The organism is Rhodanobacter thiooxydans LCS2 (genome assembly GCF_000264375.1).
GTDB classification, from domain to species: domain Bacteria; phylum Pseudomonadota; class Gammaproteobacteria; order Xanthomonadales; family Rhodanobacteraceae; genus Rhodanobacter; species Rhodanobacter thiooxydans.
In genome coordinates this window covers 1-57,298 of record NZ_AJXW01000069.1, presented here as the reverse complement: position 1 = coordinate 57,298, position 57,298 = coordinate 1, and the positions used below count along the sequence as shown (strand labels likewise).

Here is a 57,298-nt window from a genome sequence, read left to right as displayed (position 1 = left end):
TGTTGGCGCCGATCTCGCAGTCGTCGCCGATGCGCACGCCGCCAAGCTGCGGCAGCTTGATCCAGTGGTCAGTGTCGAAGGCCAGCCCGAAGCCATCCGAGCCGATCACCGCACCGGGATGCACCAGCACGCGCTGGCCAAGCGTGACCCGGGTCACCAGGGTGACCCGCGCCACCAGTCGCGATTGCGCACCCACCGTGCAGTCCTCGCCGACGATGCAGTGCGGGCCGAGCACGGCGCCGTCGCCGATCACCACGCCGTCCGCGATCACGCAGCCCGGGCCGATGCTGGCGCTGGCGCTGACCTGCGCGCCGGCGGCGACCACGGCGCTGGGATGGATGCCCGCCGGTGCGGCCGGCAGCCGTTCGAACAGTGCGGCGATCTTCGCGTAGGCAACGTACGGGTCGCGCGCAAGCAGCGCCGTGGTGGGACAGTCGGCAAGGTTCTCTTCGCGCAGCACCACCACGCCGGCGCGCGTGGCGGCCAGCTGGGCCGCGTACTTGCTGTTGGAGAGGAAGCTCAGCTGACCGGGGCCGGCGCCGGCCAGAGTGCCGACGCCGTCGATGAGCCGTGCGCCGTCGCCGCTGAGACCGAGGCCGAACCGCTCGGCCAGCTCGGTCACCGTGTAGTTGATTGCGCTCATGGGTGGCTCCGGAACCTGCGGCCATTGTAGGGGGTGGCGTCCCCGGCTGCAGTGCGCCGCGGCGGCAAACGAAAGCGCGGCGTGGCCGCGCTTTCGTTCGGCCCCTGGCCGGGTCAGCTCAGAACTGGCTGCCGAAAGTGAACTGGATGCGCTCCTCGTAGTGGCGATCGGCGGCCTTCGAGCGCAGCGGCATGGCGAAGCTGATGATCAGCGGGCCGATCGGCGCCTGCCATTGCAGCGACAGGCCGGTGGAGGCGCGCAGCTCGCTGGCGTCGAAGCTCTTGTAGTCCTTGTAGACATTGCCGACATCCATGAACCAGGACACGCGCGCAGTGTTGACGTCCTTCAGGAACGGCAGCGGCAGGAACACCTGCGCGGTGCCGAGCACCTTGAACGCGCCGCCGATCGGCTGCGCGTAGTAGGCGCCGCTGTTGCACAAGCCGTTGGCGTCCGGAGCGCTGCCATCGATGCAGACCCGTGGCCCCAGCGTGTTGTCCTGGTAGCCGCGCACGTCGCGCACGCCGCCGGCGTAGTAGTTCTGCCAGAACGGCAGGTCCTGGCGCATGTCGGTGAGGACATGGTTGGGGTTCTGCGCCAGGCTGGCGCTCTTCAGCGCTGCGAGGGCATCGTCGCTGATGCCGTTGCCGCCGTAGGTCTTGCCGTAACCGACCTGGCCATCGAGGTACAGCACGAAGCCCTTGCCGATCGGCCAGTAGTGGTTGATCTCGGTATTGAGCTTCCAGTACTGCACAGTCGAGCCGGGCAGGGCGACGTCGGTCGAGGCGGAGATCAGGCCGCCGCGGGTCGGTGCCCAGTAGCCGTTGCGGGTGTCGTGGTTCCAGCCCAGCGTGCCGGTCCAGGTGTGGATGGTCTTGTTGCCGATCTGGTTCTGGTAGTCGAGCAGCACCTCCGGGCTGTAGCCCTGGTACAGGTTGACCTTGTCGCTGCTGACGCCCAGGCCCACGCGCAAGCCGTCGGTTTCGCTGATCGGGATGCCGAGGTAGGTGGAGAAGCTCTTTGCGCTGGTGGCGTAGTTGGCGAAATCGGTGTTGCCGTAGTCGGTCTTCGAGTACGAGGCGCTGTAGCCGATGCCGATGCCACTGTCGGTCAGGTACGGGTTGTAGTAGTTGAGACCGAGCCGGTCGTAGTAGGTGCTGCGCTCGCCGCTGATCGAGAAGCTGTCGCCGGTGCCGAACAGGTTGTTCTGCGACACCGAGGCATTCAGGATGATGCCGGAATACTGCGAGTAGCCGATGCCGAACTGCATGCTGCCGGCGGACTGCTCCTCGACCTTGACCGTGACGTCCACCTTGTCCTGCGTGCCCGGCACCATCTTCTGGTCGATGTCGACCTTCTTGAAGTAACCCAGCCGCTGCAGGCGGACCTTGGAGCGGTCGATCGCTGCCTGCGAATACCAGGAGCCCTCAAGCTGGCGCATCTCGCGGCGCAGTACGTCGTCCTCGGTGCGCGTGTTGCCCTGGAACACCACCCGACGCACGTACACGCGTTGGCCGGGTTCGACGTACAGGGTCAGGTCGACCGTGCGCTTTTCCTTGTCCAGCTTCGGGATCGGGGTGACCTTGGCGTAGGCGTAGCCGATGTTGGCCAGGATCGCCTTGATCGCCTTGGTGCTGGCTTCGACCGCGGCGCGGTTGAAGGTCTCGCCCGACTTGATGAAGACCAGCTGGCGCATGGTCGCCTCCGGCAGGATCAAGTCGCCGAGCAGCTTGACGTCGGCGACCTTGTAGATCTCGCCTTCCTTGATGCTGGCGTCGATGTACATCGCGCGCTTGTCCGGCGCGATCGCCACCTGAGTGGAGTCGACGCCGAAGTCGGCGTAGCCGCGGTCCATGTAGTAGGACTGCAACTTCTCCAGGTCGCCGGAAAGCTTTTCGCGCGAATACTGGTCGTCCTTCGAATACCACGACATCCAGTTGGTGGTGTCCGACTCGAAACCCTCGCGGATCTGCTTGTTTGTGAACGCATGGGTGCCGAGGATGTTCAGCTCCTTGATCTTGGCCGCCTTGCCCTCGCGGATCTCGATCTCGACGGCGACGCGGTTGCGGTCCAGCCGGGTCACGTGCGGGTCGACCGAGACGTTGTACTTGCCGCGGTTGTAGTACTGCCGGATCAGTTCCTGCTGCACGTTGTCCAGCGCCAGGCGGTCGAAGGTCTCGCCTTCGGTGAGGCCGATCTCCTTCAGGCCCTTCTTCAGGTCGTCGGTCTTGATGTCCTTGTTGCCGCGCAGGGTCAGCTTGGCGATCGACGGCCGCTCGACCACCTTGATCACCAGGATGCTGCCTTCGCGCTCGAACTCCACGTCGCTGAAGAACTTGGTGCGATACAGCGCGCGGATGGCGCGCTGGGCGCCGTCGTTGGTCAGCTGGTCGCCCTTGTTGATAGGCAGGTAGTTGTACACGGTACCGGCCGAGATCCGGCTGAGGCCGTCGATGCGGATGTCCGACACCACGAACGGGTCGAACGCGAACGCATTGGCGGAGAGGGAGGCAAGCAGGATCAGCGCGGCGATACGCTTCATCGTCGATTCCGTTGGTTATTCCGATGGAGCAGCCGGCACGGCCGCCCCGATCAATGCATGAGGCAGGGCCAGGCCCTGCCTCGAAGGTGGATCCGCATGCCACCGCGGCGGTGCTTTGGCGGACGCATCGCCGCGCCGTGCTGCCGCGAACCTGCGTATCGCCGTCATGCTGTGTTCGCCGACCCTCGGCATCACGACAGCAGCATGCGGTGGATATCGTTGTAGAACGCCAGCCCCATCAGGGTGAACAGCAACGCCAGGCCGATGTACTGGCCCACCATCATCGCCTGTTCGCTGACCGGGCTGCCCTTGATCAATTCCACGAGATAATACAGCAGGTGCCCGCCATCCAGGACCGGGATCGGCAGCAGGTTGAGGATCGCCAGGCTCAGCGACACCAGTGCGAGGAACTGCAGGAACCATGGCAGGCCCATGCCGGCCGACGCATTGGCCACCTCGGCAATGCCGATCACGCCGGACAGGTTGCGCGTCGAGGCCTCGCCGGTCAGCATCTTGCCGAGCATGCTGAAGGTCTGCGTGGTGTTGCGCCAGGTGGTAGCGAGCGAGGCGGTCATTGCCTTCAGCGGGCCGTAGCTCACGGTGGCCGCTTCGATCGGTGGCGCGCCGACGCCCAGCACCCACTTCGGCGACTGGCCTTCGAGCGACTCCCACTTGGCGGTGATGTCAAGCCGCAGCGGCTGCCCGTGGCGCTCGATGCCGATCGCCAGCCTCGGCGACTTGGCCGCTGCGGTCTGCACCAGCTTGCCGAACGCGGCGAAGTCGTCCACCGGCTGCCCGTTGACGCTGACGATGCGGTCGCCGCCGCGCATGCCGGCCAACGCGGCCGGCTGGCCGGCCATCACGGTGGCGGCCACCGCCGGCGGCGGCGCCAGCTTCAGGCCGAGCTTGCCCAGGTACTGGCCCACGTCCTGCCCCGGCGGCAGTTCGTCCAGCGGCAACACCAGTTCGCGCTGGTGGCCGTCGGCGCCGCGCACGGTGAGCGGCAGCGGCGCGCGCCCGAGCAGGGCGTTGGCCAGCGCGTCCATCGAGTCGGTCCAGGTGGAGACGTCGCGGCCGTCGATGCTGAGCAGGCGATCGCCCGGCTGGATGCCGGCGCTGGCGGCGATGCTCTGCGGCGTGGCGGTCACCACCGGGGCCACGTCCGGGCGGCCCAGCATGAACATCAGCCAGAACGCGGCGATGGTGAAGATCAGGTTGAAGCCTGGTCCGGCGGCGACGATGGCGATGCGCTGCCATACCGGCTTGCCGGTGAACTCCTGCCCGCGCAGCGCGGGATCGACCTCGCCTTCGCGCGCGTCGAGCATCTTCACGTAGCCGCCCAGCGGGATCGCGGCGATCTGGTACTCGGTGCCGTCGCGGCCGCTGCGCTTCCAGATCGCGTTGCCGAAACCGACCGAGAAGCGCAGCACCTTCACCCCACAGCGGCGCGCGACCCAGTAGTGGCCGAATTCGTGGAAGGTCACCAGCACGCCGAGCGTGACCAGCAACCAGAACACCGAGCCGAAGAAGGCAGTCATCGAATACCGTGGCGAAAAGTCATCAAAGCAAGAATATCAGCAAGCATTGCGCAGAACGCGGCGGGCCGCCTCCCGCGCCATACGGTCGCGTTCACTCAGGGTTTCAACATCGACCACGGCTTGCGCCGGCAGTTCCGTCAGCACGGCCTCGACCACGTCGGCGATCGCCAGGAATGGCAGCGCGCCGGCCAGGAAGGCCTCCACCGCCACTTCGTTGGCGGCGTTCAGCACGGCGGGGCTGTCGCCGCCGGCACGCAACGCCTGGAACGCCAGCGCCAGGCAGCGAAATGTGGCCAGGTCCGGCGGCTCGAATTCCAGCGGGGCGCAGGCGGCCAGGTCCAGCGACGACACGCCGGACTCGACCCGCTCCGGCCAGGCCAGTGCATGGGCGATCGCGGTGCGCATGTCCGGGTTGCCGAGCTGGGCGAGCACCGAACCGTCGATGTATTCCACCATCGAATGCACCAGGCTCTGCGGATGCACCACCACGTCGATCGCCTCGGCCGGCGCGCCGAACAAATGGTGCGCCTCGATCACCTCCAGGCCCTTGTTCATCAGCGTGGCCGAGTCGACCGAGATCTTGCGCCCCATCACCCAGTTCGGATGCTTGCAGGCCTGGTCCGGCGTGATGTCGGCCAGTTGCACCCGCGTGCGGCCGCGGAACGGGCCGCCGGAGGCGGTCAGGATCAGTCGGCGCACGCCGCTGCGGCGCAGCTCGGGGCGCCCGCCCGGCAGGCACTGGAAGATCGCGTTGTGTTCGGAGTCGACCGGCACCAGCGCGCCGCCGCCGGCGCTGACCGCCTGCAGCAGCAGCGGGCCGGCCATCACGATGGATTCCTTGTTCGCCAGCAGCAGGTGCTTGCCGGCGCGCGCGGCGGCCAGGGTGGATTCCAGCCCGGCGGCGCCGACGATCGCGGCGACCACGGTGTCGCACAGTGCGCCGGCGGCAGCGGCCGCCAGCGCGGCATGGCCGCTGGCCACTTCGCAGCGCACGCCGGCGGCGGCCAGCCGGCGTGCCAGCTCGGCTTCCAGCGAGGGATCGGCGATCACCGCCAGATCCGGCCGGTGCTGCACACACAACGCCACGAGCGCTTCGACCTTGCAATGGGCGGTCAGCACGCTGGCGCGGAAACGATCGGGATGGCGCGCGATGACGTCGAGCGTGCTGCCGCCGATCGAACCGGTAGCGCCGAGGACGGCGACGTTCTTCACAGGCCGAGCTCCAGCAGCGCCAGGCCGGCAGCGAACACCGGCAGCGCGGCGAACACGCTGTCCAGGCGGTCCAGCAGGCCGCCGTGGCCGGGGAACAGGGTGCCCGAATCCTTCACCTGCGCGTGTCGCTTCATCAGGCTCTCGATCAGGTCGCCGACGATCGACGCCGCCACCGTCAGCGCGGCCAGCAGCGCCAGCGCCAGCAGCGCGGTGCCGCGCACGCCAAGCAGCCAGCCGCCGACCTCGGCCACCAGCACCCCTGCCACCATCGCGCCGTAGACGCCGGCCCAGGTCTTGCCGGGGCTGATCTGCGGGGCCAGCTTGCGCCGGCCGAAGGTGCGGCCGCTGAAGTAGGCGCCGATGTCGGATGCCCACACGATCAGCAGCGCCAGCAGGGTCCACCAGTGACCGTGCGGCGCGCGGGTGTGGATGCTGACCAGGGCGACCCAGGTCGGAAAGATCACCAGCGCGCCGGCGAGCAGTTTCAGGCGGCGGTTCTCGCGGGTGGGCGCCGCGGCGAACGCGAAGTGGCGCAGCCACAGGCAGGCCAGCAGCCACCAGGCGACGCCGGCGGCGAGCAGCAGTGGGCTCAGCGCTGTGGCGTGGCCGCGCCACAGCAGGACGAAGACGGCGGCCGCCACGGCCAGCAGGACGGTGCGCCACGCGTGGCTCTGCAGGCCGCTCAGTTGCGCCCACTCCCACCATGCCGCCAGAAAGGCCAGCGCGACGATGCCCGCGAAGACGCCGGTCGGCGGCAGCAGGATGATCAGGATCGCCAACGGCGCGAGCACCAGGGCGGTGAGAATGCGCTGAAGCAGCATGCAGATCCTCTTACGAAGCGGTGGCGACCTGCTCGCCGGTGCGACCGTAGCGGCGCTCCCGGCGGGCATAGTCCTCGATGGCCCGACGCAGGCAGGCCTGGTCGAAATCGGGCCACAAGGTGTCGGTAAAGTACAGTTCGGCGTAGGCGGCCTGCCACAGCAGGAAGTTGCTGATGCGGCATTCCCCGCCGGTGCGGATGAACAGGTCCAGCGGCGGCAGTTCCGCCAGGCACATCCACTGGCCCAGCGTTGCCTCGTCGATCTGCTCCACGCGAAGCTCGCCGCGCGCCACCGCGGCGGCGGCCTGACGACTGGCCTGCACGATGTCCCAGCGGCCGCCGTAGCTCACCGCAATGTTCACCTGCAGCCGCTCGTTGCCGGCGGTGCGGTCCATCGCGGCCTGCATGCGCTCGCGCAAGGCATCGTCGAAGGCTGTCAGGTCGCCGATGAAGCGCAGGCGCACGCCGTGGCCATGCAGTTCGTCCACTTCCTTGTCCAGCGCGCGCACGAACAGTCCCATCAGCGCGCCGACCTCATCCTGCGGGCGCTGCCAGTTCTCGCTGGAGAAGGCGAACAGCGTCAGCGCCTGCACGCCCTCGCGCAGGCACGCCTCGATCGCCTCGCGCACGGCCTTGCGACCGGCGTTGTGGCCGAAGCTGCGCGGACGATGGCGGGCCTTGGCCCAGCGGCCGTTGCCATCCATCACGATGGCGATATGGCGTGGGACCGGGGGTGCCTTGGCCTGGGTCATGAAATGGGAACGGGCGATGGCGTGGTCAAAGCGCCATCAGCTCCTCTTCCTTCGCCTTGACCACGACGTCGACGTCCTTCACCGCGCGATCGGTGAGTTTCTGGATCTCGTCGTCGACGCGGCGATCGTCGTCCTCGGTGATCTGCTTGTCCTTGAGCAGATCCTTGACCTGCTGCAGGGCGTCGCGGCGCACGTTGCGGATGGCGATCTTGGCGTTCTCGCCCTCGTGGGCCACGTGCTTGGCCAGCTCCCTGCGGCGCTCCTCGGTGAGCGCAGGCATGTTCAGGCGGATCACCGTGCCGGCGGTGGTCGGCGTGATGCCGAGGTCGGAGGCCATCAGCGCCTTCTCGATCGGCGCCACCATGGTCTTTTCCCACGGCGTGATGATGATCGTGCGCGCGTCGGACAGGGTGACCGAGGCGACCTGCGGCAGCGGCATGTCGGCGCCGTAATAGGGCACCTTGATGCCGTCCACCAGCGCCGTGCTGGCACGGCCGGTGCGGATGCGGGTGAGATCGTGCTTGAGTGATTCGATGCTCTTGCCCATGCGGGTCTGGGCATCGTTCTTGATGTCGTTGAGCATGTGGCGCTTCCCGGGCGATCTGGCAACGTTCAATTATAGCAGTGGCGACGGGTGTGGCTTGCTGCGGCGCGGTTAGCCGCCGTCGACCAGGGTGCCGATCGACTCGCCGCGCATGATCCGCATCAGGCTGCCCGGCACGGTCATGTCGTAGATGCGCAGCGGCATGCCATGGTCGCGGCACAGCGCGATGGCGGCGGTGTCCATCACCTGCAGATTGCGCTGGATCACGTCGCCATAGGTCAGCTGCTCGTAGCGGGTGGCGTCGGCATGGCGGGCCGGGTCGGCGGTGTACACGCCGTCCACCTTGGTGGCCTTCAGCAGCAGGTCGGCGCCGACCTCCACCGCGCGCAGCGCGGCGGCGGAATCGGTGGTGAAGAATGGGTTGCCGGTGCCGGCGGCGAACAGCACGATGCGACCCTTTTCGATGTGGCGGATCGCGCGGCGGCGGATGTAATCCTCGGCCACGTCGTGGATCTGGATCGCGCTCATCACGCGCGCGTAGCCGCCGCGCTTCTCGATCGCGTCGGCCATCGCCAGCGCGTTCATCACGGTGGCCAGCATGCCCATGTGGTCGCCGGTGACCCGGTCCATGCCGGCGGCGGCGAGCCCGGCGCCCCGAAAAATGTTGCCGCCGCCGATCACGATGCCGATCTGCACGCCGATGCGCTGCACCTCGATGATCTCGTCGGCGAGCCGGCCGATCACCTTCGGATCGATGCCGTAGTCGGCGTCGCCCATCAGCGCTTCACCGGAGAGCTTGAGCAGGATGCGGTGGTACTTGGGCTGGTCGCTCATGGGGTCTCCGGATTGTGTGGGTAAACCGCCGCATTATAGCGGCGCGCAGGCAGCCCGAGACGCATCCGCGCCCCCGCGGTTCACGCGCAGTAAGGCCGGCGGCTCGGCGTGGAGCGCAAAAGCAAGGGCCGCGGTTTCCCGCGGCCCTTGTTCGAAGCGCTGCCCTTTCTGAAAGTCCAGCCATGGATGGCCGGTTTTCCCGTCAGGGACGACGGTTACCTCAGGCCAGCCTGCTTCATCACTTCGGCGGCGAAATCCTCTTCCACCTTCTCGATGCCTTCGCCGACGGCCAGGCGGGCCACCGAAGCCACGTCGGCGCCTTCCTTCTTCAGCGCCTCGGCCACCGTGACGTTGGTGTCCAGCACGTAGGGCTGGCCGAGCAGGGTGACCTCGGCGACGATCTTGTGGACCTTGCCGGAGACGATCTTCTCCAGGATGTCGGCGGGCTTGTTCTTTTCCTTGTCCGACATGGCGGCCAGTGCGATTTCCTTCTCCTTGGCCAGGAAGTCGGCCGGCACGTCCTCGGCGCGGACGTAGGCGGGGTTCATCGCGGCGACGTGCATCGCGATGCCCTTGGCCAGCTCCTCGGAGCCGCCCTTGAGCGCCACCAGCACGCCGATGCGGCCGCCGTGGATGTAGCTGCCGATCAGGCCGTCGGTCTCGACGCGGGCCAGGCGGCGCACGTCGATCTTCTCGCCGATGGTGGCGACCAGCGCCTTGGCGGCTTCCTCCACGTTGGCGGCGCCCGGATAGGCGGCAGCCTTCAGCGCGTCGATGTCGGCGGCGCCGGAGTTCAGCGCGACGTCGGCGACGGTGTCGGTGAACTTCAGGAAGCTGGCGTCCTTGGCGACGAAGTCGGTCTCGCAGTTGATCTCGACCAGCACGGCCTTGCCCGAAGCCTGGGCGGCCACGATGCGGCCTTCGGCGGCGACGCGGCTGGCCTTCTTGTCGGCCTTGGCCAGGCCGGACTTGCGCAGCCATTCCATCGCGACTTCGATGTCGCCGTTGTTTTCGACCAGCGCCTTCTTGCATTCCATCATGCCGGCGCCGGACCGCTCGCGCAGCTCCTTGACCAGTTGTGCGGAAACATTGCTCATCGGTAGTCCTCTAATGCTTTGGTTGCGCGGTGACGGGCAAGCGTCACCGCGCGGTTATCGCGGGCGGAGGCGACGGCGGTGGTGAGCCGCTGTCGTCGCGCTTACTTGGCGGCAGGCGCGCCGTCGTTGCGCGGGCCGCGGCCACCGTCACGGCCGCCATCGCGGCGCGGGGCGCTCTTGCGCGGAGCGGCGTCGCGGCGCGGGGCCGGCTTGCGGTCGATCTTGGCGACCGGGTTGCCTTCCTCGTCCAGCTCGACGAAGTCGTTCGCGTCGCCCTGGGCGGCGGCCGGTGCGGCGGCCTTGCCTTCGAGGATCGAGTCGGCGGCGGCACGGGCGTACAGCTGGATCGCGCGGATCGCGTCGTCATTGCCCGGGATGGCGTAGTCGACCAGCTCCGGGTTGTAGTTGGTGTCGACCACCGCGATCACCGGGATGCCGAGCTTCTTGGCTTCCTGCACGGCGATGTCCTCGTGGCCGATGTCGATCACGAACAGCGCGTCGGGCAGGCGGTTCATGTCCTTGATGCCGCCCAGCGAGGCCTGCAGCTTGTCGCGCTCGCGGCGGCGGGCCAGCACTTCGTGCTTGACCAGCTTCTCGAAGCTGCCATCGGTCTCGGCCGCTTCCAGCTCCTTCAGGCGCGACACCGACTGCTTCACGGTGCGGAAGTTGGTCAGCATGCCGCCGAGCCAGCGCGAGGTGACGAACGGCATGCCGGCGCGGGCGGCCTCTTCGGCCAGCGGCTCGCGCGCCGAGCGCTTGGTGCCGACGAACAGAATGGTGCCGCGCTTCTGCGCCAGGCCCGACAGGAAGTTCATCGCGTCGGTGAACAGCGGCAGGGTCTTTTCGAGGTTGATGATGTGGATCTTGCCGCGGGCGCCGAAGATGTACGGGGCCATCTTCGGGTTCCAGTAACGGGTCTGGTGACCGAAATGGACGCCGGCTTCGAGCATCTGGCGCATGGTGACCTGGGCCATGGGTGTAACTCCGATTGTTGAGCCCGGTGAAGGGCTCGGGGGGTTGGGACCTCCACGCATCCCCGGCTTCGACCGCGGCTGGCCCAGTGTTATGGCGGGCGAGGCGCGGCACCCCGAAGGCGGTGCCGATGCGTGTGTGGCGTTGGTTTGGGTGTTGTACCGCGGAGGGTTACAATTCCCATTCGCTTTGCGCTGGCCGACCGTCCAAACGGACGCGTCTGCCCTGCAAAACTCCGAAATTGTAGCCGGTACGCCGGCAGTGCGGCAAGTTGCTGGATTTCCGCAGCTTTTGCCGCCATATGAGTGGAACACATGGCCATCACCCTGAAATCCCCCGCCGACCTCGAAGGCATGCGCGTCGCCGGCAAGCTGGCCGCCGAAGTGCTGGCGATGCTCAAGGAGTACATCAAACCGGGCGTCACCACCGAGGAACTGGACCGGCGCGCGTACGAGCATATCGTCAACGTGCAGAAGGCGATCCCGGCCAACGTCGGCTACCACGGCTTCCCCAAGACGCTGTGCACCTCGGTCAATCACGTGATCTGTCACGGCATCCCGAACGAGGGCAAGGTGCTCAAGGACGGCGACATCGTCAACCTCGACGTCACGGTGATCAAGGACGGCTGGCACGGCGACACCAGCCGCATGTACATCGCCGGCACGCCCTCGGTGCTGGCCAAACGACTGGTCGACACCACGTTCGAGGCAATGATGTGCGGTATCCAGGCGGTGCGACCGGGCGCCACGCTGGGCGATATCGGCCATGCGATCCAGCAGCACGCCGAGGCGGCCGGCTTCTCGGTGGTGCGCGAGTACTGCGGCCACGGCATCGGCAAGGTCTACCACGACGAGCCGCAGGTGCTGCACTACGGCAAGCCCGGCATCGGCGTCGAACTGAAAAAGGGCATGACCTTCACCATCGAGCCGATGATCAACGCCGGCAAGCCGCAGACCCGCCAGTTGCCGGACGGCTGGACCGTGGTGACCAAGGACCACTCGCTGTCGGCGCAGTGGGAACACACCATCGCGGTCACCGACGACGGCTTCGAGATCCTCACGCCCTGGCCGGATGCCTGATGGAGGGAGTGGAGAATAGGGCATAGGGAATGGGAAGAGCCGGTGTCGCCGAGGCGTGGCAGACTGGCTTTCCCCATTTCCTATTCCCTGATTTCCTCCCCGATGAGCGTCGTGCCTCCGCCCTTGCCCCGTCTGCCGACGGCCGTGCCGCGCTCCGGCGTTTCGGCCGAGGCGCGGCAGGCTTTGCGGCAGCTGCTGGGCGACGTCGATCGCGCGCTGGCCACGGCGTTTCGCGACGGTGCCGATGCCAGTGCACTGGCGCGGCGGCGCGGCGAGGCGGTGGCGCGTGTCGTGGCGCACGTGTGGACTGCCTGCCTGGGTGAGGTGACCGGAGCGGCGTTGTTCGCCGTTGGCGGCTTCGGGCGCGGCCTGCTGTTTCCGTATTCGGACGTGGACCTGCTGGCGCTGGTGCAGGCACCGGAGCAGGCACGCCTGCGCGCGCTGGAGCAATTCTTCGCCACGCTGTGGGATATCGGCTTGAAGGTCGGCCACGCGGTGCGCGATGCAGCGCAGTGCCGCACGCTGGCCGCGCAGGACGCCAGCGTGTTCACCAGCCTGCTGGATGCGCGCCGGCTGGCCGGCGATGCGGCGTTCGACGCACGGCTCAAGGCCATCGTCGACGATCCGGCGCTGTGGCCGGCGCCGGCCTACCTGGCCGCCCGGCTGGCTGAGCGCAATGCGCGGCACGCCCGCTACGACGATACCGCCTACAACCTGGAGCCCAACCTCAAGGACGGCCCCGGCGGCCTGCGCACGCTCGACTCGCTGCGCTGGATGGGGCGGCGGCTGGCGCATGCGGACGACTTGGCCGACATGGTGGCCGAAGGCCTGCTCGATCCCGCCGAGCAGGCCGTGCTGGAGCAGTCCGAGGCGGTGCTGCGCCGCTACCGCTATGCGCTGCACCTGGAGGCCGGGCGCCCCGAGGAGCGCCTGCTGTTCGATTATCAACGTGCGCTGGCCGCGCGCCTGGGCTTCGAGGACGAACACGCGAAGAACCTGGGCGTCGAGCAGTTCATGCAGGGCTATTACCGCGCCGCCAGCCAGGTCGAGCGGCTTGGCGTGCAGGTGGCCGAGCGCTTCGAGGAAATGCTGGAACCGCCAGAGGAAGCGGCGCCTGTGGGCACCGATTTCGTGCGCTACGGCAAGCGATTGGCGGCGGTTGACCCGCAGTTGTTCATGCGCCGCCCGGCCGCCCTGGTGGAAATCTTCATCGCCCGGATGGATCAGCCCGGCGTGGTCGGTTTCAGCGCCGACACCATGCGTCGCATCCACCAGGCCACCGCCGCGCGTGGCGATGCGCTGGCCGAGGACGGCGAGGTGCTGGCCGCCTTCCTGCGGCTGCTGCGCCGCGGCGCGCCGGCGGTGGAGCCGTTGTGGCGGATGAACCGGCACGGCCTGCTGGCAGCGATCCTGCCCGCGTTCGGCAAAGTGTTCGGGCGCATGCAGTACGACCTGTTCCACGTTTACACGGTCGACGAGCACACCTTGCGCGTGTTGCGCAACCTGGCGCGCTTTGCCGACCCGGCGGCGCAGCGCGAATTTCCGCTGGGCTGCGAAATCTGGGCCGGCCTGCCGGTGCCGGAAGTGCTGCTGCTGGCGGGGCTGTTCCATGACATCGCCAAGGGTCGCGGCGGCGACCACTCGGTGCTGGGCGAGCAGGATGCACGCGCCTTCTGCACCCGGCTGGGCCTGCCGCCCGGCGACGTCGAGCAGGTTGCCTGGCTGGTGCGCTGGCACCTGTTGATGAGCACCACCGCGCAGCGCCAGGACATCACCGACCCGGACGTGGTGCACCGGTTTGCGGAAGTCGTCGGCAATCGCGAACGGCTTGGCCAGCTGTACCTGTTGACCATCGCCGACATCATCGGCACCAGTCCACGGTTGTGGAACGGCTGGAAGGACCGCCTGCTGGCCGACCTGTATACCAGTACCCGCTACGCCTTGCGCAGCGACGTGGAGCTGCCGCGCGACATCGGCGCGCGCGTGCGCGAATGCTCCGAGTACGCGCTGGCGCTGCTGCTGAACGAGGGGTATGCCGAAGCCGACGTGGCGCGAATCTGGGCCGACTTTCCGCAGCTCAGCTTCCTGCGCCACCGCCCCGAGCAGATCGCCTGGCAGACCGCGGCGATCCTGCGGGCGCACGGCGCGCTGCCGCTGGTGGCGGTGCACCCGTTGTCGGTGCGCGGCAGCACCGAGCTGTTCGTCTACACGCCCGATCGCGACGGCCTGTTCGCCACCATCACCGCGGTGCTGGATCGCTTGCGCTTCTCGGTGGTGGAGGCGCGCATCCTCAGTTCGCCGACCGGAATGGCGCTGGACACCCTGTTGTTGCTCGACGCGGACAGCCAGCAGCCGGTGAGCGCGGCGCGGGCGGAGGAGCTGCAGCAACGGTTGCAGCGTGCGCTGGCGCAGTCGGCCGGCGTGCAGCCGAGCAAGCGCGGCATGTCGCGCCACCAGAAGCATTTCCAGATGGCTCCGCAGATCAGTTTCCACGCCGCTGGCGACCGCACCCAGCTGGCGCTGGTCGGTGCCGATCGTCCCGGCCTGCTGGCCGCGGTGGCGCAGGTGATGCTGGCTATCGGAGTGCGCGTGCATGATGCACGCATCGCCACCTTCGGCGAACGGGTGGAGGATTTCTTCCAGCTCACCGACCGCCACGATGCGCCGCTCGATCAGGCGCTGCAGGAACGCCTGCTGCAGGCGCTGCAGGAACGGATCGGCCCGGCGCGGAATTGAGCGGCGGGTGCCGCGTTATCATCGCGGGCGCTGCGCCTCGCAGCGGCTATGCGGTTTCGCCATGACCTACCTGCTGATCAAGTCCCTGCACCTGCTGTTCGTCATCGCCTGGATGGCCACGGTGTTCTACCTGCCGCGGATCCTGGTGAACATGGCCGAGGCGGCGCACGAGCCGGCAGTGCTGGCGCGGCTGCAGCTGATGGGGCGGCGGCTGTACAAGTTCGGCCACAACATGTTCGGCATGGCGTTCTTGTTCGGGCTGGTGCTGTGGCAGGGCTGGCGGGTGTTCCCGCAGACGTTGCCGAACGTGGCCGCCGGCACGCACTGGATCGACGCCAAGTTGGTCCTGGTGACCGTGCTGCTGGCGTACTTCGTGTGGGCCGGGCGCATGCTCAGGCGCAGCGAAAAGGGCGGCACGCTGCCGTCATCGCGCGCACTGCGCTGGCTCAACGAGCTGCCGGTGCTGCTGCTGCTGGGGGTGATCTGGCTGGTGCTGGCCAAGCCGTTTTGAGGGCTCCTACGCTCAGCGGTTGAAGTACTCCCGATACCACACCACGAATTTCGCCACGCCATCCTCGATCGACGTGTTCGGCGCGTAGCCCACGTCGCGGCGCAGTGCCGACACGTCGGCCCAGGTGTCCGGCACGTCGCCGGGTTGCATCGGCAGCAGGCGTTTTTCCACGCTGCGGCCGAAGTTCTGTTCCAGCAGTTCGATGAAGCGCAGCAGCTGCACCGGCTGGTCGTTGCCGAGGTTGTAGACGCGGTACGGCGCGTTCGAGGTGCCGGGGTTCGGCCGCTCGGGGTTGTACGCCGGATCCGCTTCGGCCGGGTGGTCGAGCGTGCGGATCACACCTTCGACGATGTCGTCGATATAGGTGAAGTCGCGGCTGTGGTGGCCGAAGTTGAATACGTCGATCGGCTCGCCGCGGCTGATCCGGTCGGCGAACAGCATTGGCGACATGTCCGGCCGGCCCCACGGGCCATACACGGTGAAGAAGCGCAGGCCAGTGGTGGGTAAGTCGAACAGGTGGCTGTAGGTGTGCGCCATCAGCTCGTTCGCCTTCTTGCTGGCCGCGTATAGGCTGACCGGGTGGTCGACCGCGTCTTCCACCGCGAACGGCAGCTTGCGGTTCGCGCCGTAGACCGAACTGGACGAGGCGTAGACCAGGTGCTCCACGCCGCTGTGGCGGCAGCCTTCGAGGATGTTGACGAAGCCGACCAGGTTGCTCGACACGTAGGCCTGGGGGTTCTGCAGCGAATGACGCACGCCGGCCTGTGCGGCGAGGTTCACCACGCGCTGCGGCCTGAACGTGGTGAACGCATGATTCACCGCGCCCGCATCGGCCAGGTCAGCGCGCTGATGGGTGTAGTTCGGGTGGCCGGCAAAACGCGCCAGGCGGGCTTCCTTCAGCGCCGGGTCGTAGTAGTCGTTGTGGTTGTCGATGCCATGCACCATGTCGCCACGCGCCAGCAGGCGCTGCGCCAGGGCGGCGCCGATGAAGCCGGCGGTGCCGGTGACCAGGATGCGCATGGAGTGTCCTCGGAAGATCGGCGGCATTGTATCGTCGGGCCCGGCCGGCACGGTGGCGTCGGGCGTGGATTGACAGGCCATCCGGGCTAAACTAGCGTCTCGGCATCACCCACGAGATCTGAGGTGGCCCGCGCTGCGCGCTGGCCGAGTGTGCGACATGGCAACTACCCGCTTCCACTACTGACCGTCCGCACGCCTTCGTTTCTTCGTCATCAAAGAAAGGGCGTCATGCCCTTTTTTGCTTTTCCAGAGAAGCCCCATGATTGAAATCACGCTACCCGACGGCAGCAAGAAGCCGTTTGATCATCCCGTCACCGTGCAGGACGTGGCTGCCTCGATTGGCGCCGGTCTGGCCAAGGCCACGCTGGCCGGCAAGGTCGACGGCCGGCTGGTCGACGCCGGCTTCCCGATCGAGCACGACGCCAGCCTGCAGATCGTCACCGAGAAGAGCCCCGAGGCGCTGGAGATCCTGCGCCACTCCACCGCGCACCTGATGGGCCAGGCCGTGCAGCGGCTGTTCCCGGGGGCGCAGGTCACGATCGGCCCGGTGATCGACAACGGCTTCTATTACGACTTCGCCTACGAGCGCCCGTTCACACCCGAGGACCTGCCGAAGATCGAGGCGGAGATGCACAAGATCGTCGACGAGCAGCTGCCGGTGACGCGCAGCGTGAAGTCGCGCGACGAGGCGGTGGCGTTCTTCCGCGGCATCGGCGAGAGCTACAAGGCCGAGATCATCGAGGGCATTCCGGCCGACCAGGACCTGTCGCTGTATTCGCAGGGCGAGTTCACCGACCTGTGTCGCGGCCCGCATGTGCCGAACACCGGCAAGCTGCATTCGTTCAAGCTGATGAAGGTGGCAGGCGCGTACTGGCGCGGCGATTCGAACAACGCGATGCTCAGCCGCATCTATGGCACAGCGTGGCTCAACGACAAGGACCTGAAGGCCTACCTGTACCAGCTGGAGGAGGCCGAGAAACGCGACCACCGCAAGATCGGCAAGCAGCTCGACCTGTTCCACCAGCAGGAAGAAAGCCCGGGCATGGTGTTCTGGCATCCGAACGGCTGGGCCATCTGGCAGCAGGTCGAGCAGTACATGCGCGGCGTGTACAGGAAGAGTGGCTATCAGGAGGTGCGCTGCCCGATGGTGCTGGACGTGTCGCTGTGGAAGAAGTCGGGCCATTGGGACAACTATGCCGAGAACATGTTCTTCACCGAGTCGGAGAAGCACACCTACGCGCTGAAGCCGATGAACTGCCCGGGCCACGTGCAGGTGTTCAACACCGGCCTGCACAGCTACCGCGAGCTGCCGATCCGCTACGGTGAATTCGGCGGCTGCCACCGCAACGAGCCGTCCGGCGCGTTGCACGGCATCATGCGCGTGCGTGCGTTCACCCAGGATGATGGCCACATCTTCTGCACGCCCGAGCAGATTGAATCGGAAGTCACCGAGTTCCACCGCCAGGCCATGCAGGTGTATGCCGACTTCGGTTTCAACGACATCGATGTTGCGCTGGCCCTGCGGCCGGACAAGCGCATCGGCGACGATGATGTGTGGGATCGTGCCGAGGCGGCGCTGCGCGGCGCGTTGTCCGCTGCCGGGGTGAAGTGGACCGAACTGCCTGGCGAGGGCGCGTTCTACGGCCCCAAGATCGAGTACCACATGAAGGATTCGATCGGTCGCGACTGGCAGGTCGGCACCATGCAGGTCGATTTCATGATGCCCGAGCGGCTGGGCGCCGAATACGTGGATGAGCACTCGCAGAAACGGCATCCGGTGATGCTGCACCGGGCCATCGTCGGCTCGATGGAGCGCTTCATCGGCATCCTGATCGAACATCACGCCGGCCTGCTGCCGCCCTGGCTGGCCCCGGTGCAGGCGGTGGTGATCAATATCACCGATGCGCAGGCCGATTACGTTCGGGAAGTGACGCAAGCCCTTGTCGACAAAGGTTTCCGGGTACAATCGGATTTGCGCAACGAGAAAGTCGGCTATAAAATCCGCGAGCATACGCTGCAGAAAGTGCCTTATCTTCTCGTGGTCGGTGATCGTGAGAGGGAAACGGGTGCCGTTTCTGTACGTACCCGTTCCGGCGAGGACCTGGGCAGCATGCCGCTGGCCGGCTTCGTTGAACGACTGGAGACCGAAATCCGGCGCTGAGCGCCGGGCGGTCTGTTTCATTACTTCTTCTGGAGGATCGTGGTATCGCTACCACCGACAACAAGGGCAATCGTCGTAACCTGGAAATCCGCGTGCCGCGTGTGCGCGTGATTGGCGCTGACTCGGAACAGCTCGGCATCCTCAGCCGTGACGAGGCGCTCAGCCTGGCGCAGGAAGCAGGCATGGATCTGGTCGAGATCCAGCCGAACGGCGACCCGCCGGTCTGCCGCATCATGGATTACGGCAAGTTCAAGTTCGAAGCCCAGAAGAAGGCGCAGGCCGCCAAGAAGAAGCAGAAGCAGGTCGAGATCAAGGAAGTGAAGTTCCGTCCGGTCACGGACGTGGGCGACTACCAGATCAAGCTGCGCAACATGCTTCGCTTCCTGGAAGAGGGCGACAAAGTCAAGGTCACCATCCGCTTCCGTGGCCGCGAGATGTCGCATCAGGACCTCGGCCAGAACCTGGCCAAGAAGATCCAGGAAGACGTCGGCGACAACGGTCAGGTCGAGTCGTTCCCGCGGCTGGAAGGGCGTCAGATGGTCATGATGATCGGGCCGAAGAAGAAGTAAGCCGGTCGTCTTTGGTAGGAGTCCGCTCGCGGGCGATGCTCTTTCACCGTGTCTCCCGGAGCAGCCGCCTTATTGGATTGGAGCGGGGCAAGCCCCGCACCTTCACCTCAGTCCTTTCTCCCGCAAAGGAGACTTCCTTCGGTCGCCGAAGGGAGGGGAAGCCATCGTCAGCATTTCGTGCTGGTGTTTGGCTTTTTGAACCCTTATAATTACGGGTTCGACCCGTCTGGAAGGGTCGTGCACCGATCGTGGCAGGACGGAAAGCGTGGCCAGGTCCTCCGGGACGACGCCACCGCCAGATCAGTCAGAAACCGGGGCTGCCCGCGCAGGGTGAGCCTCATACAAGGAGCATTCCCATGCCCAAGATCAAGACCAACCGGGCGGCAGCGAAGCGTTTTCGCAAGACCGCGTCGGGCAAGATCAAGTGCGGCCACGCGTTCAAGTCGCACATCCTGACCAAGAAGTCGACCAAGCAGAAGCGTGGTCTCCGTGCACCGAACCACCTCAAGGCGTGCGACACCCCGGGCGTGGCTCGCATGCTGCCGTACTTGTGAGGAGATAGACCATGGCTCGTGTAAAGCGTGGCGTCACCGCCCGTCGTCGTCACAAGAAAATCATCGGCCGCGCCAAGGGCTACTACAACGCCCGCCGCAAGGTCTTCCGCGTTGCCAACCAGGCCGTCATCAAGGCCGGCCAGTACGCCTATATCGGCCGCAAGCAGCGCAAGCGCCAGTTCCGCGCGCTGTGGATCGTGCGCATCAATGCCGCCGCGCGCATGTTCGGGCTGTCCTACAGCCGCCTGATCAATGGTCTCTCCAAGGCCGGCATCACCGTCGACCGCAAGGTTCTCGCTGATATCGCCGTGCACGACATCAAGGCGTTTGGTGCGATCGCCGAGAAAGCGAAGGCCAGTCTGGCGGCGTAGTCTGTGCGCTCATCCTTGATCGCGAAGATCAAGCGCGGCCATCCATGGCCGCACTCTTCAAAAGAGCGAACGTCCGCGGGGAGGAGGCCAAAGCCTTCTCCCCGTTTTTGTTTCTGTGCACTTCATACGGAACCGCATCGATGGATGACCTTGACAGCCGCGCCGCGCAGGCGCTGGCCGACATCGACAGGGCCGACACGCTGGAGGCGCTCGATGCGCTGCGCGTCGGCCTGCTGGGCAAGAGCGGCATCGTCACCGCCGCGCTGAAGACGCTCGGCGCGCTGGCGCAGGATGAGCGCAAGGCGCGCGGCGCCGAGGTGAACCTCGTCAAGGAACGCCTCGCCGGCGCGCTGGCGGCGCGCAAGGCGAGCCTGGAGCAGGCCGAGCTCGATCACCGGCTTTCCTCCGAGACGATCGACATCTCGCTGCCGGGCCGCGACGGCGAACGCGGCGGCATCCATCCGATCACCCGCGCGCTGGAGCGTATCGCGTCGATCTTCGCGCGGCTCGGTTACCAGCGCGCCGACGGCCCGGAGATCGAGGACGACTGGCACAACTTCGAGGCTCTGAACTTCCCGCCGCACCACCCGGCGCGCGCCATGCACGATACCTTCTACGTCGCTGGCGAAGGCAGCGACGACCGCCGCCTGCTGCGCACGCACACCTCACCGGTGCAGATCCGCGCGATGGCCGGCCGCCAGCCGCCGATCCGCATCATCGCGCCGGGCAAGGTCTACCGCAGCGACTCGGACCAGACCCACTCGCCGATGTTCCACCAGATCGAGGGTCTGCTGGTCGACGAGACATCGAGTTTCGCCGACCTCAAGGGCACGCTGGCCGAGTTCATCCGCGCGTTCTTCGAGCGAGACTTCGAGATGCGCTTCCGCCCCAGCTACTTCCCGTTCACCGAGCCGTCGGCCGAGGTGGACATTCGCTGGGACGCCGAGGACGGCTCCACCCGCTGGCTGGAAGTGCTCGGCTGCGGCATGGTGCATCCGAACGTGCTGAAGAACTGCGGCATCGACCCGGAGCGCTACACCGGCTTCGCGTTCGGCCTCGGCGTGGAACGTTTCGCGATGCTGCGCTACGGCGTTTCCGACCTGCGCGCGTTCTTCGAGAACGATCTGCGTTTCCTCAGGCAGTTTGCCTGAGCAGTGAATCGGGAATAGGGAACAGGGAATAGCAAAAGGCCGCAGGCCTGCGCTCTTCCGATTCCCGATTTCCTACTTCCTATTCCCGGACTTCAACCATGAAATTCTCCGAAAACTGGCTGCGCGAACTGGTGGATGTGCAGGCCGATCGTGCCGAACTGGCCCATGCGCTGACCATGGCCGGGCTGGAAGTGGAAGAAGTCACGCCGCTGGGCGAGAACCTGGCCGGCGTGGTGGTGGCCGAGATCGTCGCCGCCGAAAAGCACCCACAGGCCGACCGGCTGCAGGTGTGCAAGGTCGATGCGGGGCAGAACGATCCGTTGCAGATCGTCTGCGGCGCACCCAACGCGCGCGTCGGCATCAAGGTGCCGCTGGCGACGGTCGGTGCAAAGTTGCCGGGCGGCATCGCCATCAAGGCGGCCAAGCTGCGCGGCGTGGAATCGTTCGGCATGCTGTGCTCGGCGAAGGAACTGGGCATCGACGCCGATGCCTCCGGCCTGCTGGAGCTGCCGGCCGCTGCGCCGGTCGGCCAGCCGCTGGCTGCTTATCTTGGTCTGCCGGATGCCAGCTTCGAGCTGAAGCTCACCCCGAACCGCCCTGATTGCCTGAGCATGGTCGGCCTGGCGCACGACGTGGCTGCGCTGTTCGGCAGCAGGGTGAAGCTGCCGGCAGCAGCAAGCGTGCCGGTGACCGGCGATGCGCGTCGCGGCATCCGCCTGGAAGCGGGCAGGGATGCGCCGCGTTACCTTGGCCGCATCATCGAAGGCATCGACCCGATGGCGCGCTCGCCGCTGTGGCTGGCCGAGCGGCTGCGCCGCGGGGGCCTGCGTCCGATCGGCGCGGTGGTCGACGTCACCAACTACGTGATGCTGGAACTGGGCCAGCCGCTGCATGCGTTCGACAACGACACGCTCGAAGGCGATATCGTGGTGCGCCACGCGCGCAGCGGCGAGACGCTGAAGCTGCTCGACGGCAACGAGGCAAGACTGGACGAAAGCTTCGTGCTGATCGCCGACGAAAAGAAGGCGCTGGCCGTGGCCGGCGTGATGGGTGGCCACGACTCGCGCGTCACCGACGCCACCCGCAACGTGTTCCTGGAATCCGCGCATTTCGCACCCGCCGCGATCATGGGCCGCGCGCGCAAGCTGGGCCTGCACACCGATGCCTCGCATCGCTTCGAGCGCGGTGTCGACCCTGAACTGCCGCGCCGTGCGCTGGAGCGAGCCAGCGAGCTGCTGCTGGCAATCGCCGGCGGCAAGGCCGGCCCGGTACTGGTGGCGGAGAATCCGGCCGACCTGCCGAAGCCGGCTCCGGTTGCCCTGCGCCGTGCGCGTCTGCAGCGCGTGCTCGGCGTGAACGTGGCCGACGCCGAAGTGGCGCGCATCTTCACCGCGCTGGGCATGCAGGTCGCGGCGACGACCGACGGCTGGCAGGTCACCGCGCCTAGCAGCCGCTTCGACATCGAGTGCGAAGAGGACCTGATCGAGGAAGTCGCGCGCATTTTCGGCTACGACAACATTCCCACGGCTGCCCCGGCTGGCGCGCTGACCCTGGCCATCGAGCCGGAGGCGCGCATCAACGAACTGGCGCTGCGCGAGCAGTTGGCCGCGCGCGGCTACTACGAGGCCGTCAACCTGTCCTTCGTGGCGGCCGAGCTGCTGGCGGACTGGGGCTTCACCGGGCAACTGGTGCCGCTGGCCAACCCGCTTTCGGCTGATCTGGCGGTGATGCGGCCCGCGCTGCTGCCGGGGCTGATCGAGGCGCTGCGTCACAACCGCGCACGCCAGCAGGAACGGGTGCGGCTGTTCGAAATCGCCCGTGTGTTTGCGCAGGGCAATCCGCCGGTCGAGACGCCCAGCCTGGCCATCGTGGCCTGTGGCAAGGCTCGTGCCGAGCAATGGGGCGAACCGTCGCGGGCGCTGGATTTCTTCGATCTCAAGGGCGACCTGGACGCACTGATCGCCTGGGGCGGCGAGCCGCAGCGCTGGTCGGTGCATGCCGATGGCCTGCCGGGTTGGCTGCACCCGGGACGCGGTGCCCGGGTAACCCGCGATGGCCTCACCGTGGGTCACCTCGGCGCCCTGCACCCGCAATTGGCCAGGGCGCTGGACCTGGGCCCGGACGTGCACGTGCTGGAACTGGCGCTGGAGCCGCTGCTGGCGCGCCGCCTGCCCCGGGCGCAGGCAGTGCCCCGGTTCCCGGCCGTGCGCCGCGACCTTGCCATGGACCTGCCGGAAACGGTCCACTGGTCACAAATCGAGCAGACGGTTCGCCGCACGCTGGGCGAACGCCTGAAGGAACTGCGCCTGTTTGACCGCTACAGCGGCAAGGGAGTCGAAGCAGGCCGAAAAAGTCTCGCTATGGGCTTGATTTTACAGGACGCTTCACGCACGCTTACCGACGACGACGCGGACCGTTGCGTACGCGAGGCCATAGCGGCGTTGGAGCAATCATGCAAGGCAAAGTTGCGAGGGTGAGATGGCTCTGACCAAGGCGGAAATGGCCGAGCGGCTTTTCCTCGACGTGGGCCTCAACAAGCGCGAGGCGAAAGAGTTCGTGGACGCCTATTTCGAGGTGGTCCGCGGAGCCCTGGAAAACGGCGAACAGGTGAAGTTGTCCGGCTTCGGCAATTTTGACCTGCGACTGAAGAACCAGCGGCCCGGGCGCAACCCGAAGACCGGCGAGGAGATTCCGATCTCCGCCCGGCGCGTGGTGACGTTCCGGCCGGGACAGAAACTCAAGGTAAGAGTCGAGGGCTATGCTGGACCAAGGGAATAATACCGAGCTGCCCGCCATCCCGGCCAAGCGCTACTTCACCATCGGTGAAGTCAGCGAGTTGTGCGGGGTGAAGCCCCACGTGCTGCGCTACTGGGAGCAGGAGTTTCCTGCACTCAACCCGGTCAAGCGCCGCGGCAACCGCCGCTACTACCAGCGCCACGACGTGCTGATGATCCGCCAGATCCGCTCGCTGCTGTACGACGAGGGCTTCACCATCACCGGTGCGCGTGCGCGCCTGGAAGGTCCGCAGGCGCGGATGGAAGCGAGCATCTCGCACCAGATCGTGCGCCAGGTGCGGATGGAACTGGAAGAAGTGCTGACCCTGCTGCGCCGCTGAAGCGCGATTCGCGCTTCCGGCGGCGGGCATCAAGCTGCTAGAATTACCGTTTCGTCGGGGCGTAGCGCAGCCTGGTAGCGCATCTGCCTGGGGGGCAGAGGGTCGTCGGTTCGAATCCGGCCGCCCCGACCAATTGGACTACTCTAGACAATCCGGAATGTCACTGAAACCGCGCTCTGGCGCGGTTTTTTGTTGTCTACATCGGCACCCCCATTGAGTCCCTCCAAGTCCGTAGGATGGCTCGGGGTACGCGAGCCAAGGGTGATCTGCTGGGTCGCTGAGGGCCAGGAATGCGGTGCGTATTAGATGCGCCTCTCGCTGCTAGGATCGGCCGGAGGGAGAGATGCCATGACAGACGACCAGATCAAAGGCGATGCCATCGCGTTCGCGAAAGCAAACAAGAAGAACATTGCTCGAAGGTTGTGTTCAAAAGAACAGTACCCACCTGAAAAGGATCCGGTCTCGATCTTCATGGCGGGGTCGCCAGGAGCCGGTAAAACTGAGGCGTCGATCGAGCTTATCGATGCGGTCGGGCCAACCATTCGGATTGACCCAGACGACCTGCGGTCGGAATTTCCGATGTACAACGGCGGCAACGCCCACCTCTTTCAGCCAGCGGTCTCGATCATCGTCGACAAGATGATCGACTTTGTGTTCGACAACGACCAGAGCTTCCTACTTGACGGAACGCTAGACCAACGGGAACAAAGCTCGATACAACATAGAGCGATCGCTGCAGCACAAGCGGGTGGTTCAGGTTCTGTATGTGTATCAGGACCCGTGTCAGGCTTGGCAGTTCGTCTGCGCTAGGGAAGCCGTCGAGGGGCGTCGTATTGACCTGGAAACCTTTATAAGTCAATATTTTGAGTCCCGAAGGGTCGTTAACGCTTTAAAAGCGAAGTACGGTGCCGATATCAAAATTGACCTGCTTTTGAAGAACAATGATGGATCAAATCGATCCTACCAAGCGAACATCCAGAACGTTGATCACCACGCACCCGAAGCGTACGATGAAAAGCGTTTGAGAGTAGCCATTTCAACCATGAAATACGTGAGTGACTAATGGGTATCTTCACCGCCAAAAAGGTTGAGCGAAGCGCGATGGCGGAGTTCATCCGTAACGCGTCCTCATCCGAAAAGAACAAGGTATATCGCGAAGTCCTCGTCAAGGCGACCAAACGCCAAGAGGATGTGGTGAAGCGCGCTCCGACAGGCCACCTCTTAAAGGCCTGCGGTTGATGCAGCAAGAAAAGCCCCGCTTCTGCGGGGTTTTTCTTGTGTGCCTCGCCTCATGATTGAGCACGAACGCACTCTTGTGTGTCGGACTGCTTGTGACTTCGCTGCAGGGAGTGGGTTCCTAATACAACACCCGACTGCGCAGCGTGCCCGGGATTGCCGCCAGCTTCGCCTTCAGCTCGCTGGCCTGGGCCTCGTCGGCGCTGACGTCGATCACCACGTAGCCGACCTCGCTGTCGGTCTGCAGGAACTGCGCGTCGATGTTGATGTTGCCGGCCGAGAACAGTTCGTTGATGCGCGACAGCGTGCCCGGCACGTTGCGGTGGATGTGCAGCAGGCGGCGGCTGTGCGGGTGTTCGGGCAGGGCCACTTCGGGGAAGTTCACCGCCGACAGGGTAGAGCCGTTGTCGCTGTAGCGGACCAGCTTGCTGGCCACCTCGATGCCGATGTTGTCCTGCGCCTCCAGCGTGCTGCCGCCGACGTGCGGTGTCAGGATCACGTTGTCCAGGCCGACCAGCGGCGAGACGAACGGATCGTCGTTGCCCTTGGGCTCGGTCGGGAACACGTCGACCGCGGCGCCGGCCAGGTGGCCGGCGCGCAGCACGGCGGCCAGCGCGTCGATGTCCACCACGCTGCCGCGCGAGGCGTTGATCAGCATCGCGCCGGCGCGCATCTTTGCCAGTTGCTCGCGGCGGATCATCATCTGGGTGGCAGGGGTTTCCGGCACGTGCAGGGTGACCACGTCGGCGCGTTCCAGCAGCTCGTCCAGGCTGGACACGGCGCGTGCGTTGCCGAGCGCCAGCTTGGTCTCGATGTCGTGGAAGATCACCCGCATGCCCATGCTCTCGGCCAGCACGCCGACCTGGGTGCCGATGTGGCCGTAGCCGACGATGCCGAGCACCTTGTCGCGCGTCTCGTAGCTGCCGCTGGCCGACTTGGACCAGCCGCCGCGATGGCACTGCGCGTTTTTCTGCGGAATGCCGCGTAGCAGCATGATCGCCTCGGCGATCACCAGCTCGGCCACGCTGCGGGTGTTGGAGTAGGGCGCGTTGAACACCGGCACGCCGAGCCTGCGCGCGGCGCCCAGATCCACCTGGTTGGTGCCGATGCAGAAGCAGCCCACCGCGATCAGCCGCTTGGCCTGGGCCAGCACCTCGGCGGTAAGCTGGGTGCGCGAGCGGATGCCGACGATGTGCGCGTCGGCGATGCGCGCCTTCAGTTCGTCTTCCGGCAGCGACTTCGCGTGCAGCTCGACCTGGCTGTAGCCGGCGCGGCGGAAGTTGTCGACCGCACTGGCGCTGACGCCCTCCAGCAGCAATACCTTGATGTCCTGGCGGGGGTAGGAGGTCTGCATGCGTCGTTCCGGGTCGAGTGGCGTTGTTGTCCACTATGCCAGATTTGCGGCACTGCAGCACTGGACGCGGGGCGAAGCGGCTGGCAGGCTGCGGGAACGCCCAGGAGCCCAAGCATGTCCGACCCACGCCTTGCCGAATTGTCCCGCCGGTTGCCGGAGCTGCGCGTGCTCACCGCGCCCGCCGAGCTGGAGCATTACGGCCGCGACTGGACCCGCCGCTGGACGCCGGCTCCGCTGGCCATCGTGCTGCCGACCAGCGCCGAAGAGGTGCAGGCCATCGTGCGCTGGGCGAACGAGCAGCGCGTGGCGATCGTGCCGTCCGGCGGACGCACCGGCCTGTCCGGCGGCGCGGTGGCCGCAAACGGCGAGCTGGTGCTGAGCCTGGAGCGGATGAACCGGGTGCTGGATTTCGACGCGGTCGACCGCACGCTCACCGTGCAGCCGGGCATGATCCTGCAGCACGTGCACGAAGCGGCGCGCGAGCGCGGCCTGGTCTACCCGGTCGATTTCGCCGCGCGCGGCTCGTGCTCGATCGGCGGCAATATCGCCACCAACGCCGGCGGCATCCGGGTGATCCGCTACGGCAATACACGCGAGTGGATCGCCGGCTTGAAGGTGGTAGCCGGCAACGGCGAACTGCTGGACCTGAACCGCGGGCTGATCAAGAACTCCAGCGGCTACGATTTCCGCCAGTTGATGATCGGTTCGGAGGGGACGCTGGGCATCGTGATCGAAGCCACGCTGAAGCTCACCGAGCCGCCGCCGCCGTCGCAGGTGATGCTGCTGGCGCTGCCGGACATGGATGCGCTGATGCAGGTGTTCGCACTGTTCCGCGCGCGGCTCGTCCTGCAGGCGTTCGAGTTCTTCACCGACCATGCGTTGCGGCACGTGCTGGCGCACGGCGCGCAGCGCGCCATCGACGGCGATCATCCCTACTACGTGGTGACTGAATTCGATGCGGCCGACGAGCACCAGCAGGAGGCCGCGCTGACCGCGTTCGAGCAGGGCATGACGGAAGGCTGGATCAGCGACGGCGTGATCGCGCAGAGCGAAGCGCAGGCCGCCGCGCTGTGGCGGCTGCGCGAGGGCATCACCGAGAGCCTGGCGCCGCGGCGGCCGTACAAGAACGACGTGTCGGTGCGGATCAGCGCGGTGCCGGCGTTCCTGCACGAGATGCAGGCGTTGCTGGCGCGCGAGTATCCGCAGGCCGAGGTGGTCTGGTTCGGCCACATCGGCGACGGCAACCTGCACATCAACGTGCTGCGTCCAGACGGCCTGGCGGAGGACGCGTTCATCGCCCAGTGCGAACACGTCACCAAACTGCTGGCAGTGACGCTGCAGCGCCACGGCGGCAGCATCTCGGCCGAGCACGGCATCGGCCTGGTCAAGCGGGCCTACCTGGAAAGCACCCGCAGCGCGGCAGAAATCGCGTTGATGCGCGGCGTGCGCCAGGTATTCGATCCCAACGGCATCCTCAATCCCGGCAAGCTGTTCGCGGACGACTGAAGGCCCGGCAGGCCGCGCCCGTGCTAGTCTTGGCGGCTTGTTTGTCGACCCCGAGGAGCTGTCATGTCGTCGTCGCCGCTGCGTTCGCTGTATCCCGAAATCGAGCCGTTCGACAGCAGCTTCCTGCCGGTATCTCCGTTGCACACGCTGTACTACGAGCAGAGCGGCAACCCGAACGGCAAGCCGGTGGTGTTCCTGCATGGCGGCCCGGGCGGCGGCACCAATCCGAAATGCCGGCGCTTCTTCGACCCGGCGATCTACCGCATCGTGCTGTTCGACCAGCGCGGCTGCGGCCAGTCCACGCCGCACGCGGAACTGACCGACAACACCACCTGGGATCTGGTCGCCGACATCGAGCGCGTGCGCGAGCACCTGGCGATCGATCGCTGGCAGGTATTCGGCGGTTCGTGGGGCTCCACGCTGGCGCTGGCGTATGCGCAGACACACCCGGACAAGGTCACCGAACTGGTGCTGCGCGGCATCTTCATGCTGCGCCGCTGGGAGCTGGAGTGGTTCTACCAGAAGGGCTGCGACGCGCTGTACCCGGATGCGTGGGAGACCTATCTCAACGCGATCCCCGAGGTCGAACGCGGCGACCTGATGAGCGCGTACCACCGCCGCCTGACCAGCACCGATGCGAAGACGCGTACCGACGCGGCACGTGCCTGGTCAGTATGGGAGGGCGCCACCAGCTTCCTGTGGCAGGACGAGTCGCACATCGAATCCAGCGGCGAGGATGAGTTCGCGTTGGCGTTCGCGCGCATCGAGTGCCATTACTTCGTCAACGGCGGCTTCTTCGAGCACGACGACCAGCTACTGCGCAACGTCGGGCGCGTCCGCCACATCCCGGCGGTGATCGTGCAGGGCCGCTACGACGTGGTCTGCCCGTTGCGCAGCGCATGGGACCTGCATCGGGCGTGGCCCGAGGCCGAGCTGCGCATCGTGCAGGATGCCGGCCATTCGGCGTTCGAACCCGGCAACGTGCATGAGCTGATCGAGGCGACCGACCGCTTCGGCCGGTGAGGCGAGCCATGACGGTGTAGGAGCCCGCTTGCGGGCGATGCTCCTGCCTTGATCGTCATCGAATCCCGGGACGAGAGCATCGCCCGCAAGCGGGCTCCGCGGCTCGTGTCGGTCAGTCGTTCGCCGGCAACTGCTTGGTGCCGAAGATCTTGTCGCCGGCGTCGCCGAGGCCGGGCAGGATGTAGCCGCGTTCGTTGAGGCGCTGGTCGATTGCGGCGGTGTAGATCTCGACGTCGGGATGGGCGGCGGTGATGCGCTCGAGGCCTTCAGGCGCGGCGACCAGGAACAGCCCCTTGATGCGTTTGCAGCCGGCCGCCTTGAGCATGTCGACGGTGGCGATCAGGGTGCCGGCGGTGGCCAGCATAGGGTCGACGATCAGCGCGATGCGCTCGTCCATGCGCCCGCTGAGCTTCTCGTAGTAGGTGGTCGGCTTCAGCGTCCGCTCGTTGCGCTGCAGGCCGACCACGCTGACCTTGGCTGCGGGAATCAGGTCGAGCACGCCTGGCAGCATGCCCAGGCCGGCGCGCAGAATCGGCACGATGGTGATCTTCCTGCCCTTGATCCGGTGCACCTGCAGCGGCCCGGCCCAGCCCTCGATTTCTTCCTCGACGGTTTCCAGGTCCTTGGTGGCCTCGTAGGTGAGCAGCGCGGCGACCTCGGAGGCCAGCTCGCGGAACTCCTTGGTGCTGATGCCGGCACGGCGCATCAGGCCGAGCTTGTGCTGGATCAGCGGGTGGCGCACTTCGACGATCTTCATGGATGACTGTCTTTCCGGGCGGCGCGGGCGCGACAGTCGGGAGCTTAGCGAAGCGGCCCCGCCGGCGCACGCAGGAACGGGCGCGTCGACGGGGCCGGAGTTGCAGGAGGTCTTACGGTGTGGCGGCGTTGCCCTTCAGGCAGCTGCTCATGAAGGTCTTGCGGTCCGCGCCCTTGGGCCCCTTGGCGGTGGCGTCGGTGTTGCAGGTCTTCATCTTTTCCTGCTGGGCCTGTTTCGCCGTGGGTGCGGCGGCCGCTGCGGCACTGCCACCTTTCAGGCAGGTGCTCATGAAGGTCTTGCGTTCGGCCCCTTTCTTGCCGGTGGCCTGCTTGTTGCAATCGACCATGCGCTGCTGCTGCGCCGTGTGTGGCTTGGTGGCCGGAGCAGCGGCGGCGCTGGCTTGCGGCGTGGCTGCGAAGGCGGCACCGGCGAAAGCCAGGGCGGCACTGACGGCAAGCAGACGAAGTGACATCGACATCGTTGAACCCTCCCTAGGTGACCGGCGAGCGCCGGCGCGGGCAGTCTATGCCCGGCGGCCACTGCGGCGGGAGTGGGTGGAACCTGACATGCACGAAGTATTCAGCTGCGGCGACGCGTCAAGTGTCGCCGCAGCGGGTTCGGTTCAGGCCGCCTCGGCCTTGGCCTTGCGTGGGCCTTCCAGCAGCGCCCGGCGTACATGCGACACGATCAGGTCGACCTCGGCGCTGGTGACGTTGAAGTGCGGAGTGAAGCGCAGCGAGTTGGCGCCGCCGTGGATCACGCCGACGCCGTGCTCGCGCATGTATTCCTCGGTGGAACCGGCGCCGTAGCATTTGTAGTCCGCGGCCAGCTCGCAGGAGAACAGCAGGCCGGTGCCCTGCACCTTGGTGATCAGGCCACCCAGCTCGTTCTTCAACGCGTTGAGCTTGTCGACGAACTCCTTGCCGCGCTCGCGGATGTTGCTGCGCACGCCGTCGCTGAGCTCGCCCAGTGTGGCCAGGGCCACGTCCAGCGCGCGCGGGTTGGCGGTCATGGTGTTGCCGTAGATGCCCTTGCGGTACAGCCCGGCGGCGCGGTCGCCGACGGCCAGCACGGACAGCGGGTACTGGCCGGCGTTCAGCGCCTTGGAGAAGGTTTCCATGTCCGGCGGCGGCAGGCCCTCGAAGCCGGGGTAGTCCACGAACGACAGCACGCCGTGCGCGCGCAGGCCGGCCTGGATCGAGTCGACCAGCAGCAGGGTGCTGTGCGATTCGGTCAGCGTGCGGGCAGCCTTGTAGAACTCCGGCGTCACCGCACGGCCGGGGTCGCCTTCGCCCATCACCGGTTCCAGGAACATCGCCTCGATGAACCAGCCGTGTTTGTCGGCGTCGGCAAACGCGGCTTCCAGCTGCGCCACGTCGTAGGGTGCCACGGTGATCAGGGTGTCCTCGTGGCGGTAGCTGGCGAGGTTCTGCTGATAGGTCTTGCGGCTGGAGTCGGAGTACAGCGCCGGCGCTTCGGTGCGGCCGTGGAACGCGCCCTTCACCGCCAGCCGCTTGATCGTGCGGCCGGCGTAGCGGGCGCCGGTGTCGGTCATCGCCTTGGCGTTGACGTCGGCGATGCGGCAAGCCAGCGAGACCGATTCGGAGCCGGAGTTCAGGCACAGGTAGTGCTTGTACGGACTGCCGCCGCGGCTGCGGCCCAGTTCCTTGTCCAGCGCCGCGGTGAAGCGCAGTTGCGCCACGCTGGGCGACATCACGTTCGCCATCACCTGCGGGCGGGCCAGCGCGGCCAGGATGGCCGGGTCGTTGTGGCCGAAGCCGAGCATGCCGTAGCCGCCGTTGTCGTGCACCACGGCGCCCTTCAGGGTGACGATCCACGGGCCGCGCGCGGCCGCCGGCAGGTACGGGTTGATCGCATCGTCCGGGTAGAAGTTGACGAAACCGGCCTGAGCCCGGGCGAGCTGTTCGGCTTCGTCGAGCCTGAGGAAATCCGACAGCTCGGTACGCAGCTCTCGGTGGCGCGCCACCGCCTCGGCGACCGCCTGGCCCAGCAGGGGATCGTTTGCCGCCAAGCGCTCGATAGTGGCGTCGTCCAGGCCGACGGTCCGCGGCTTGCCGCCGAATTCACGCAGTTCGCGCAGCTGGTTGATCACACCCATGGCTATCTCCTCAGATCCGCCGGCGCCTCGCACCCAGCGCGAAGCAGGCCAACGTGTAGTGCGTGGGGGAGCCCGGCTCCCGCGGCGCGCGGCCCGGTTTGGCGGGTGGGCGCGCATCCACGAACCTTGAGGATAACCCGCGGCATGGCCTGCCCGGTACCCCCTGAGCCTGACAGGCTGATCCATGGCCGCTGCGCTTTGCCTCGCCCGATCAGGCGCTTGGGGCGGAATTAGCCGTGTGGATGACGCCTGTCACCCACGATGGTTGACGGCGACGACTGGGGCCGACGCGACGCACCGCCCAGGCTGTGCGGCAGGAGGAGACACCCGCATGAACGACACCACCGTTGCCCGCCTTGACGCCGCCGTGAAGCGCTACGGCCCACTCACCGCGCTGGATGGCGTGGACCTCGCCGTGCGGCGCGGCGAACTGCTCGCCCTGCTCGGTCCCAACGGCGCCGGCAAGAGCACCAGCATCAGCCTGCTGCTGGGGTTGATTCGCCCGGACACGGGTCGCGCCGAACTGTTCGGGCTCGACCCGCAGCGCATCGAGGCGCGCCGGCGCATCGGCGTGATGCTGCAGTCGGCCAATCTGCCGCCCACGCTGCGCGTGGGCGAGCTGCTGCGCCTGACCATGAGCTATTACCCGAACCCGCGCGGCTGCGACGAAACCGCCGCGCTGGCCGGCATCGCCGATCTGCTGCTGCGGCCCTATGGCAGGCTTTCCGGCGGCCAGCAGCGGCGCGTGCAGTTCGCGCTGGCGCTGTGCGGGCGGCCCGAGCTGCTGTTCCTCGACGAACCCACCGTGGGCATGGACATCGACGCACGGCAGAAGCTGTGGACGGCCATGCGCGCGCTGGTTGCCGAAGGCTGCGCCGTGGTGCTCACCACGCATTACCTGGAGGAAGCCGAGGCGCTGGCGCAGCGCGTGGTGGTGCTCGGTCGGGGCTGCGTGCTCAGCGCAGGCAGCGTGGACGACTTGCGCAAGCGCGTGGCGCTCACCCGCATCCGCTGCGTGAGCGAGCTCGATACGGAAGCGGTTGCGGGCTGGCCGAATGTGGCCTCCGCCACGCGCGAGGACGGTCACCTGCGCATCGCGACCGCGCAGGCCGAGGCGGTGGTGCGCCGCTTGCTCGACGCCGACCCCGCCCTCGGCGAACTGGAAGTGCAGCGCGCTGGCCTGGCCGAGGCGTTCACCGAACTCACCCGCGATGCCGTCGAGGCCGCGGACACTGATCAGCGCGAGGCTGCCTGACATGCAAACCGCCATTTCCGTCGCCACATCAGCGCCTGCTGTCAGCATGCCGCGCCGCCGCCTGGTCGGCGCCTATCTCGAAGAAGCGCGCAGCGAATGCCTGCGCTACCTGCGCGCGCCGGGCTTCATGCTGCCGATCATGCTGTTCCCCACCATGTTCTACCTGCTGTTCGGCGTGCTGATGGTGAAGTCGAACGGCGCCGACGCGGCGCGCTACCTGCTGGCCAGCTACGGCGTGTTCGGCGTGATGAGTCCGGGCCTGTTCGGTTTCGGCGTGTCGCTGGCGCTGGAGCGCGACGGCGGCCTGCTGACCTTCAAGCGCGCCTTGCCGATGCCGCCCGGCGCCTACCTGCTGGGCAAGATGCTGATGGCGATGGCGGCCGCTGGCATGGTCATCCTGCTGCTGATGGCGTTGGCCTGGTCGCTCGGCCACGTGACGCTGGCCCCGCTGCAGGCCGGCGCCTTGCTGCTCACCGGCATGCTCGGCGTGCTGCCGTTTTGCGCGCTGGGCATGTTCGTCGGCACCCTGATCAAGGGTCAGGGCGCGCCCGGCATGCTGCAGCTGATCTACCTGCCGATGTCGTTCCTGTCCGGCCTGTGGATGCCGCTGCCGATATTGCCGGCGTTCCTGCAGCGGATCGCGCCGGTGTGGCCGAGCTACCACCTGGACAGGCTGGCGCTGGCGGCAGTGGGCATGAACCGTGGACCCTTGCTGGTCCATGTGCTGGTGCTGGCCGGCGTTGCCGCGGGGTTCGCGCTGCTGGCCGCCAGGCGCCTGCGCCGGCACGGTTGAAGTAGCATGCCGCAGACCAGGCCCCCAGCGACCGACCACGCCATGATTCCCGCTTTCGCCGCCCGATGGTTCGTGCCGGCACCCGATTCCGCGGTGGCCGATGACCTGCGCCGGGGCAAGTCGCCATGGGCCGACGGCGTGCACCTGCTGTGGTCGCTGTGGATCTTCATCACGCCGCTGTTCGATCGTGGCCTGCACGGTTACACCCAGACTTGGCTGCTGTGCACGCTGGGTTCGTATCCGGTCTTCCTGCTGCTGTTCGTCAAGTTGCGGCTGGCTTCGCGGCGGACCGCCTATCTTTATGCGTGGGGCATGGCGGCGCTGTGCTTCGGCCTGCTGCGCTGGTATCCCAGCGGACTCAGCTACTTCGTGTACGCCTGCGTGATGCTGAGCCATTGCAGTCTGCGGCACTTCCGCAGCTACGTGATCCAGGTGGTGCTGCTCAACGCAATCTACGTGGCGCTGGCGTGGTGGATCGGCTACCCGCAGGCGCTGCTGGTGATCATGCCGGTCACGGTGTTCGTCATCTGCACCATTGTCACGGTCGAGCAGATCTACCACGAGAAGGACGCGGCGCTCAGCCTTTCCCACGACGAGGTGCGCCGGCTTGCCGCCACGGCCGAGCGCGAGCGGATCGGACGCGACCTGCACGATCTGCTCGGGCATACGCTGTCGCTGATCACGCTGAAGCTGGAGTTGTCGCGCAAGCTGTTCGACCGCGACGTCGAGGCCGCCCGGCGCGAGGTCGAGGAGGCGGAGAAGGTCGCGCGCCACGCCCTGGCCGAAGTGCGCTGCGCCGTCACCGGCATCCGCGCCACCGACCTCGCCGCCGAGCTGGCTTCGGCGCGGCTGCTGCTGGAATCCTCGCGGGTGCATCTGGATTACGGCGAACTGCCCAGCGACCTGCCGGGCGACGTCGAGCGCGGCCTGTCGCTGGTATTGCGCGAGGCGGCGACCAACATCGCGCGCCACGCCGATGCCAGCCGGGCGCGGGTCGAGCTGACGCGCGAGCGGGGCAGCGTCCGCCTGCAGATCAGCGACAACGGCCGCGGCGGCATCGAGAATGACGGCAACGGCCTGAGCGGCATGCGCGAGCGCGTGCGCGCGCTCGGCGGCACGCTGGCGTTCGAGTCGCCGCGCGGTCAGGGATGGCGCCTGCGGGTGGTGGTGCCGTTGCCGGTGGTGCGCTTGGTCGCGTCGTCACGCCCGGCGCCTGAGCCGCCCACCACCGGCGCGCTCGTGCGCCCGGTTCCTGATCGGCCCGTCGCATGATCCGGGTACTGCTGGCCGAGGACCAGGCGATGGTGCGCGGCGCGCTGTCCGCGCTGCTGAACCTGGAAAGCGACATCGATGTGCTCGGTTCCGCTGCCGACGGCGAAGCCGCGTGGCGCGAGCTGCAACGGCTGCAGCCGGACGTGCTGGTCACCGACATCGAGATGCCCGGTCTCACCGGGCTGGAGCTGGCCCAGCGCATCCAGCGGCACGAATTGCCGATGAAGGTGGTCATCGTCACCACCTTTGCGCGCCCGGGCTTCCTGCGCCGCGCGCTAGATGCCGGCGTGTCCGGCTATCTGCTGAAGGATGCCCCGGCCGAGAATCTCGCCGAGGCCTTGCGTACCGTGCATCGCGGCGGCCGCGCGATCGACCCGCAGCTGGCGCTGGAGGCGTGGTCCGAGGCCGATCCGCTCAACGACCGCGAGCGCCAGGTGTTGCGCCTGGCCGGCGAAGGCCAGTCCGCCGGCGACATCGCCGCGCAGTTGAACCTGTCGCATGGCACCGTGCGCAACTACCTGTCCGAGGCGATCGGCAAACTCGGTGTCGCCAATCGCATCGAGGCGTATCGGCTGGCGCGGCAGAAAGGCTGGCTGTAGGCGCTTGCGCGGGAATCGGTCCGCTGCGGGATAATGCCCCGTTTCCCGATGCTGGCTGTGCCCCTTGAAGAAGTCCGATTTCGATTTTGAGCTGCCGCCCGAGCTGATCGCGCAGGCGCCGTTGCCGGAGCGCTCGGCCAGCCGGATGCTGCTGCTGGATGTGCCGGCGCAGTCGCAGCAGGACCGCATGTTCCGCGAGTTGCCCGAATTCCTGCGGCCGGGTGACCTGCTGGTGTTCAACGATACCCGTGTGCTGCCGGCGCGGCTGTACGGACGCAAGGACACCGGCGGCGCGGTGGAGATCCTGATCGAGCGGGTCACTGGCGCGCACGAGGCGGTGGTGCAGTTGGGGGTCAGCAAGAAGCCGAAGGAAGGCGCGCGGATCGAGCTGGCCGACGGCAGCCATGCGCTGGTGCTGGGCCGCGACGAGAGTTTCTTCCGGCTGCGCTTCGAGGCGCCGGAACCGCTGGAGAAGCTGCTGCAGAAGCTCGGCGAGATGCCATTGCCGCCGTACATCGCGCGGCACGCCGACGCCAGTGACATGGAGCGCTACCAGACCGTGTTCGCACGCGAGCCCGGCGCGGTCGCCGCGCCCACCGCAGGGCTGCATTTCGATCAGCCGATCCTGGACCGGCTGCGCGAGCGCGGCGTCGACTTTGGCTACATCACGCTGCATGTGGGCGCCGGCACCTTTCAGCCGGTGCGCGTGGACGACATCAAGGACCACCACATGCACCGCGAGTGGCTCAACGTCGGCGCGCACCTGATCGGGCAGATCCGCCGCGCGCGCGCGAACGGCGGGCGAGTGATCGCGGTGGGCACCACCGTGGTGCGCGCGCTGGAAAGCGCCAGCAGGGACGGCGAGCTGCACCCGTTCGCCGGCGAGACGCAGATCTTCATCTTCCCCGGCTACCGCTTCAGCAGCATCGACGGCCTGATCACCAACTTCCACCTGCCGCAGTCAACCCTGCTGATGCTGGTGTCCGCCCTGGCCGGGCGCGAATTCATGCTCGGTGCGTACCGCCATGCGGTCGAGCAGCGCTACCGCTTCTTCTCCTACGGCGACGCCATGCTGATCCTGCCGCACGGCGCCTGAGGATCTCGAACGACAGCCATGTTGCCGTCATTCCCGCTTTCGCTGGAATGACCGTGGTATTTCGAGGTTCCGTAGCGACCCACACCTGCGCATGCGCGGTGGGACATACCCACGATGCGACGATGGGCGTGGCGGGACCAAACCCGCGATAATGGCCGGATGACTTCCCTCCGCTTCGACCTCCATGCCACCGACGGCGCCGCCCGCCGCGGCCGCCTCACGTTTGTCCGCGGCACGGTGGAGACGCCGGCGTTCATGCCGGTGGGCACCTACGGCTCGGTGAAGGCGATGACCCCGCGCGACGTCACCGACATCGGCGCCGAGATCATCCTGGGCAACACCTTTCACCTGTTCCTGCGGCCGGGGCTGGAGGTCATCGAGCCGTTCGGCGGCCTGCATCGCTTCATCGGCTGGGACAAGCCCATCCTCACCGACTCGGGTGGTTTTCAGGTGTTTTCGCTGGCGCACAAGCGCCGGATCACCGAGGAAGGCGTGACCTTCGCTTCGCCGGTGGATGGCTCGAAGGTGTTCCTGTCGCCGGAAGTGTCGATGCAGATCCAGAAGACGCTGGATTCGGACATCGCGATGATCTTCGACGAGTGCACGCCGTACCCGGCGACGGAGAAGGTGGCGGCCGATTCGATGGAGCTCAGCTTGCGCTGGGCCGAGCGCTCGCGCCGCGCGTTCGACGATTTGAAGAATCCGAATTCGCTGTTCGGCATCGTGCAGGGCAGCGTCTATGAAACCCTGCGCCGACGCTCCGCGGAAGGGCTGGTGAAGCTCGGTTTCGACGGCTACGCGGTGGGTGGCCTGGCGGTGGGCGAGCCGGAGGCCGAGCGCAATCACTCGCTGGATTTCACCGTGCCGCTGCTGCCGGCCGACAAGCCGCGCTACCTGATGGGCGTGGGGCGGCCGGAAGACATCGTGGAGGCAGTGCGCCGCGGCATCGACATGTTCGACTGCGTGATGCCGACGCGCAACGCGCGCAACGGTTTCCTGTTCACCACCGAGGGCACGCTGCGCATCCGCAACGCGAAGTACGCCACCGACACCGGCGTGATCGAGGAGGGCTGCGACTGCTACAGTTGCAGCCACGGCTTCAGCCGCGCCTATCTGCGCCACCTCGACCGCTGCAACGAGATCCTCGGCAGCCAGCTCGCCACCATGCACAACCTGCGCTACTACCAGCGACTGATGGCCGGTCTGCGTGCGGCGATCGCCGGCCGCACGCTGGAATCGTTCGTGGCGGAGTTCTACGCCCGCCGCCAGGGCGCCGCGGTTTCGTAGGAGGGCTGCTCCAGGGGCGCCAGCTGGCGGTTTCCGGCGGGGTCGTGGCCGGCGGCAGCGCTGCCGTGCACGCGTGGGGGGTGCATGGCATAATCGGGAATCTTTTATCAGGCGTTCTGTCGAAAACCTCGATGGCGCCATAACTTGCGAGACCAATCCATGAGTTTTCCGATCTCCCCGGTGATCGCCCAAGCCGCGGCGCCGCAGCCGCAGGGTGGCGGCATGTCCTTGATCATCATGATGGTGGTGCTGTTCGGTCTGATGTATTTCATGATGATCCGCCCGCAGATGAAGCGGCAGAAGGAGCATCGCGCGCTGATCGCCGGGCTGGCCAAGGGCGACGAGGTGGTTACCAATGGTGGCATCGCCGGGCGCGTGGACGAGGTGGGCGAGACCTTCATCACGGTCGAGATCGCGGCCAACGTGAAGGTCAAGGTGCAGAAGGGCGCGGTCCAGCAGGTGCTGCCCAAGGGCTCGCTGAAGTCCGTCTGAAACCCGGGATGTCCAGGGGCGACGCTTTTTCGAATAGTGCGGCCATGGATGGCCGCTTCCTGACGTTCGCGATCACGGACGCTCGCAAAGGACCAGATCATGAGTGATTTTCCCCGCTGGAAATACGCGCTGGTTGCGCTGGTGATGCTGTTCGGCATCATCTACGCGTTGCCGAATGCATTCCCTCCAGTGCCGGCCGTGCAGGTCACGGCCAACCGCGACGCGCCGCCGATCAACCAGGCGGTGCAGCAGAAGGTGCAGGCGGCGCTGGCGGCGAAAAAGATCGCGGTCACCGAGGTGTTCGTGGAAGGCGACCACCTGCTGGCCACCTTCGCCAACTCCGACGTGCAGAAGAGCGGCCTGGACGAAATCAAGGCGGCGCTGGGCGACGGATACACCGTGGCATTCAAGCTGCAATCCAACGTGCCGGGCTGGCTGGGCGCGATCGGCGCCCGCGCGATGCCGCTGGGCCTGGACCTGCAGGGCGGCGTGCACTTCCTGATGCAGGTCGACCAGAAGGATGCGATCGAGAAGCAGGAAAACAGCTATGCGGACGACATCCGCAGCCTGTTGCGGCAGAAGAACATCCGCTACGAGTCGGTCACCCGCAACGCGGCTGGCGGCCAGGGCATCGCGGTGATCCTGCGTTCGGCCGACGATCGCAAGACCGCGTCCGACGCGATCGCCAACGAATACACCGACCTCAACGTGGTCGATGGCGCCAGCACCGGCGACCGCTTCGTGCTGAACGTGGTGATCAAGTCGGAGAAACTGCGCGAGCTGTCGCGCGGCGCGATCACCCAGAACCTGGGCACGCTGCGCAACCGCATCAATGCGCTGGGTGTGTCCGAGCCGTTGATCCAGCAGCAGGGCGACAGCCGCATCGTGGTCGAGCTGGCCGGCGTGCAGGACCCGGCCGAGGCGAAGAAGCTGATCGGCGCGGTCGCCACGCTGCAGTACCGCCCCGGCATCGGCCAGCCCGGCGACGCGCGCGCGGTGGAAGCGGCGCGCACCGGCAACATCCCGCCGGACGCCAACCTGTACTACATGCGCGGCGACAACCGGCCGGTACTGGTGAGCAAGCAGATCATCGTGACCGGCAATCAGCTGGTGGATGCCTCGTCGGGCATCGACCAGCAGAGCGGCACACCGAAGGTCGACGTGACCCTGAACGCGGCGGGCGCCAAGAAGATGGGCGACTTCACCAACGCCAACGTCGGCAAGCCGATGGCGGTGCTGTACGTCGAGCAGGTCTACGAGACCAAGGTGGTCGACGGCAAGGAAGTGCGCGTGCCCAAGGTCACCGAGACGGTGATCAACGACGCCACCATCCAGAGCCCCTTCAGCAAGCAGTTCCAGACCACCGGCCTGAGCAGTGCGAAGGAAGCCTCCGAACTGGCCCTGCTGCTCAAGGGCGGTGCGCTGGCCGCGCCGATGGACATCGTCGAGGAAAGTGTGATCGGCGCCAGCCTGGGCCAGGACAACATCGACAAGGGCTTCAAGGCGGTGATGCTGGGCCTGGCGCTGGTGCTGCTGGCGGCAGCGATCTACTACAAGCTATTCGGCCTGGTCGCGGACATCGCGCTGTTCTTCAACCTGGTGATCCTGGTGGCGGTGATGTCACTGATCGGCGTCACCCTGACCATGCCGGGCGTGGCCGGTATCGTGTTGACCCTGGGCATGGCGATCGACGCGAACGTGCTGATCTGCGAACGCATACGCGAGGAACTGCGCAACGGCTCCAGCCCGCATGCCGCGATCCGCGCCGGTTACGAGAAGGCGTGGTCAACCATTCTGGACGCCAACGTCACCCATCTGATCGCCGCGCTGGCGCTGACCACGATGGGTACCGGCGCGATCAAGGGCTTCGGCGTGACGCTGATGATCGGCATCCTGACCTCGCTGTTCACCTCGGTCACGCTGACCCACGCGTTTACCGCGGCGATCCACGGCCACCGCAAGCTCAAGACGCTTTCGGTGTAAGGGCGGAAAAATCATGGAAATTTTCAATCACGACAGCAACATCAACTTCCTTGGCATGCGCAAGTACAGCATTGCCATCGCCATCTTCCTGATGGTTGCCTCGATCGGGCTGCTCACGTTCAAGGGCCTCAACTACGGCCTGGACTTCACCGGCGGCGTCTCGATGATCGTCGACTACGGCCAGTCGGTGGAGATTTCCGAGGTGCGCAGTGCGCTGGAGAAGGGCGGCATCGACAACGCGATGGTGCAGAGCATGGGCGGCACCCGTGAGGTGTCGATCCGGCTGCAGCCGAAGGACGACCCCGGCGCCGTCGACGCCAGCGGCAAGTTCAACCTCGACCGCATCGCCGCCGACGTAATCAAGGTGCTGCAGGTGGCCCGCCCGGACGCGAAGCTGAAGAGCCGCGACTTCGTCAGCGCCCAGGTGGGCCAGGAATTGCGCAGCGACGGCACGGTGGCTGCGGTGTTCGTGATCCTCGGCATCATGTTCTACCTGTGGATCCGCTTCGAGCGCCGCTTCGCGATTGCCGCAGTGATCACCGAGGTGCACGACACGCTGGTGACGCTGGGTATCCTGGCGCTGGTGCAGCGCGAGTTCGACATGACCGTGCTGGCCTCGGTGCTGGCGGTGATCGGCTACTCGATCAACGACAAGGTGGTGGTGTTCGACCGCATCCGCGAGCTGTTCCGGCTGGCGCGCAAGGCCGAGCCGGAGGAAATCCTCAACCGCTCGATCAACAACACGCTGTCGCGCACCATCATCACCTCGCTGTTCACCGGCATCACCATGGGCGCGCTGTACTTCTACGGCGGCACCGCGGTGCACGGCTTCGCCGTCACCATGCTGATCGGCATCGTGGTCGGCACGCTGTCCTCGATCTTCGTGGCCAGCCCGATCCTGCTGTGGCTGGGCGTGTCGAAGAAGGACCTGATGCCGGTCACCAAGGAAAACCCGGAACTGGCGCGGCGCCCCTGAGCAACCATCGTCCGCCAGGCGGGCGATTCCAATATTTTCTCCCCTGCTTGCAGGGGAGATGCCCGAAGAACGTGCCCCGGACTTGATCCGGGGGCAGAGGGGTAGCCCCGCGAAACGAAACGGCCCGGTTTGTACCGGGCCGTTTTCTTTTTGCACGCGCAAGATGCCATGCCGCACCGGTAGGAGCCCGCTGGCGGGCGATGCTTTTTCGGTAATTTCACGATACTCGAAAGGCCGAAAACATCGTCCGCCAGCGGGCCCCTACGGGGGCCGTGAGGATGACAGCCAGGTTTCCAGTTCGGCAAGACGCTGAGGGGTTCCCACGTCGGTCCACGCGCCATGGTGATGCGAACCGTCCATCTTTCCATGCGCCATCGCCGCCTCCAGCAGCGGCCGCAGCTTGAAGCGCGGCGGCTCCGCGTCGATGCCCGGCGCAGTGCCGACGGCTTCGCGCCAGCTGTCCAGCAGCTCGTGGCGAAACACGCCGATGCCGCTGTAGGTAAGTCGGGGTTCGCCGTCGTCGTGCAATTGGCTTGCGGCGTCCAGCCGGAAATCGCCGTGAGGGTGATGCGCGGGATTGTCGGTCATCAGCAGATGCACGAGGCCCCGCGGCTCGGCGGGCAGGGCGGCGAAATCCGCGTCGCACCACACGTCGCCGCTGACCACCAGGAACGGCTCCGGCCCCAGCAGCGGCAGTGCATTGAGCATGCCGCCGCCGGTTTCCAGCGGCGTGGGGCCTTCGTAGGCGTAGCGGATGCGCAGGCCCCAGCGCGAGCCGTCGCCCAGCGTGGCAGGGAACTGTTCGGCCAGATGCGAGGTGTTGATCACCACGTAATACACGCCGGCCGCGGCGAGTTTTTCCAGGTGCCATGCGATCAGCGGCTTGCCGCCCACGCGAAGCAGCGGCTTGGGCGTGTGCTCGGTCAACGGGCGCATGCGCTCGCCGAGGCCAGCGGCGAAGATCAGCGCATGCCTCATGCGGCCACCTGCGTGAGGTCGCGGCCGGCCGCATGCCGCTCCAGCAACGCGGCGAACTCGGCCAGCTCGGGGTAACGGCCCGCCACCTCGATCACGTAGCGGTACACCTGCGGCACATCCTTGAGATAGCCTGGCTTGCCGTCGCGGTACCACAGCCGGTAAAACTGGCCCAGCACGCGCACATGGCGGTGCAGGCCGGTGAGGTCGAACCAGCGCAGGAAGCGCGCGGCATCCACGCTGGCGTCGATCACGCCGGCACCCAGCAGGCGCCGCCGGTAGGATTCCACCCAGCCATCGACGCGCGCGCGCGGCCACGCGATGTAGGCGTCGCGCAGCAGCGAGGCGAGGTCGTAGGTGATCGGGCCGTGCAGCGCACCCTGGAAGTCGATGATCCCCGGGTTGTTCTCGTCGACCACCAGCAGGTTGCGGCTGTGGAAATCGCGGTGCACGAAGCGGCGCGGCTGCGCCAGCGCGTTGCGCACGATCACGCCGAAAGCGGCTTCCAGCACGTCCCATTCCCCGCAGTCAGGCGCGTGGCCGAGGTGGCGCTGCAGAAACCATTCGGGCATCACTTCTAGCCCGCTCACCAGCACGGCGTGGTCGAACGGCGGCAGGTCGTCGCTGGCCACGCGGGTCTGCATCGTCAGCAGCGCGTCCATCGCGTCACCGTAGAGCTGGTCCGCGCTGGTGTCGTTCAGCTCGTCCAGGTACAGCCGCGAGCCGAGATCCTCGATCAGCAGGAAGCCCCACTGCAGGTCCTGTGCCCGCACCGCCGGCACGTGCAGCCCGGCGGCGGCCAGCCGCGCGCCGATCGCCAGCCATGGCCGTGGGTCTTCGTGCTCCGGCGGCGAATCCATCACGATCCAGCTTTGCCCGCCGTGCGTGGTGCGCCAGTAGCTGCGGAAGCTGGCGTCGGCGGAAGCGAGTTCCAGTGCCAGTGTGGCGTCGTCCAGCACGTGGCGGGTCCAGTCGAGGCGGGCGGCGGCGCGGTCTTGGGCAGCGGGCGACATAGTGTGGTGAGGGCTAGGAATGCCCTGCAGCTTAACGGCGTGATGGTAGCTATGCGAGCCACCAGTCGCATGGCGTGAACGAGGCCTGCTACCGCGAGCCGGAACGCTTGTGTGCGGAGGTTGCCAGCAGCGCAATCAACTCGCGGACCACTTTGCGCTGCATGTCGGAGAGTGTCAGGAACGCCTCGAAGGCGAGGCGATCGTGGCCACGGACGTGGTCCGGCCATGCAGAGTTCGCCTCACGTACGCCCTTGTGGGTGGATGTGCCGAACTGCAATTCGTATGGCGGGATACCCGCGATACGGGCCAGTGCCTGCAGGTTGGCCTGCTTCGGAATGTGTTTGCCATTGAGCCAGCCCGAAACCGCCTGGGAGGTTACGGCTTCTCCGCCATGTTGCGGCACCAGCTTTTCTAGCACGGTCGAGCTTGCCTCGATGCCGGCCGCTTCGAGGGCGGCAACCAGACGCTTGGCGAAGGCGGACTGTTCGGTCTTCATGGGCCACGACCATAGGCCGGGGCCGTACGAGCGAATGAAATTAATGCTTTCAAATATATGAAAGAATCACTTACATTTGGCGATTGGATTCCAGACGATCACCGCCATGTCCAAGTCCTTGCTCGAACAGTTGCCTGAGATAGCCGCCTACGGGCGCCAGCAGACGGAGGGGATCTTGGGGAGCAGGGAGGGGCGATATCGCATGGCACGAAAGAACCATGCGGGCATGGACGATGTCGGGAATGCAGCTGCGAGGCAGGAGGCTCCGCGAAACTTGGCCGGCTGCACTTCCGGTGTTTCAGGGAAGGAGAGGACTGGGGAGAGTGGGGAGAGTGGGGCGGTTCAGATGTCCTCCGCGGTGAGGATGGATGGCCGCGGCTATCCGATGGCCTGCTTCCAGACCAGGCTGCAGCACAGGGTCAAAGTGTGGCGACGCGCGTACAAAACCAAAGCCCCCTGCGTTGCTGAACCACTCTGGTGCGGGGTGGTTGCGCGATGAGCAAGAGCATCCTGGGCGAGGGCCGCCGCCTGTCCTCCGAGACACCGAATGGACACACGGAACTGCTGAAGCAATTGCGGGAGCTCCTGCCCGCAGCTTTCCTCGATGGCGAACTTGACCGCACAGCCTTGCTCGACGCACTTGGTCCGGGCGAGGAAAGGGAGCCGGCTTTTGCTTTTTCCTGGCCGGGCATGGAGCAGGCGAGGCGGGACGCTCGCGCACCGACCACAGCCACGCTGGTTCCGGATGTACGGGCGTCAGTGCATTGGGAAGATGCCCGGGACGTTTTGATCGAGGGCGACAACCTGCAAGTGCTCAAACTGCTGAAAAACGGCTACGCCGGCGCCTTCAAGTTGATCTACATCGACCCGCCGTACAACACCGGCGACACCTTCACCTACAACGACGACTTCTCGGTTCCCGAGGCCGAGTACCTGCGCGCCACTGGCCAGGTGGACGATCAGGGCGCGACCACCAGCCGGAAGGAAACCAAGGGCAGGAAACACGCGCCGTGGCTGACCATGATGTTCCCCCGCCTGACGGTGGCACGCCACCTGCTGCGCAAAGATGGCGTGTTCCTGGCCAGCATCGACAACAACGAAGTCCACCACCTGCGGCTGCTGCTGGATGCAGTATTCGGAGCGGAGAACTTCGTGGACATGATGACGTGGCGTGGCGCACGCAAGGGAGATGCGAAACTTATGGGAGGCGGGCAGGACTACATCCTCGTCTATGCTCGCAACAAGTCGTATCTCGCGGAAAATGACATTCGCTGGCGTGAAAAAAAGGATGGCCTCGGGCCAATTTACGTCAAGGTGGATGAGCTTTTTGAAAAGTACGGAGAGGATTACAGCGCCGCGACTGAAGAGCTCAAGAGCTGGTACAAGTCATTGCCGGATGAGGATCCGTCAAAGTCGCACGCTCATTATTGCGTAATGGACAAGCGGGGAGCCTTCTTTCCAGGGGATATTTCCAGTCCGAACCCGCGTCCGAATCTCGTCTTTGATTGGAAGGGCTATTCGGTACCGAAGAATGGCTGGCGTTACGAACTTGCCAAGATGAAGGAACTCGACAAGGACGGCAGGCTTCTCTACCCCGACTCCAAGGACAAACGCATCCAAGTTAAGCGCTATTTGAGGGAACACGAAGAATGGGCTCCCGCATCCGTTTTCTACCGTGATCGACGCGCAGCCTCAGGTGCGTTGAAAAAACTCATGGGTGCCAAGGTCTTCGACGACCCCAAGGGCGCGGACGTGTTGGCGCGCCTGTTCCACGCCATCACCGACGATGATGATCTGATACTGGATTTCTTCGCAGGCTCCGGATCCACGGGGCAGGCTGTTTGGGAACAAAATCCGCGCGACGGCAAAACCCGGCACTGGGTATTGGTACAGCGTCCGGAAAAGCCGGACGAAACCACCGAAACCGGCAGGAACGCCGTGGCCGAGGGCTACGACACCATCTTCGAGATCACCGCCGAGCGGCTGCGACGGGCGGCGGAGGCGATCGGCGGCGGACTGGGTTTTCGCGTGTTCCGTGCCCGGGAAACCGGACTGGCGGTGGAGGCGCCGGTCGTGGCCCGGGCCGGGCAGGGCGAAAGTGCCCAGTACACCCTGATGTTGACCCAGGCCGGGCAGCCTCCGGTGAAGGACGGTGCGAGTCCTGACGCACTGGCGTGGGAAGTGGCCCTCAAGGCCAGCTCCACCCGACTGGACGAAACGCTGACCCGTACCGAGGCCGACGGGGCGACGGTGTACACCTTCCGGAACTCCGCTGGCGAACGCCTGCTGGTCTGTCTGGATCGCTTCACCTCGGTAACTGCTGCGGCGGTGGAGCTGCGCGAGACCGGCGACGACACCCTGGTCTTGCGCGGAGACCGGGTCGATGACGCTCTGACCTTGACGCTGGCCCCGCGCCTGCGCTCGAAGCTCATCATGCTGGAACGGATGACACATGAAGTTTCGATTTGACGATCAGCCGCATCAGGCCCAGGCGATCGAATCCGTCGTGGATCTGTTCGAGGGCGGTGCCTTGGTGCCTTCTCAGGGAGTGGTCGGCCAGGCCCCCGGCGCAGCCGGCCATGCCGGGTTCCAGCTTGATCGCGGGGTGCTGGCCCGGAATCTGCTGGCCGTGACTACCCGGCAAGCCGTCGAGGCGCAGGACACCCTGATCCTGATGGAAGAAACCGATCTGCTGGAACAGCCCCGGGACTTCCCCAACTTCTCGGTGGAGATGGAAACGGGTACCGGCAAGACCTACGCCTACATCGCCACCGCGTTGCGCCTGGCCGAGGCCTATGGCTTGCGGAAGTTCGTGATCCTGGTTCACACCGTGGCTATCCGGGCCGGTGTGGTGAAGACCTTCGAACAGACCCGTGAGCACTTCCGGGCCAAATACCCCCATCTGGATTACCAGTGGCACGTACTGGGCGACAGCCAGGCAGTGCCGGATTTCGCCGACCCGTCATCCAGCGTGCAGTTCCTGGTGGCCGGCATCAGCTCGCTGGACAAGCCGGCGACGAATACCCTGTACGCCTCGCCGGAACAGGCCAACCTCTGGAACGGAGGCGCCACCGGGATCGCCCAACTGGCCCAGCTGCGACCGGTGCTGCTGATCGACGAGCCGCAGAACATGGCCACGCCCAAGCGCCGGAAGACCATCGCCACCCTCAATCCGCTGGTGGCCCTGCGCTACAGCGCCACGCACCGTGATCTGTACAACCTCGTTCATCGCCTGTCCGCCAAGCGCGCTGCAGAACTGGGACTGGTGAAGCGCGTGAGCGTGAAGGGCGTGGTGGCGGGTGCCAGTGGCCAGCCATACCTCCACCTCAAGAGAATCCAGCCTAGGACCCAGCGTGGTACAACGCGCTGGCTGGCCGAGCTGGTTGTTGACGTGGCCGGCGGCGATCGCCAGATGTTGGTGTTGGTGCCAGGGGCCGACTTGCAGGACGAAAGCGGTGGGCTGGCCCAATACCAGGGCTACGTCATCGAAAGCATGACTCGGTCGGAATTGAGGTTCGAGAACGGCGTGACACTTGCCATCGGCCAGACCATGGGCGTGGACAGCCTCTCGGTCTGGCGCGATCAGGTACGCCACACCATCCGTGCACACCTGCAAAAGCAGGCGGACGTGGAACGGCGTGATCTGGACCTGAAAGTGCTGTCGCTGTTTTTCGTGGAGCGTGTCGCCGACTACATCAGCGACACGGCGACCTTGCCGGTGATGTTCGATGCGCTGTTTCGCGAGGAGTGGGTGCGGTCTGGCCGGCTGGCCGAAGACATGCCCGATCCGGCGACATTGCGTGTCCACTACTTCCCGTCAACAAAGATAGGGGTTTGCAAGGACACCAGCGGCAAGGCCAATGAGGAAGCGTTCGAGGTGCGGGCCTACGACGAGATCATCGCCAACAAGGAAAAGCTGCTGGATCTCGCCAACCCGCGCGCCTTCATCTTCTCGCACTCGGCGCTGCGGGAAGGCTGGGACAACCCGAACGTATTCCAGATCGGGTTCCTGCGGCACACCCGGTCCGACACCGAGCGACGGCAGCAAATCGGGCGCGGCTTGCGTCTGCCGGTGAACCAGGACGGCAACCGCGTGCAGGACGAAGCGATCAATCGCCTGACCCTGGTGGTGGACGAGAGCTTCAGCGAGTTCCGCGACGGCCTCAACGCCGAATACGGCGGTGCGGGTGAGCGGCCGGACGTGGAAAACGAAGACCACAGCGTCACCATCCGCCTGCGGCCGGAAAAGTTCCAGAGCCCCGAGTTCGAAGCGTTGTGGCGGCGTATCCGTTACCGTGCGGTATATCGCATCGAGCGCGTGGACGAAGCCGCGTTGGCTGCTGCCGTGGCCGGACATGAGCATCTGGATGGTTTGCGAAACATCCAGCGCCGAGCCAACGTGGTCCAGAGCGCCGACCTGGTGTACGACGACCGCGGCAGGGTTGTCACCACCGACGAAACCATTGCCGAAACTTCCGGTGAGCGCGTGGTTCTGGTCGGACAGCAGCTGCCGAACGTGGTTCAGCTGGTCGAAGACCAGCTCCTGCACGGCAAGTTTCCCCTGCAGCTGACCCGGCCGACCGTGGTGGCGATCTTGTCGGCCATTCCGGCGCGTTACTGGGCCGGCGCTATCCACGATTCGGGGTATTGGGCACGCATCGTCGCCCACGTGATCCGCACCGCAGTCATCGAACAGATGGTTGAAAACATCGAGTATGTCCCCGTGGACGAAGCCCGCTGGTGGGATGCCAACGTGGTGTTCCTGGACAGCGAGACCAAAAACAAACCGCTGGCCGTGCCGGGACGACCAGCACCTGCGTCAGGTGTGGCGGAGGCGCCGATCGACGGCGTCAACCTGTACGACTACGTGGACTACGACAGCCTGGTGGAAAAATCCTTTGCCGAGCTGCTGGAAAACGATCGAGGCATGGTCAAGCTTTTCACCAAGCTACCGCGCCGCTTCCGCGTGAAAACGCCAGTGGGCGAGTATTCGCCGGACTGGGCCATCGTGTACGAGTGCGACGGTGTGGAACGCCTTTACCTGGTGCGCGAAACCAAGGACACGCTCAACCTTGACGACCTGGAGTGGGACGAGGCCATGCGCATCCGGTTTGCGACCCGACACTTTGCGGTAGCACCGTGCGGGGTGGTGGACTTTACCCACACCATGACCAATGCCGGGATCCGCGTAACAAACGGATAGCTGGACCGGCGACGGCGGGTGCATTGACCGCGCGGCGTCGAATCAGTACCATTTTAGTCCCGATTCAACCCTGCCAGCCCGAGCGCCCCGCATGCTCCGCGTCAGCCGACTCACCGATTACGCCACCGTGGTGATGACCTGCATCGCCGCGCACCCGGCCGAGGTGCTCAGCGCGGTGCAGATCGCCGACGAGACGCGGCTGGAACTGCCCACCGTGAGCAAGCTGCTGAAGGCGCTCGGCCATGCCGCGCTGGTCGAGTCGTTCCGCGGCGTCAACGGCGGCTACCGGCTGGCCCGGCCGGCCAGCGGGATTTCGCTGGCCGAGATCGTCGAGGCGATCGAAGGGCCGATCGGCATGACCGAATGCAGCGTGGCCGAAGGCCAGTGCGAACGCGAGTCACAATGCGGCGTGCGCGGCAGCTGGCAGCTGGTCAACAACGTGCTGGACAACGCGCTGCGTGCGGTCAGCCTGGCCGACATGCTCAAGCCGCAGCCGCCACGGCCGCCGCGCCGGATCGCCGCCGTGCCGCTTGGCGAGATCGCCATGCCGACGAAAGCCCGCCGGGTCACCACCGAATGAACGAAATCATGAACAATCAGAGCAGCACTGCCGCTGTATTGCGTGACAACGCACAGGTAGCCGAGGTGCTTGGCCGCAGCTACAGCGCCGGCTTCGTCACCCAGATCGAGATGACCGGCCTGCCGCCGGGCCTGGACGAAGGCACCATCCGCGCGCTGTCCGCGGTCAAGCGCGAACCGGAGTGGATGACCGAGTGGCGGCTCGAAGCCTACCGGCATTGGCTGACCATGCCCAAGCCGGACTGGGCCAAACTCAACATCGACCCGATCGACTACCAGGCGATCAGCTATTACGCCGCGCCCAAGAAGCAGCCCAAGTCGCTGGACGAGGTCGACCCGGCGCTGCTGGAAACCTACGAGAAGCTCGGTGTGCCGCTGCACGAGCGCGCCGCGCTGGCCGGCGTGGCGGTGGATGCGGTGTTCGACTCGGTCTCGGTCGGCACCACCTTCCGCAAGCAATTGGCTGACGCCGGCGTGCTGTTCTGCTCGATGAGCGAGGCGATCCGCGAGTACCCGGAAATCGTGCAGAAGTACCTGGGCAGCGTGGTGCCGACCGGCGACAACTTCTTCGCCGCGCTGAACTCGGCGGTGTTCTCCGACGGCAGTTTCGTATTCATCCCCAGGGGCGTGCGCTGCCCGATGGAGCTTTCCACCTACTTCCGCATCAACGCGCAGAACACCGGCCAGTTCGAGCGCACCCTGATCGTGGCCGAGGAAGGCGCCCATGTCTCCTACCTCGAAGGCTGCACCGCGCCCAAGCGCGACGAGAACCAGCTGCATGCGGCGGTGGTCGAGCTGGTGGCGCTGGAAGGCGCGCAGATCAAGTACTCCACTGTGCAGAACTGGTACCCCGGCGACGAGAACGGCGTGGGCGGCATCTACAACTTCGTGACCAAGCGCGGCGACTGCCGCGGCGACGACTCGAAGATCTGCTGGACCCAGGTGGAAACCGGCTCGGCGATCACCTGGAAATACCCTTCCGTGGTGCTGCGCGGCGACCGCTCGGTGGGCGAGTTCTACTCGGTGGCGCTGACCCACCATTTCCAGCAGGCCGACACCGGCACCAAGATGATCCACCTCGGCAAGGACACCAAGTCGAAGATCGTCTCCAAGGGCATCAGCGCCGGCAAGAGTTCCAACAGCTACCGCGGCCTGGTGAAGATGGAGAAGGGCGCCGAGCGCGCGCGCAACTACACCCAGTGCGACAGCCTGCTGATCGGCAAGCAGTGCGGCGCGCACACCTTCCCGTACATGGAAGTGAAGAACCCCACCGCGATCGTCGAGCACGAGGCGACCACCTCGAAGATCTCCGACGAGCAGATGTTCTACTGCCGCAGTCGTGGCATCGGCGAGGAAGACGCCGTGTCGATGATCGTCGACGGCTTCTGCAAGCAGGTCTTCCGCGAACTGCCGATGGAGTTCGCAGTGGAGGCGAAGAAGCTGCTTGAGGTGTCGCTGGAAGGCGCGGTGGGATAAGGCAGGGAGTAGGGAATCGGGAATAGTAAAAGCCCCGTTCCCGCTCCATTCCAGACCGCCGCGACACCCGCATTTTCCTATTCCCTATTCCCCATTCTCTATTCCCGGCTCAAAACCATGCTCAAAATCGAAAACCTGCATGCCCGCGTCGAGGGCAAGGAAATCCTCAAGGGACTCAGCCTCAGCGTGAACGCGGGCGAGGTGCACGCGATCATGGGGCCGAACGGCGCCGGCAAGTCGACGCTGGGCAATGTGCTGTCCGGCCGCGAGGGTTACGAGGTGACCGCCGGCACGGTGACCTACAACGGCATCGACCTGCTGCAGCTTTCGCCGGAAGCGCGTGCGGCGGCCGGCGTGTTCCTGGCGTTGCAGTATCCGGTGGAGATTCCGGGCGTCAACAACACCTACTTCCTGCGCGCGGCGCTGAATGCACAGCGCAAGACGCGTGGCGAGAAGGAACTCGATTCCATGCAGTTCCTCAAGCTGGTGCGCGAGAAGCTGAAGGTGATGCAGATCTCTGACGAGCTGCTGCACCGCGCGGTCAACGAGGGCTTCTCCGGCGGCGAGAAAAAGCGCAACGAGATCTTCCAGATGGCGGTGCTGGAACCGCAGCTGGCGATCCTCGACGAGACCGATTCGGGCCTGGACATCGATGCGCTGAAGCAGGTGGCGCAGGGCGTCAACGCGCTGCGCTCGCCCGATCGCGCGTTCCTGATGATCACCCACTACCAGCGCCTGCTCGACTACGTGGTGCCGGATTTCGTGCACGTGCTGGCGAACGGCCGCATCGTCGAAAGCGGCGACAAGTCGCTGGCGCTGAAGCTGGAGGAACACGGCTACGCCGGGCTCGGCACGGGGGCGGCAGCATGAACCCGTCGGCCTCCACGCCGCTGGTCGCTTCGCTGCTGGACGCGCCGCCACCGGCCAGCGGCATCGCCTGGCTGGATGAGGCGCGCCGCGAGAACCGCGCCGCGTTCGCCGCTGGCGGCCTGCCCGGTGCGCGGGTCGAGGCATGGAAGTACACCGCGCTACGCGGGCTTGCCCAGCGCCGCTTTGCCGCTGGCGACGCGGCGGCGGCCACGCGCGACGTCGATGCGGCCGCGTTCGCCCTGCCGGGCGTGGATGGGCCGCGGCTGGTGTTCGTCAACGGTGTGTTCCGGGCGGATCTGTCGACCGCCGCGGCACTGCCCGACGGGCTTTCGCTGCAGCCGCTGTCACAGGCCCTGCGCGACGACGCGGAGCCGCTGCGGTTCGCCTTGTCGCGGGCGGCCCTGGTCGGGCATGTCCGCGAGGGCGGCGATGCGTTCGTGCAGGTCAACGCCGCCAGCGCCACCGACGGCGTGGTGCTGAGGGTTGCCGCGCACGCCAGGATTGCCGCGCCGGTGCAACTGGTCTTCGTCGGCGCCGCTGCGGACGCCGAGCTGGCCTGGCATGCGCGCAACCTGGTCGAGCTGGGTGAAGGCGCCTCGCTGGAGCTGGTCGAACATCATGTGGGCAGCGGCGAGCAGGCCCAGCTGGTCACCCTGGTCGGCGATTTCGTGCTGCACGAAGGCGCGCAACTGCACCACGTCGTGCTGCAGAACGCCGCGACCACCACCAACCTGATCCGCCGCAGCGGCCTGCGCCTGCATGCGCGTGCGCAGATGCAGCTGCATGTGCTGGAGCTGGGTGGCGCGCTGGTGCGGCACGACCTGCAGGCCGAGCTGGTCGGCGACGGGGCGCAGCTGCATACCCGCGGCGCGTTCATGCCGCACGGCCGCCAGCACGTCGATACCCAGCTGGCGATTCGTCACCAGGCGCTGGACACCACCTCCACCTCCACCTGGCGCGGTGTCGCCAGCGACCGCGCGCGCGGCGTGTTCCGCGGCGCGATCGTGGTGGCGCCCGGTGCCGACGGCAGCGATGCCAACCTCAACAACAAGAACCTGCTGCTGTCGCCGGGCGCCGAGATCGACACCAAGCCGGAGCTGGAGATCTACGCCGACGAGGTGCAGGCCGCGCATGGCGCCACCGTGGGCCAGCTCGATGAGCGCTCGCTGTTCTACCTGCGCTCGCGTGGCATCCCGCTGGCCGAGGCGCGCGCGCTGCTGACTGCCGCGTTCTGCCGCGCGGTGCTGGACGACCTGCCGAGCGGGGCACTGCGCGAGCACCTGTCGGCGTTGCTGATCGCGCAATTGCCCGCCTGATGCCTTATCTCCTCCCCCTGCTGCGCAGGGGGACGCTGGGAGGGGGTAAGGCTTTTGACTTGAAGATCAAGAGCGGACCCCACCCCAACCCTCCCCTGCCAGCAGGGGAGGGCCACCCTTGGAAATGTCGAAGATGACTTCATCACAAGCCAGCACGCCCACCGTCTTCGACGTCCAGCGCATCCGCGCGGATTTCCCGCTGCTGGCGCGACGCGTGCACGACAAGCCGCTGGTGTATTTCGACAACGCCAACACCAGCCAGAAGCCGCTGTCGGTGATCGAGGCAGTGGACAACCATTACCGCGAGCACAACGCGAACGTGGCGCGGGCGGTGCACCAGCTGGGCGAGGAGGCCACGGCTGCCTACGAAAGCGCGCGCGACCGGCTGGCGCGCTTCCTCAATGCGCCGTCGCGCAACGAGGTGATCCTCACCACCGGTACCACCCAGTCGATCAACCTGGTGGCCTACAGTTACGCACTGCCGCAGCTGAAGCCCGGCGACAGCATCCTCACTACGGTGATGGAGCACCACGCCAACATCGTGCCGTGGCAGCTGGTGGCGGCGCGTAGCGGCGCCACGGTGAAGGCGGCGCCGATCGACCAGCGCGGCGAGCTGATCGTGGAAAAGTACGTCGAGCTGCTGACGCCGGAAGTGAAGCTGGCCTGCGTCACCCACGTCTCCAACGTGCTGGGCACGGTGAACCCGGTGCGCGAGATCGCGCGCGAATGCAGGAAGCGCGGCATCCCGCTGCTGGTCGATGGCTCGCAGGCGGCACCGCACCGGCCGGTCGACGTGCAGGCGCTGGGCTGCGATTTCTACGCGGTCACCGGGCACAAGATGCTCGGCCCCACCGGCACCGGCGCGTTGTGGGCGAAACGCGAACACCTGGAGGCGATGCCGCCGTTCTTCGGCGGCGGCGAGATGATCCGCGAGGTGCGCTTCAGCGGCACCACCTTCGCGGCGCCACCGCACAAGTTCGAGGCCGGCACGCCGAACATCGCCGGCTTCGTCGGGCTGTCGGCGGCGATCGACTATTACGCCTCCGTGGGCTTCGAGGCCATCCATGCCTGGGAGCAGCAGTTGTTGCACTACGCCACCGAGCGCCTGCGCGAGGTTCCGGGCCTGCGCATCATCGGCGAGGCGGCTGAGAAGGAACCCGTGATCTCGTTCCTGCTGGAAGGCGCGCAGGCCACCGATCTGGCCACCCTGCTCGACCTGCAGGGTGTGGCCGTGCGCTCCGGCCACCACTGTGCGCATCCGCTGATGCAGTTTTACGGCGTGCCGGCCACGCTGCGCGTCTCGCTGGCGTTCTACAACACGCGCGAGGAGATCGACGCGTTCGTCGTGGCCCTGCTCAAGGTGCGCAAGCTGCTGCTGTGAAATGGCGCAGCACTGCATGGTCTTGCTGTGGCGGTGGGCATTATGCTTCCCTTCCATCCGCCACGACCGACCCCATGCTCGCCAAGCTTCCCGGCCCGATCCGCATCCCGCTGGCCATGCTGCTGCTGGCCATCAACATCCTGCTGCATGTGCTGCCGCTGTTCGCGCTGACCCTGGCCAAGCTGGTGGTGCCGGCGCGCGTCGTGCGGCAAGCCTGCTCGCGCGCTCTGGTGGCGATTGCGGAGAGCTGGATCGGGGTCAACAACTTCCTGTTCGGCTTGTTCACCCGCATCCGCTGGCAGGTCGAGGGCCTGGCCGGCCTGCGTCGCGACGGCAACTACCTGGTGCTGTGCAACCACCAGAGCTGGGTCGACATCCCGGTGCTGCAGAAGGTGTTCAACCGGCGCGTTCCGTTCCTGCGTTTCTTCCTCAAGCAGGAGCTGATCTGGGTGCCGCTGCTGGGTCCGGCCTGGTGGGCGCTTGATTTCCCGTTCATGAAGCGCTATTCGCGGGAAACCCTGCTGAAGCATCCGGAACTGCAGGGCAGGGACCGCGAAGCCACCCGCCGCGCGTGCGCGAAGTTTCGCCACATGCCGGTGTCGGTGATGAATTTCGTCGAGGGCACCCGCTTCACGCCGGCCAAGCACGATGCGCAGTCCTCGCCGTACCGGCACCTGTTGCGGCCCAGGGCCGGCGGTCTGGCGTTCGTGCTCGATGCGATGGGCGACGCGCTGCATGCGGTCCTCGACGTCACCATCGTCTATCCGGAAGGTCGCCGCACGATGATGGATCTGATCGCCGGCCGCGTGCACGACATCCGCGTGCACGTGCGCGAGCTGCCGATCGACTCCGGCCTGGTGGGCAGCTACGACGACGACGCCGCGTTTCGCGGCCGCGTCAAGCAGTGGGTGAATGGACTGTGGCGCGAGAAGGATGAGCGGATCGCGCGCATGCTGATGGCGGCGGACGCCGCACCGACGGGAGAGTGAGATGCGTATTCTGATCGTGGGCGCCGGTGCCACCGGCGGCTACTTCGGCGGCCGCCTGCTGGAGCACGGCCGCGACGTGACGTTCCTGGTGCGCGAAAAGCGCGCGGCGCAGCTGGCGCGGCATGGTCTGTCGATCAGGAGCGCCACCGGCGACGCGGCGCTGCCGTCGCCGCCGACCGTGCTGGCCAGCGGCCTGCGCGAGCCCTACGAGCTGATCCTGCTGAGCTGCAAGGCGTACGGCCTGGAGCAGGCGATGGCCGACATCGCGCCGGCGGTGGGGCCGGACACCACGATCCTGCCGCTGCTCAACGGCATGCGCCAGCTGGATCTGCTGGACGCGCGCTTCGGCGCCCGGCACGTGCTGGGCGGGCAGTGCGTGATCGCCGCCACGCTCGATGAGGATGGCAGCGTGCGCCACCTCAATACTTCGCACAGCCTCACCTTCGGCGAACGCGACGGCAGCGCCTCCGCGCGCATGCAGCGGATCACGCAGGCCCTATCCGACGCGGGCTTCGACGCGCGCCCGAGCAGCACGGTGCTGCAGGACATGTGGGACAAGTGGATTTTCCTGGCCACGCTGGCCGGCATCACCTGCCTGATGCGCGGCTCGGTGGGCGAGATCGTGGCGGCGCCGGGTGGCACCGCCGCGGCGCTGGATCTGCTGGAGGATTGCTGCGCGGTGGCCGGGCGCGCCGGCCATGCGCCCAGCGAGCAGACCCTGCAGCGCGCCCGCCACGTGCTGACCGAGGCCGGCTCCACGCTGACCGCCTCGATGCTGCGCGACCTGCAGCACGGTCACCCGATCGAAGCCGACCACATCGTCGGCGACCTGCTGGCCCGCGCCGACCGCTCTCGCGACGAACGCTCGCTGCTGACGACTGTCTATGCCCATCTGAAAGTCTACGAAGCGGGCAGGGCCTGATAGCCACCCGGTAGGAGCCCGCTGGCGGGCGATGCTTTTGGAGTTCCGTAGGGCGGGCATTGCCCGCCGCTCTCGGTCATCGTATTAAAGGCCGGCGGGCAGTGCCCGCCCT

General features: G+C 66.5%; 52 protein-coding genes and 1 tRNA gene (1 of these 53 cut by a window edge). 35 read left to right on the top strand and 18 right to left on the bottom strand.

The annotated features are described in order from the left end of the window. From lpxD to rpsB, 10 genes are all read right to left on the bottom strand, one after another. A protein-coding gene (gene lpxD, locus UUA_RS13635) for a UDP-3-O-(3-hydroxymyristoyl)glucosamine N-acyltransferase (RefSeq protein WP_008437852.1) crosses the window boundary here: on the bottom strand, nt 1-643 show its 5' portion. Its footprint begins 386 nt before the window's first position; the window shows 643 of its 1,029 coding nt (coding positions 1-643); the start codon lies at nt 641-643; the stop codon falls past the left edge of the window. Nucleotides 644-761: 118 nt separating this feature from the next. After that, a complete protein-coding gene (bamA, locus tag UUA_RS13630; protein WP_008437850.1) occupies nt 762-3,182 on the bottom strand; it encodes an outer membrane protein assembly factor BamA in 2,421 nt (806 codons plus the stop codon). Nucleotides 3,183-3,373: 191 nt separating this feature from the next. Next, complete coding sequence (gene rseP, locus UUA_RS13625; RefSeq protein WP_008437849.1) at nt 3,374-4,720, bottom strand: RIP metalloprotease RseP; 1,347 nt, start codon at nt 4,718-4,720, stop codon at nt 3,374-3,376. 36 nt (nt 4,721-4,756) lie between these two features. Beyond that, nucleotides 4,757-5,932 carry a 1-deoxy-D-xylulose-5-phosphate reductoisomerase gene (locus UUA_RS13620; RefSeq protein ID WP_008437848.1) on the bottom strand — a complete coding sequence of 392 codons (1,176 nt, stop codon included), beginning with the start codon at nt 5,930-5,932 and terminating at the stop codon, nt 4,757-4,759. Beyond that, nucleotides 5,929-6,753, bottom strand: a complete 825-nt coding sequence (locus tag UUA_RS13615; protein ID WP_008437847.1) for a phosphatidate cytidylyltransferase — start codon at nt 6,751-6,753, stop codon at nt 5,929-5,931. The genes UUA_RS13620 and UUA_RS13615 overlap by 4 nt, the downstream gene beginning before the upstream one ends. Before the next feature lie 10 nt (nt 6,754-6,763). Beyond that, nucleotides 6,764-7,504, bottom strand: a complete 741-nt coding sequence (uppS, locus tag UUA_RS13610) for a polyprenyl diphosphate synthase (RefSeq protein WP_008437846.1) — start codon at nt 7,502-7,504, stop codon at nt 6,764-6,766. A gap of 25 nt (nt 7,505-7,529) precedes the next feature. After that, nucleotides 7,530-8,087 (bottom strand): ribosome recycling factor, encoded by a 558-nt coding sequence (gene frr / locus UUA_RS13605; RefSeq protein ID WP_008437844.1) that lies wholly within the window; start codon nt 8,085-8,087, stop codon nt 7,530-7,532. 72 nt (nt 8,088-8,159) lie between these two features. Continuing rightward, entirely contained in the window at nt 8,160-8,882 is a 723-nt protein-coding gene (gene pyrH / locus UUA_RS13600; protein ID WP_008437842.1) for a UMP kinase, read from the bottom strand. 215 nt (nt 8,883-9,097) lie between these two features. Continuing rightward, on the bottom strand, nt 9,098-9,979 hold the full coding sequence (tsf, locus tag UUA_RS13595; RefSeq protein ID WP_008437841.1) for a translation elongation factor Ts: 882 nt from the start codon (nt 9,977-9,979) through the stop codon (nt 9,098-9,100). A gap of 101 nt (nt 9,980-10,080) precedes the next feature. After that, nucleotides 10,081-10,953 carry a 30S ribosomal protein S2 gene (gene rpsB, locus UUA_RS13590; RefSeq protein WP_008437840.1) on the bottom strand — a complete coding sequence of 291 codons (873 nt, stop codon included), beginning with the start codon at nt 10,951-10,953 and terminating at the stop codon, nt 10,081-10,083. Between the two features lie 312 nt (nt 10,954-11,265). On the opposite strand from rpsB, the gene map reads away from it, so the two are divergent. The 3 genes from map to UUA_RS13575 all read left to right on the top strand — a co-directional run bounded on the left by map (nt 11,266) and on the right by UUA_RS13575 (nt 15,277). Next, nucleotides 11,266-12,030 (top strand): type I methionyl aminopeptidase, encoded by a 765-nt coding sequence (map, locus tag UUA_RS13585; RefSeq protein ID WP_008437837.1) that lies wholly within the window; start codon nt 11,266-11,268, stop codon nt 12,028-12,030. A gap of 102 nt (nt 12,031-12,132) precedes the next feature. Continuing rightward, the gene (gene glnD, locus UUA_RS13580; RefSeq protein ID WP_039954090.1) at nt 12,133-14,766 is read left to right on the top strand and encodes a [protein-PII] uridylyltransferase; all 2,634 of its coding nucleotides are present in this window, start codon (nt 12,133-12,135) and stop codon (nt 14,764-14,766) included. A gap of 61 nt (nt 14,767-14,827) precedes the next feature. Then, entirely contained in the window at nt 14,828-15,277 is a 450-nt protein-coding gene (locus UUA_RS13575) for a CopD family protein (protein ID WP_008437834.1), read from the top strand. Nucleotides 15,278-15,289: 12 nt separating this feature from the next. Here the strand turns inward: UUA_RS13575 and UUA_RS13570 are convergent, their stop codons facing one another. Continuing rightward, entirely contained in the window at nt 15,290-16,297 is a 1,008-nt protein-coding gene (locus tag UUA_RS13570; RefSeq protein WP_008437832.1) for an NAD-dependent epimerase, read from the bottom strand. Nucleotides 16,298-16,556: 259 nt separating this feature from the next. Between UUA_RS13570 and thrS the strand changes: the two genes are divergently transcribed. From thrS to UUA_RS19840, 12 genes are all read left to right on the top strand, one after another. Next, complete coding sequence (thrS, locus tag UUA_RS13565) at nt 16,557-18,458, top strand: threonine--tRNA ligase (protein ID WP_008437830.1); 1,902 nt, start codon at nt 16,557-16,559, stop codon at nt 18,456-18,458. Between the two features lie 44 nt (nt 18,459-18,502). Beyond that, entirely contained in the window at nt 18,503-19,027 is a 525-nt protein-coding gene (infC, locus tag UUA_RS13560; protein ID WP_304412458.1) for a translation initiation factor IF-3, read from the top strand. Nucleotides 19,028-19,383: 356 nt separating this feature from the next. After that, the gene (rpmI, locus tag UUA_RS13555; protein ID WP_008437828.1) at nt 19,384-19,581 is read left to right on the top strand and encodes a 50S ribosomal protein L35; all 198 of its coding nucleotides are present in this window, start codon (nt 19,384-19,386) and stop codon (nt 19,579-19,581) included. Between the two features lie 11 nt (nt 19,582-19,592). Then, entirely contained in the window at nt 19,593-19,952 is a 360-nt protein-coding gene (gene rplT, locus UUA_RS13550; protein WP_008437827.1) for a 50S ribosomal protein L20, read from the top strand. A gap of 140 nt (nt 19,953-20,092) precedes the next feature. Further along, nucleotides 20,093-21,103: a phenylalanine--tRNA ligase subunit alpha gene (gene pheS, locus UUA_RS13545; RefSeq protein WP_008437825.1), complete on the top strand. Its 1,011-nt coding sequence runs from the start codon at nt 20,093-20,095 to the stop codon at nt 21,101-21,103. Between the two features lie 98 nt (nt 21,104-21,201). Next, on the top strand, nt 21,202-23,580 hold the full coding sequence (gene pheT / locus UUA_RS13540) for a phenylalanine--tRNA ligase subunit beta (RefSeq protein WP_008437824.1): 2,379 nt from the start codon (nt 21,202-21,204) through the stop codon (nt 23,578-23,580). A 1-nt stretch (nt 23,581) separates the two neighbouring features. Next, a complete protein-coding gene (gene ihfA / locus UUA_RS13535) occupies nt 23,582-23,881 on the top strand; it encodes an integration host factor subunit alpha (RefSeq protein ID WP_007512071.1) in 300 nt (99 codons plus the stop codon). After that, nucleotides 23,862-24,218: a MerR family transcriptional regulator gene (locus UUA_RS13530; protein WP_007512073.1), complete on the top strand. Its 357-nt coding sequence runs from the start codon at nt 23,862-23,864 to the stop codon at nt 24,216-24,218. The genes ihfA and UUA_RS13530 overlap by 20 nt, the downstream gene beginning before the upstream one ends. 55 nt (nt 24,219-24,273) lie before the next feature. Continuing rightward, nucleotides 24,274-24,350: transfer RNA gene (locus UUA_RS13525), tRNA-Pro, on the top strand. 216 nt (nt 24,351-24,566) lie between these two features. Further along, entirely contained in the window at nt 24,567-25,028 is a 462-nt protein-coding gene (locus tag UUA_RS19895; protein WP_008437821.1) for a zeta toxin family protein, read from the top strand. Next, nucleotides 24,967-25,281: a zeta toxin family protein gene (locus UUA_RS20325; protein ID WP_425476913.1), complete on the top strand. Its 315-nt coding sequence runs from the start codon at nt 24,967-24,969 to the stop codon at nt 25,279-25,281. Before UUA_RS19895 ends, UUA_RS20325 begins: the two co-directional genes overlap by 62 nt. After that, on the top strand, nt 25,281-25,457 hold the full coding sequence (locus UUA_RS19840) for a hypothetical protein (protein WP_167316987.1): 177 nt from the start codon (nt 25,281-25,283) through the stop codon (nt 25,455-25,457). The genes UUA_RS20325 and UUA_RS19840 overlap by 1 nt, the downstream gene beginning before the upstream one ends. A gap of 118 nt (nt 25,458-25,575) precedes the next feature. On the opposite strand, the gene serA is transcribed toward UUA_RS19840, so the two are convergent. Beyond that, the gene (gene serA, locus UUA_RS13520) at nt 25,576-26,808 is read right to left on the bottom strand and encodes a phosphoglycerate dehydrogenase (RefSeq protein ID WP_008437819.1); all 1,233 of its coding nucleotides are present in this window, start codon (nt 26,806-26,808) and stop codon (nt 25,576-25,578) included. 114 nt (nt 26,809-26,922) lie between these two features. Between serA and UUA_RS13515 the strand changes: the two genes are divergently transcribed. Further along, nucleotides 26,923-28,314 carry an FAD-binding oxidoreductase gene (locus tag UUA_RS13515; protein WP_008437818.1) on the top strand — a complete coding sequence of 464 codons (1,392 nt, stop codon included), beginning with the start codon at nt 26,923-26,925 and terminating at the stop codon, nt 28,312-28,314. Between the two features lie 63 nt (nt 28,315-28,377). Then, nucleotides 28,378-29,337: a prolyl aminopeptidase gene (pip, locus tag UUA_RS13510; RefSeq protein WP_008437816.1), complete on the top strand. Its 960-nt coding sequence runs from the start codon at nt 28,378-28,380 to the stop codon at nt 29,335-29,337. A 112-nt stretch (nt 29,338-29,449) separates the two neighbouring features. Here the strand turns inward: pip and upp are convergent, their stop codons facing one another. From upp to UUA_RS13495, 3 genes are all read right to left on the bottom strand, one after another. Then, a complete protein-coding gene (gene upp / locus UUA_RS13505; RefSeq protein WP_008437805.1) occupies nt 29,450-30,094 on the bottom strand; it encodes a uracil phosphoribosyltransferase in 645 nt (214 codons plus the stop codon). A 112-nt stretch (nt 30,095-30,206) separates the two neighbouring features. Next, complete coding sequence (locus UUA_RS13500; RefSeq protein ID WP_008437800.1) at nt 30,207-30,572, bottom strand: PsiF family protein; 366 nt, start codon at nt 30,570-30,572, stop codon at nt 30,207-30,209. A gap of 144 nt (nt 30,573-30,716) precedes the next feature. Next, nucleotides 30,717-32,213, bottom strand: coding sequence for an aminotransferase class III-fold pyridoxal phosphate-dependent enzyme (locus UUA_RS13495; protein WP_008437798.1), 1,497 nt, complete (start codon nt 32,211-32,213; stop codon nt 30,717-30,719). A 331-nt stretch (nt 32,214-32,544) separates the two neighbouring features. On the opposite strand from UUA_RS13495, the gene UUA_RS13490 reads away from it, so the two are divergent. From UUA_RS13490 to secF, 9 genes are all read left to right on the top strand, one after another. Then, nucleotides 32,545-33,468: an ABC transporter ATP-binding protein gene (locus UUA_RS13490; protein ID WP_008437797.1), complete on the top strand. Its 924-nt coding sequence runs from the start codon at nt 32,545-32,547 to the stop codon at nt 33,466-33,468. Between the two features lies 1 nt (nt 33,469). Continuing rightward, on the top strand, nt 33,470-34,261 hold the full coding sequence (locus UUA_RS13485; protein WP_039954082.1) for an ABC transporter permease: 792 nt from the start codon (nt 33,470-33,472) through the stop codon (nt 34,259-34,261). A 42-nt stretch (nt 34,262-34,303) separates the two neighbouring features. Further along, nucleotides 34,304-35,533 carry a sensor histidine kinase gene (locus UUA_RS13480; RefSeq protein WP_039954081.1) on the top strand — a complete coding sequence of 410 codons (1,230 nt, stop codon included), beginning with the start codon at nt 34,304-34,306 and terminating at the stop codon, nt 35,531-35,533. After that, nucleotides 35,530-36,132, top strand: coding sequence for a response regulator transcription factor (locus tag UUA_RS13475; RefSeq protein ID WP_008437792.1), 603 nt, complete (start codon nt 35,530-35,532; stop codon nt 36,130-36,132). The genes UUA_RS13480 and UUA_RS13475 overlap by 4 nt, the downstream gene beginning before the upstream one ends. 64 nt (nt 36,133-36,196) lie before the next feature. Continuing rightward, nucleotides 36,197-37,228: a tRNA preQ1(34) S-adenosylmethionine ribosyltransferase-isomerase QueA gene (gene queA, locus UUA_RS13470; RefSeq protein WP_008437789.1), complete on the top strand. Its 1,032-nt coding sequence runs from the start codon at nt 36,197-36,199 to the stop codon at nt 37,226-37,228. Between the two features lie 159 nt (nt 37,229-37,387). After that, on the top strand, nt 37,388-38,515 hold the full coding sequence (tgt, locus tag UUA_RS13465; protein WP_008437788.1) for a tRNA guanosine(34) transglycosylase Tgt: 1,128 nt from the start codon (nt 37,388-37,390) through the stop codon (nt 38,513-38,515). Nucleotides 38,516-38,674: 159 nt separating this feature from the next. Then, entirely contained in the window at nt 38,675-39,007 is a 333-nt protein-coding gene (yajC, locus tag UUA_RS13460; protein WP_008437787.1) for a preprotein translocase subunit YajC, read from the top strand. Nucleotides 39,008-39,106: 99 nt separating this feature from the next. After that, nucleotides 39,107-40,990, top strand: coding sequence for a protein translocase subunit SecD (gene secD / locus UUA_RS13455; protein WP_008437786.1), 1,884 nt, complete (start codon nt 39,107-39,109; stop codon nt 40,988-40,990). A gap of 13 nt (nt 40,991-41,003) precedes the next feature. Continuing rightward, complete coding sequence (gene secF / locus UUA_RS13450) at nt 41,004-41,966, top strand: protein translocase subunit SecF (RefSeq protein ID WP_008437785.1); 963 nt, start codon at nt 41,004-41,006, stop codon at nt 41,964-41,966. A gap of 261 nt (nt 41,967-42,227) precedes the next feature. Here secF and murU read toward each other — a convergent pair whose 3' ends face one another. From murU to UUA_RS13435, 3 genes are all read right to left on the bottom strand, one after another. Further along, nucleotides 42,228-42,944: an N-acetylmuramate alpha-1-phosphate uridylyltransferase MurU gene (gene murU / locus UUA_RS13445; protein ID WP_008437784.1), complete on the bottom strand. Its 717-nt coding sequence runs from the start codon at nt 42,942-42,944 to the stop codon at nt 42,228-42,230. Beyond that, nucleotides 42,941-43,954 carry an aminoglycoside phosphotransferase family protein gene (locus tag UUA_RS13440; protein ID WP_008437783.1) on the bottom strand — a complete coding sequence of 338 codons (1,014 nt, stop codon included), beginning with the start codon at nt 43,952-43,954 and terminating at the stop codon, nt 42,941-42,943. Before UUA_RS13440 ends, murU begins: the two co-directional genes overlap by 4 nt. Nucleotides 43,955-44,042: 88 nt before the next feature. Further along, entirely contained in the window at nt 44,043-44,450 is a 408-nt protein-coding gene (locus UUA_RS13435; RefSeq protein WP_008437782.1) for a transcriptional regulator, read from the bottom strand. 495 nt (nt 44,451-44,945) lie between these two features. Between UUA_RS13435 and UUA_RS13425 the strand changes: the two genes are divergently transcribed. The 9 genes from UUA_RS13425 to panE all read left to right on the top strand — a co-directional run bounded on the left by UUA_RS13425 (nt 44,946) and on the right by panE (nt 57,186). Continuing rightward, nucleotides 44,946-46,919, top strand: a complete 1,974-nt coding sequence (locus UUA_RS13425) for a site-specific DNA-methyltransferase (RefSeq protein ID WP_081491575.1) — start codon at nt 44,946-44,948, stop codon at nt 46,917-46,919. Then, entirely contained in the window at nt 46,903-49,653 is a 2,751-nt protein-coding gene (locus UUA_RS13420; protein ID WP_008437779.1) for a restriction endonuclease, read from the top strand. The genes UUA_RS13425 and UUA_RS13420 overlap by 17 nt, the downstream gene beginning before the upstream one ends. A 91-nt stretch (nt 49,654-49,744) precedes the next feature. Continuing rightward, nucleotides 49,745-50,233, top strand: a complete 489-nt coding sequence (locus UUA_RS13415) for an SUF system Fe-S cluster assembly regulator (RefSeq protein WP_008437774.1) — start codon at nt 49,745-49,747, stop codon at nt 50,231-50,233. Nucleotides 50,234-50,241: 8 nt separating this feature from the next. Further along, the gene (sufB, locus tag UUA_RS13410; RefSeq protein WP_193385136.1) at nt 50,242-51,708 is read left to right on the top strand and encodes a Fe-S cluster assembly protein SufB; all 1,467 of its coding nucleotides are present in this window, start codon (nt 50,242-50,244) and stop codon (nt 51,706-51,708) included. 117 nt (nt 51,709-51,825) lie between these two features. Next, nucleotides 51,826-52,578: a Fe-S cluster assembly ATPase SufC gene (gene sufC / locus UUA_RS13405; RefSeq protein ID WP_008437771.1), complete on the top strand. Its 753-nt coding sequence runs from the start codon at nt 51,826-51,828 to the stop codon at nt 52,576-52,578. Next, complete coding sequence (gene sufD, locus UUA_RS13400) at nt 52,575-53,894, top strand: Fe-S cluster assembly protein SufD (RefSeq protein WP_008437769.1); 1,320 nt, start codon at nt 52,575-52,577, stop codon at nt 53,892-53,894. Before sufC ends, sufD begins: the two co-directional genes overlap by 4 nt. A gap of 124 nt (nt 53,895-54,018) precedes the next feature. Continuing rightward, a complete protein-coding gene (locus UUA_RS13395; RefSeq protein ID WP_008437767.1) occupies nt 54,019-55,275 on the top strand; it encodes a cysteine desulfurase in 1,257 nt (418 codons plus the stop codon). 74 nt (nt 55,276-55,349) lie between these two features. Beyond that, nucleotides 55,350-56,264 carry an acyltransferase gene (locus UUA_RS13390; RefSeq protein WP_008437766.1) on the top strand — a complete coding sequence of 305 codons (915 nt, stop codon included), beginning with the start codon at nt 55,350-55,352 and terminating at the stop codon, nt 56,262-56,264. Between the two features lies 1 nt (nt 56,265). Continuing rightward, nucleotides 56,266-57,186, top strand: coding sequence for a 2-dehydropantoate 2-reductase (gene panE, locus UUA_RS13385; RefSeq protein ID WP_008437764.1), 921 nt, complete (start codon nt 56,266-56,268; stop codon nt 57,184-57,186). The last annotated feature ends 112 nt before the right edge of the window (nt 57,187-57,298 follow it).

Coding starts and splice junctions, on each gene's coding strand:
- bamA (WP_008437850.1), bottom strand. CDS start 3,182: ATGAAGCGTATCGCCGCGCTGATCCTGCTTGCCTCCCTCTCCGCCAAT.
- rseP (WP_008437849.1), bottom strand. CDS start 4,720: ATGACTGCCTTCTTCGGCTCGGTGTTCTGGTTGCTGGTCACGCTCGGC.
- UUA_RS13615 (WP_008437847.1), bottom strand. CDS start 6,753: ATGCTGCTTCAGCGCATTCTCACCGCCCTGGTGCTCGCGCCGTTGGCG.
- uppS (WP_008437846.1), bottom strand. CDS start 7,504: ATGACCCAGGCCAAGGCACCCCCGGTCCCACGCCATATCGCCATCGTG.
- frr (WP_008437844.1), bottom strand. CDS start 8,087: ATGCTCAACGACATCAAGAACGATGCCCAGACCCGCATGGGCAAGAGC.
- pyrH (WP_008437842.1), bottom strand. CDS start 8,882: ATGAGCGACCAGCCCAAGTACCACCGCATCCTGCTCAAGCTCTCCGGT.
- tsf (WP_008437841.1), bottom strand. CDS start 9,979: ATGAGCAATGTTTCCGCACAACTGGTCAAGGAGCTGCGCGAGCGGTCC.
- rpsB (WP_008437840.1), bottom strand. CDS start 10,953: ATGGCCCAGGTCACCATGCGCCAGATGCTCGAAGCCGGCGTCCATTTC.
- map (WP_008437837.1), top strand. CDS start 11,266: ATGGCCATCACCCTGAAATCCCCCGCCGACCTCGAAGGCATGCGCGTC.
- glnD (WP_039954090.1), top strand. CDS start 12,133: ATGAGCGTCGTGCCTCCGCCCTTGCCCCGTCTGCCGACGGCCGTGCCG.
- UUA_RS13575 (WP_008437834.1), top strand. CDS start 14,828: ATGACCTACCTGCTGATCAAGTCCCTGCACCTGCTGTTCGTCATCGCC.
- UUA_RS13570 (WP_008437832.1), bottom strand. CDS start 16,297: ATGCGCATCCTGGTCACCGGCACCGCCGGCTTCATCGGCGCCGCCCTG.
- thrS (WP_008437830.1), top strand. CDS start 16,557: ATGATTGAAATCACGCTACCCGACGGCAGCAAGAAGCCGTTTGATCAT.
- rpmI (WP_008437828.1), top strand. CDS start 19,384: ATGCCCAAGATCAAGACCAACCGGGCGGCAGCGAAGCGTTTTCGCAAG.
- rplT (WP_008437827.1), top strand. CDS start 19,593: ATGGCTCGTGTAAAGCGTGGCGTCACCGCCCGTCGTCGTCACAAGAAA.
- pheS (WP_008437825.1), top strand. CDS start 20,093: ATGGATGACCTTGACAGCCGCGCCGCGCAGGCGCTGGCCGACATCGAC.
- pheT (WP_008437824.1), top strand. CDS start 21,202: ATGAAATTCTCCGAAAACTGGCTGCGCGAACTGGTGGATGTGCAGGCC.
- ihfA (WP_007512071.1), top strand. CDS start 23,582: ATGGCTCTGACCAAGGCGGAAATGGCCGAGCGGCTTTTCCTCGACGTG.
- UUA_RS13530 (WP_007512073.1), top strand. CDS start 23,862: ATGCTGGACCAAGGGAATAATACCGAGCTGCCCGCCATCCCGGCCAAG.
- UUA_RS19895 (WP_008437821.1), top strand. CDS start 24,567: ATGACAGACGACCAGATCAAAGGCGATGCCATCGCGTTCGCGAAAGCA.
- UUA_RS19840 (WP_167316987.1), top strand. CDS start 25,281: ATGGGTATCTTCACCGCCAAAAAGGTTGAGCGAAGCGCGATGGCGGAG.
- serA (WP_008437819.1), bottom strand. CDS start 26,808: ATGCAGACCTCCTACCCCCGCCAGGACATCAAGGTATTGCTGCTGGAG.
- UUA_RS13515 (WP_008437818.1), top strand. CDS start 26,923: ATGTCCGACCCACGCCTTGCCGAATTGTCCCGCCGGTTGCCGGAGCTG.
- pip (WP_008437816.1), top strand. CDS start 28,378: ATGTCGTCGTCGCCGCTGCGTTCGCTGTATCCCGAAATCGAGCCGTTC.
- upp (WP_008437805.1), bottom strand. CDS start 30,094: ATGAAGATCGTCGAAGTGCGCCACCCGCTGATCCAGCACAAGCTCGGC.
- UUA_RS13500 (WP_008437800.1), bottom strand. CDS start 30,572: ATGTCGATGTCACTTCGTCTGCTTGCCGTCAGTGCCGCCCTGGCTTTC.
- UUA_RS13495 (WP_008437798.1), bottom strand. CDS start 32,213: ATGGGTGTGATCAACCAGCTGCGCGAACTGCGTGAATTCGGCGGCAAG.
- UUA_RS13490 (WP_008437797.1), top strand. CDS start 32,545: ATGAACGACACCACCGTTGCCCGCCTTGACGCCGCCGTGAAGCGCTAC.
- UUA_RS13485 (WP_039954082.1), top strand. CDS start 33,470: ATGCAAACCGCCATTTCCGTCGCCACATCAGCGCCTGCTGTCAGCATG.
- UUA_RS13480 (WP_039954081.1), top strand. CDS start 34,304: ATGATTCCCGCTTTCGCCGCCCGATGGTTCGTGCCGGCACCCGATTCC.
- UUA_RS13475 (WP_008437792.1), top strand. CDS start 35,530: ATGATCCGGGTACTGCTGGCCGAGGACCAGGCGATGGTGCGCGGCGCG.
- tgt (WP_008437788.1), top strand. CDS start 37,388: ATGACTTCCCTCCGCTTCGACCTCCATGCCACCGACGGCGCCGCCCGC.
- yajC (WP_008437787.1), top strand. CDS start 38,675: ATGAGTTTTCCGATCTCCCCGGTGATCGCCCAAGCCGCGGCGCCGCAG.
- secD (WP_008437786.1), top strand. CDS start 39,107: ATGAGTGATTTTCCCCGCTGGAAATACGCGCTGGTTGCGCTGGTGATG.
- secF (WP_008437785.1), top strand. CDS start 41,004: ATGGAAATTTTCAATCACGACAGCAACATCAACTTCCTTGGCATGCGC.
- murU (WP_008437784.1), bottom strand. CDS start 42,944: ATGAGGCATGCGCTGATCTTCGCCGCTGGCCTCGGCGAGCGCATGCGC.
- UUA_RS13440 (WP_008437783.1), bottom strand. CDS start 43,954: ATGTCGCCCGCTGCCCAAGACCGCGCCGCCGCCCGCCTCGACTGGACC.
- UUA_RS13435 (WP_008437782.1), bottom strand. CDS start 44,450: ATGAAGACCGAACAGTCCGCCTTCGCCAAGCGTCTGGTTGCCGCCCTC.
- UUA_RS13425 (WP_081491575.1), top strand. CDS start 44,946: ATGAGCAAGAGCATCCTGGGCGAGGGCCGCCGCCTGTCCTCCGAGACA.
- UUA_RS13420 (WP_008437779.1), top strand. CDS start 46,903: ATGAAGTTTCGATTTGACGATCAGCCGCATCAGGCCCAGGCGATCGAA.
- UUA_RS13415 (WP_008437774.1), top strand. CDS start 49,745: ATGCTCCGCGTCAGCCGACTCACCGATTACGCCACCGTGGTGATGACC.
- sufB (WP_193385136.1), top strand. CDS start 50,242: ATGAACAATCAGAGCAGCACTGCCGCTGTATTGCGTGACAACGCACAG.
- sufC (WP_008437771.1), top strand. CDS start 51,826: ATGCTCAAAATCGAAAACCTGCATGCCCGCGTCGAGGGCAAGGAAATC.
- sufD (WP_008437769.1), top strand. CDS start 52,575: ATGAACCCGTCGGCCTCCACGCCGCTGGTCGCTTCGCTGCTGGACGCG.
- UUA_RS13395 (WP_008437767.1), top strand. CDS start 54,019: ATGTCGAAGATGACTTCATCACAAGCCAGCACGCCCACCGTCTTCGAC.
- UUA_RS13390 (WP_008437766.1), top strand. CDS start 55,350: ATGCTCGCCAAGCTTCCCGGCCCGATCCGCATCCCGCTGGCCATGCTG.
- panE (WP_008437764.1), top strand. CDS start 56,266: ATGCGTATTCTGATCGTGGGCGCCGGTGCCACCGGCGGCTACTTCGGC.